We start from the raw sequence: 54,945 nt of genomic DNA, 5'->3' as shown, positions 1-54,945 counted from the left end.
CGGGCAGATGGACACGCTTTACGCCCTGACCACGGCCCTGTTTGCCCAGCCCGGCCCCCAAAACCTGACGCCGGGTCTGGCCGCCACGCCCGGCCCGGTGTCCGACGAACTTTCGGCCACCGTCGACTTCAACCTGGGCCCGGGCGGCAACCGCTACAAGGCCCACGTGCCGGCCGCGGCCCAGAACTTTGCCTTGAGTACCTACCTCAAGCGCATCGTGATTCAGCACCGGCGCCGCCACCCGCCCATCACCTGATTTCGGCAGCTTGGCGGACCGCAAGAATCAGGAAAAGTCTATCTTCCCCCTTATTCTTACCCCTACCGCCATGACCGTCGAATACATCCGCTACCGTATTGCCGCCGACCAGCAGCCGGCCTTCACCCAAGCCCTGCGCAGCGCCAACGAACTGCTGGCCCAGGCCCCCGACTGCCTCACTTATCAGCTGACCCACTGCGAGGAAGACCCCGAGCTCTACATCTGGCGCATCGAGTGGACCTCGGTAGACCGCCACCTCAACGGCTTCCGCAAGAGTGCCCAGTTCGGCGCGTTCTTTCAGCTGGTGAAACCCTTCTACCAGAGCATTCAGGAAATGAACCACTACGCGGTAGTGGAGTAAAACTATAAGGATAGAGCTATGAAGAAGCGAGTCATTAGTACACTTACCGTTTCCACTTTTTGCTTATTGATAAGCAGCTGCGTGGCGGTGAGCAAGCGTAAATTCTGGGCCTGGAGCAAACTAAAATCGGAAACCACCTCTACTCCTTATGTAGCTTTTATTGAGATAAACTTAACGAAAGAGACAGTTTTTCTTCCGACACCACTTATTATGACAGAAATTAATTACTCACAGAACTATCTACTTGATATTGATTTTCACACCGACACCATCAACCAATACAAATCCCTGGATTCTATCCAATACAGTATTTCCGCACCAGGTAACAGCGTAACACAAGCGGGAGTACTACCCATCAAAAATGGCAAGCTCAGCATCCGCTCCTATTCCCCAGGCATTTATCGGGCCCAGTGTACTACTGAGCCCCGGATTCAACTTGGCAAGCAGAAGCAGGGACTCAACGGCACTTTCATCATTTATGCAACCGATATAAACAATCAGCCGAAACCAGTTTTCATCAACGACATCAGCCTTGCCTATCACAAGCCTAAACTTTGGGGTTTCTTTTAACCGCCTTCCACCCCAAAATAACCCCACACCCCTCCCGCGCGTCTAACCGGACACTACCACACCGTCCGTTCTGCCGCTCATGAGTCTCTGGGAAATTATCCGCCGCCTCTACCCTTACGTTCTGCCTTACCGCCGCCTGGTCATCAGCACCCTGCTGCTGACCTTGGTGGGCTCGTTGGCGGCCCAGGTCAACCCGTTTGTGCTGCGCTATACCGTGGATACGGTGCAGGGTTTGCTCAACCGTAATCTGGGCCTGGCGCAGGGTCTGGATTTGCTGCTCTGGGTGAGCGTGCTGCTGCTGGGCAAGGAGGTTATCAACACCTTTATCCAGTTCGGGCAGAAGTTCTACGGGGAGAAAATCCGCATCAACGTGTCGAGCACCTTGTCCCAGGATGCCATTCACAAGCTGCTGAGCTACGAGCTGGGCTTTTACTCCGACAGCGGCAACCAGGCCGGCAAGCTCCAGACCCGCATCGACCGGGGCGTGGAAAGCCTGATGAAGCTGGTCCAGAACTTCTTTATCGACATCCTGCCCCTGTTTGCCAACGCCATTGTGGCCCTGGTGGTCATGTTTATGGCCAATGTGTACGTGGGCCTGGTGGCCGTGGCGGTGCTGCCCGTGTACTTCTGGATCAGCTACCGGCAGGCCGATAAGCTCAATGGCACCCGGCGCGCCCTGCGCGGTCTGCGCGAGGCCAAAAGCCAGGGCCTGGTGAATCTGATTGACTCGGCCGTGGTCATCAAGAGCTTCGTGCGCGAGGATTACGAGGAGCAGAAGCAGGCCCAGGTGCAGCAGAACCTCCAGGAAGCCCAGCTGGCTACGCGCAAAACCAACTTCCTCTACGACGGGCTCAAAACCTTCGTCGAGCAGGTCGGCGTGGTGCTCATCATCATCCTGACGGCTTACCTCGTGCTCGACCGGCAGATCAGCATCGGGGCCATCATGTTCCACATCCTGCTCTTCAACAACGTGTCGGCCCCCATCCGGCAGCTGCACCGCATCTACGACGAGATGAACGAGGCCCTGACCTACTCCGAAGGCTTCTTCGACATCCTCGACGCCGACGATGCCCGCGAGAAAACCGGCCCCATTCAGCCCAACGCCGTGCGCGGCACCTTCGACATCTGCAACGTGGACTTCACCTACCCCAGCGGCACCCAGGCCCTGCACGACGTGTGCCTGACCATCGAGGAAGGCAAAACCACCGCCCTGGTGGGCCTCAGCGGGGCCGGCAAAAGCACCATCATCAACCTGCTCTGCAAGTTCTACGAGCCCGATTCTGGCAAGATGCTGCTCGACGGCAAGCCCCTGGCCGACTACGACACCCACGCCCTGCGCCAGCGCATCGGGCTGGTGCTCCAGAAAAACCACATCTTCAAGGGCACCATCGAGGAAAACATCCGCTACGGGGTGATGGACGCCACGCTGGAGCAAATCCAGGCCGCCGCCAAGCAGGCCTACCTCCACGACCAGATTCTGGAGCTACCCAAGGGCTACCAGAGCGACGCCCAGCAGCTCAGCGGGGGGCAGCAGCAGCGCATTGCCATTGCCCGGCTCTTCCTCAAAAACCCGCCCATCATCTTCCTCGACGAGCCCACCGCCTCCCTCGACGCCATTGCCACCGAGCAAATCAAAAACTCCCTCGACGCCATCAAAAAGGGCCGCACCGTGGTCATCATCTCCCACAGCCTGGCCCAAATCGTGGACTCCGACTGCATCTACGTCATGAAGCAGGGCCGCATGGTGGAAAGCGGCACCCACGAGCAGCTCTACGACAAGCGCGGCACCTACCGCGAGATTTTCGACGCCTCGGCCCGGAGCCTGAATATCGAGAAGCTGGCCCGGGTGATGGTCGATGATGAGGATGAGGTCGGGGATACGGCGGCGTAGACGGTCAGTAGCGCGAACTTTGTAGTTCGCGTGCCCCGCGCCTCTGCAACGATTGTCGTTCAGCCACGCGAACTACAAAGTTCGCGCTACTACCTTACGGCATGGGCGACCTTATTCATTATGAGCGTAATCTACCGCACCGGCTTCCGCCGGGCTCAGATATCTTTCTTACGTTTCGCCTCGCCGACTCTTTACCAGGCAATATCATTCTGCGCTTACAACTACAATTCAGCAGCGGCGAGGAAACGGAAGATAACTACGCCAAACAACGCCGCTATTTCGGCAAGTTTGACAACCTACTAGACGGCGCTACCCATGGCCCGATATGGTTGCAGGAACCCCGAATAGCCGATTTAGTGGGTGCTTCGCTACGTCATTTCCACGGTAAAGCATACCAGCTGATTTGCTATTGTATTATGCCTAACCACGTGCATCTGGTTGTTTCCTTCCCTGATGAAGCGCCACCGTTGGCCAAAACTATTCAACGCATAAAAGGCTACACGGCCTTACAGGCAAATCAGTTGCTAAATCGCAGGGGTCAGTTCTGGCAGCGCGAAACCTACGACCATATCATCCGCAGCAGCGAAGAAATGCAACGCGTAATTGCCTATACAATTAATAACCCAGTGAAAGCAGGATTAGTAGACAACTGGGAGCAATGGCCCTATACCTACTGGGCAGAAACGCAGTAGCGCGAACTTTGTAGTTCGCGTGGCCCGCGCCTCTGCAACGATTGTCGTTCAGCCACGCGAACTACAAAGTTCGCGCTACTACCAGTCCAATATCTGCCCTGCCGCACAGTCGCTCGGCTATGCCGAGTGACCACTACGCTTGAGCAGCTCTGCTGCGAATTGTGCCGCGCTGATAGAACGCCCTAGCGGCGCGGGACGCTCGGGGCGGAGCCCCTCCGGCATAGGCGTCACTCGGCAATAGCCGAGCGACTGCGCCGAAGCAACATCCAAAAATAAACCCGCCCTCCCCGCTTGCCCAACCCCTTGAACTCAATACCTTACGCCCGGTCCGCACTCGACGGTCCGGGCTATTTTATGTATCCTTTACCCCCATTACCATGTCCGCTTACCAGAGTTATTTCGACAACTTTTTCGCGGCCCTGCCCATGTCGCGCACCAACTTTAAAGCCCTGGGCACCGCCACCCACCTGGCCGTGAAGCAGGCCGACCTCGGGGCCGAATTCACCAACCACCTTGCGGCCCTGGAAGCGGCCCTCAACGGCTTCGACGTGAACCTGACCGATGCCGACGAGTCCACAAGCGGGGGTACGGAGGCGTTTCGGGCGGCCCGCAAGCAGTGGCTGGAGTTCGTGGATGACGCCATGAAGGACTACGTGACGCCCAAGCTGCGCAAGCTCCCCGCCTACGCCGATTTTAAGAAGTACAGCAAGAGCAAGCTCGCCGGCCTCGACCAGCCCGAGCTGCTCCAGGATTCCAAGCTCCTGCTCGACCTCTACGCCAAGCACGCCGCCGACCTGGGCCAGCCCGGCCTGCCCGCGGCGGCCAAGGCCGCTTACCAGCAGCTGGCCGCCGCCCACGAAACCCGCGGCACCGCCGGGGCGGCCATTTCCCAGGCCCGCGTGGCCCTCTCGGCCGACTGGCTGAAGCTGGCCCGGGCCCTGCGCCGCCTCAAGGCCCAACTGGAGCTGCGCTTCGAGGAACCCCAGGAGGTGTACCGGTTCTTTGATTTTGGGAAAACGTACATCGCCGGCCGGAAAGCCCCGAAGAAACCCCGCCAAGCCGCCGAGGCTCCGGCCGAGTAGGTCCCGGCTTAGGCCGGAGCCCGGCTCCGCACGTGCAAAAGCCGTCCTTGTCTTGGCAGGGGCGGCTTTTGTAGTTGTGGTAGGGCTTGTCGCCTTAACTAGAGGGGCTTTTGCAACTGCGGAAGCCCGTGTCGTCTCGGTCAGAGGCCCTACAATAAGTAGTGAAGTGCCTGTCGCCTCGGTCAGGGGTACTTTTGTAGTTGTGGTAGGCCGTGTCGTCTTGACGACACGGGTTTTTAGAACGCCGGAAGCGGCTCTGACCGAGGCGACACGAGGTTTTCAAGTTTATTGTGTTGGTTGTCTACCACAATATTCTCTATTACTGCTTTCTATGGGTGAAATGAATAGCATACGGCTCTGTGAGCCACTGGAAGGCGCCGACTTTAAGCCGGTGCTAGACCGTTTTGGGCGGGTGCTCCAACGAATAGGAGCTCCCATGGAGGAGGTGCAACGGATGTTTGATGCCTTTACGTGGGATGTCAACGATATTGGCTGGGTGTTCTCATCCGAGCACGTGTCGGAATTTATTCCTCCTGGCTTTACAATTCCCCTCTATTTAACCATTGACGGGATGGCACCTGAAATGGGGAACGTAGTCGGCAACTGGCTATGCTGCGACTTGTATACCGACACCCACCGGCTGCTCGGACCGGGCTACTTCTACCACGCCCAAGCTCAGCGGCTCGTCGAATACGTAGCGCATGAGCTGCGACGGGAGTTTCCGCAGGCTGCCATATACTTCGTGGACGAGGTGCAGCTCGGAGATTTTGACGCAGCCCGGCAGCCCGACCCTACTAAGCTCTGGGAGTTTGAGTACGCCCTGCTTCCACCCAGCCTGTACGACACCTACGCCGCGGTGCCCGCCACCCACGCTACGGCTTGGCACGAGGAGTATCTGGAAGCCTGGTACCAGGGTCGGTGGCCGAAATAAGACGCCCGCTTTTCTTGAATCATTCCCTACCGGCTGTCACTCGGCCGAGTCAATCGACTGTGCCGAACCCTGCCGTACTCGCACTTGCCTTCTATCCATTCAACAAGATATAGCCTAGCTTCGCCGACCTATTGCCGGGCACGGAGCCCTGGCGGTAGTTGCTTTACTTAGCCTGCTTCTTCCGATGAAAACCACGCTTGCCCTGGGCCTACTAGCCGGCCTGCTGACCGCCTGCCACTCCCAACCCACCGAACAGCCCGCCGCGGCTGCTACGCCCCCACCCGCCGCTGCCGTGGCCCCCGCGCCGGATTCAGCAGCCGAGGCGGAGCCCGAAATGGGCACCATGCGGGCCCTGGCCCAGCCGCTGCCGCCGGCTACGGAAGTTGTGCCGGGGGATTCGGCCCGGGCCCGGCAGTGGCTGATTGCCAGCATCGAGGAGAACTTTGCCGACAAGGTCAAGGAGCAGCAAAACAGTGAGGAAGAAAACCCGGACGGCATCTACTCCCTGCAGTACCTGACCTACAAAACCGACGCCACCTGGCTGGCCTATACCGAGGGGGAAGGCGAGAAAGAAGCCCGGGCTCAACGCGCATTCGAGAAAAAGTGGGGTGGCCGCTACGACACCCGCTACGTGGGCACCGGGGGCTTCTTGTTTACCCAGGAGAACTATGGCAAAGCCAAAGTGACCCAGTGCCGGCTCAAAGAGCAGACGCCCGACCCCGCCTTTGTGTTCGAGGTAGTTATTCACGACCTAAAAAATCAGCACGACGGCAAGGGCGACATTAAGGTGGTGAATACCGCCCAGGGCTATAAGATTGACGACGTGCGGGAGTACTAGTGCCGCTAGCTGCTACCAACGGCGCAACCTATCTTTGGTCATCCGATAAACCCTGTTTCATGCCCTTCTTGAGTCGCCGTGTTTCTACCGCCCGCCCTTTTGCGGGCCGATTATTAGTTACCCTCTTCTGCCTACTACTGGCTACCAGCAGCTACGGGCAGAATCTGTTTCCCGAGAAGTTCAAGGGCTGCAATACCGACCAGTTTGCCCTGGAACGGGATACGGTTACGGCCAAAACCGATACCCAAGCGTTGCTGACGCTTGTCACCTCCGCGCTTAGTACAGCGGAAGCCCAAAAGCTACGGGGCACTTTACTTCTCCAGATTATCGTCGACAACGACGGCAACTCCTGCCTGATTAGTCTTCAAAACGAAACCAATGTAAGAACCAGCAAGCTGCGGCTGAAAGAGAATATCGACGGGAAGCTTCACTGGGAGAAAAGCCGGGCCAAAGTCGCGGCGGTCGTGTTGCTCAAGTTTGAAGAGGGCACCACAACGCTGAAAAGACTGGGCATGGACGGCAAAAAGGGCGTCCACGAGCTGCGGCCGTAGCCGGGCGGCCCTGCAAAATAGGTAATCAAAGCCATGGAAACCCGCATCCTTACGACGCCGATAGCTCAACTTAGAAACCCGGTTGTGGCCGGGCTGGACTTTCGGATTAAGCCGCCTCAACTGCTTATTTATTACCACAGCGACGGAGGCAAAGACATTGACTACGATATCGTCTTTGATAATCCGCGGGGCTTTAAATGCCTGGATGAAGGCGACATGATCAACTATTGGGAAAACCCGCTGCTGGTCGACAACTGGCTTTTCGAGATTCTTAGCGGCGGCTGGCTGGATATGGAGGACTCTGCCGGCGGCTTTAGCTCCAAGGCGCTGGGCTTCCGCGAATTTCTGATTACCGGAATGGATGACTGCATCTCCGTTCTAAGCCAGCAGGAGCCCCGTTTCGTGCAAAGGCCAAACCCGGTGTTGAATTCGGCCCTGCTGCCCCTACTCCGGTAGTGGCCACCGCGGCGGTGATACTATCTGGTGTGGGTGCTGACCCAAGCCGGCTTGCCTTGCAGCAGCGCCTCGTGGGCACTATCTGATGTTGTCTGGCCGGGGCCTAGCTGTTTCCTTTGTCTGAAAACGTGGCTAGCGACACTGCGGCCGGTCGTATCACCCGTGAGTACATGAGAATACTGAAAATACTCCTCTATATCCTGCTCTCTGTGGGAGCCCTGCTTTTTATAGGCTACCGCGTTATTGACTATAAATTCATCCAGTATCAGGAGCGGGAATACGAAGCCTTAGCCCATACGACCTTTACCGAGTCGCCCCGCGTCTTCCCGGATTCCCTCCGCATGCAGGAAAGCACCTTCTGGACGCTTATTGCTACCTCCAAAGCGGCGCACCCGCAGGATCTGGCGCAACAAGCCGCGTACCTGCAGGACACGCTGGCCCAGTTGTCGGACCAGGATATTCTGGGCTTTGAATGCAGGCTGCGGGAGCAGCTCATCCGGGAGTGGAATTACAACATCAAGTCACTCTATCAGATTACCAATGGCTCCTATGTGTCGACCGATGATTTTATCTACTTCCGGGCTTATCTGATTTCCTGCGGGGCGGACGTCGTACAAGCGGCACTGCAGAACCCGGAGCAGCTTACGATTCCCCTCGACCGGCTCGACGCCTCGGGAGAGGAAATGCTTCAAGTAGCCAAGAATGCCTATGCCCAAAAGCACCATACCACCGGCGGCCCGGATCCACACAGCCCGGGGGAGCAGCCCCTGGCGGTGGATTATGACCTGGGCAATTACCGGATGACCGGCACCTACATTGCCCCCGCGGATTTTGACCGGTACTATCCCCATCTGACGGCCCGCTACTAAGGCCATTACCGCTGCGGACTAAAGCCCGCCCCAATTACTCTACCTTGGGGCGTTGGCTATAGCCTGAATCCCGGATGCGTCGTTTATATCTTCTCTGCCTTATCCTGCTCGGCCCGCTGCTTACCTGCCGGGCCCACAATACAGTTAGCGTTGACCTCACTATCCGGCCCGAGAACCAGACATTTGCCTGCCGCTACGAGCTGGGAGCCTCGTTTGGGCAGGCCCGGGGCAGCTGCACGTTTAACCTGAACCGGAAGTTTCGCCTGGCGCAGGCCAGCAGCCCCCACCTGCGCGACTACACCGCCACGCCCTTCTTCGACGCCTTCCAGCAGGATACCCTGCTGCGGATTACGCTGCGGTTTGAGAGTCCGGTGCGGCACGAAAAGATTACCCTGCGTTACGGGGGCGCCATTCCCGAGCGGTTCCGCACCGACAGTCTGGCCGAGTTTACGGCTAGTGCCAACTGGCTGCCCAACCTACCCGACCACGAATACGACCTGGTGCGCTACCAGCTCACGGTGCACACCCCGGCCGGCTACGAGGTCATCAGTACCAACGAGCCCCGGCGGGCCCGGGCGGGCACGTTCGTTTTCGCCGGACTGGCCCCCAACATCGAGCTGACGGCCGTGGCGGCCCGGCGCTTTACCAGGCTAAGGGCCCCGCAAGGCGTCGTGCGGGTGTACAAAGCCAACGGCGCCCCCCACCACCGCGACTCCCTGCTGCTGCGGGATGCCACGGCTATTGTGGCCTACCACAACCGGATTATCGGCCGCCAGGACCCCATCCGGCGCTTCCGCATTCTGCTGCCGGGCACCAACCGCAACGCCTTTGGCCTGCTCGACAACTGCGCCGTTATTACCTACTCCGATTTCGACACCCGCAAGCCCGCCGATCTGCTGATTCTGGCCCACGAAATCAGCCACAAGTGGTGGGGCTGGGGCCGCTGGAATACCCGGGAGAACTGGCTTAACGAAGGCTTTGCGGCCTACTCCGGCCTGCTCTACCTGCGCGCCGCCGGCGACACGGCCAGCTACCGGAAAGAGCTTGCCAAGTACCGGGCCTCCGCGGCCCAGGCCCCGGTTTCGCTTCTGCGCTTCGACGCGGGCAAGGACATGGGTTATTTCCGGCCCGTAATCTACCACAAGGGAGCCCTGGCCCTGGCCGACCTGCACGCCCGCCTCGGCGACGAAGCTTTCTTCCAGCTGCTCTCGGCCACGGCTGCCGCCCGGGTAGCTACCACCGAGGCGTTTTTGCGGCTGGTGGAGCGCCACACCGACCGCGCCACCCGCGACTGGCTAGTGGCGCGCCTAAGTAGCTGAGGGCCGCCGGATAAGCAGTTAGCTACAAACCTTTCTTCACTTGGGTGGTAGAACCTAGCTAGGCGCCGGGCCCAACAACCCGGTGCCCTGAACTCCCAAATCGAAGTAGACCATGCAGAATATAGCTTTAGTAGTCGGGGCCAGCGGCATCATCGGCAGCAACCTGGCCCAGGAGCTGCTCGCCCACGACTGGATTACCTACGGCTTGGCCCGCTCCCCCCGCCAAGACGTGCCCGGCCTGCGCCCCGTAGCCGCCGACCTGCTCGACCCCACCGGCCTGGCTGCCGCCCTCGACGGGCTGGCCCCCACTCACGTATTCATTACCAGCTGGCTGCGCCAGGATACCGAAGCCGAGAATATCCGCGTCAACGGCGGCATGGTGCGCAACCTGCTCGACGCCCTTTCGCCGAAGGGCAGCGTGCGGCACGTGGCCCTGGTAACGGGCCTGAAGCACTACCTCGGGCCCTTTGATGCCTACGCCAAAAGCGGCACCCTGCCCCTGACGCCCGTGCGCGAGGAGCACCCCCGCCTGCCCCTCGACAACTTTTACTACGTCCAGGAAGATGAGGTGTACGCCGCCGCGGCCCGCGACGGGTTTTCGTGGAGCATCCACCGGCCCCACACCATCATCGGCAAGGCCGTGGGCAATCAGATGAACATGGGCGTCACGCTGGCCGTGTACGCCACGATTTGTAAGGAAACGGGCCGCAGGTTCCAGTTTCCCGGCTCCGGGGCCCAGTGGCACGGCCTCTCCGACGTCACCGATGCCCGTATCATTGCCAAGCAGCTGCGCTGGGCCGCCACCACCGAGGCGGCCCGCAACGAGGCCTTCAACATCGTGAACGGAGACGTATTCCGCTGGAGCTGGCTCTGGGGCCGCCTGGCCGACTGGTTTGGGGTGGAAGCCGCCGGCTTCGACGGCACGATTCACCCCCTGGAAACTGAGCTGGCCCACGATGCCGACTTGTGGCGCACCATTGCTGAGCGCCACGGCCTGGCCGAGCCCGACCTGCACCGCCTGGCCTCCGCCTGGCACACCGACCTGGACCTGGGCCGCCCCCTCGAAGTCATGACCGACATGGGCAAGAGCCGCAAGCTGGGCTTTGGGGAGTACCAGTCGACCGAGGACTCCTTCCTGGACTTGTTCGGGCAGCTGCGCCAGGACCGCCTGATTCCGTAACCCCGCGCCCCTACTTGGCCGATAACGACGCCCGGTCCGGCCCTGCCGAACCGGGCGTTTTGGGGCGGAATAAGGCCGCCCGGGGCGGAGGCTTGCGGCTTTATTCCGGGTATTTCGTGGGTGTTTGGGCAGCTGGGCCGTAAGTGTAGGCAATGCGGCGCGGACTCCCCGCGCCCAGCGGCCTTGCGGCCGGTTGTAGCTACTCTTTATGAAAAATTTCACTGTTGAACGCCTTTCCTTCGAAACCCTCAGCGCCCTGCCCGGCTCCTGGACCAACCAGGATTACCGGGAACTGCTGGTGCTGCTGGACTTTGAAGAAGCGGGGGAGATAGAGCCCGCCGAGCTCAAGGCCATGTGCCTGATGGCCCTCACCGACCTGGAACCCGCCGAAGCGGCCCAGCTGGTGCTCAATTACCTCTTTGCCGACCAGCTCACCCCGGGGCAGGTCGAGAACCTGGCCCACCAGATGCTGACGGAGAAGCTTTGGGAAGAAAACCCGCAGCTGCACCAGCACGAAGGCTTTTTCAAGGCCACCCAGCTTCTGTACGAAGCCTACAACGGCAAATTTCCCCGGGCCGAAGCCGTGCGGTTTCAGGTGCAGCTCACCGCCGCCGAGGCCGACGACCTAACGCTGTTTGCCCACCAGCCCGAAGCCCCGCTGCTGCGCCTGCTGGCTCCGGGCATGCCCGACAACACCCTGCTCAAGCGCCTTTTCGGCGACCAGCTGGCCAGCACCAGCTTTCCCGAGGCGCCCTTTATTATCTGGCAGCTGCGCACCATCCGGCAAGAGGCTACTACCCTGGTGCTGGAAATAGTGGGCTCGGCCTACTGGCTGGACGATTTCAAGTACGCCGATACCTACGAAGCCCCTACCCAGGCCGACGTGGTTGCGGAAGCCGAAGCCAGCTAGGCTTTGGGCCGTCCGTAACGCGGCGGGCGTCATTCGGCACCGGCTGGATGACGCCCGCCGCGTTACGGGCTATTTTCGGGGCGAATTACGGGGCCAGCCGTATTAGGACCGGGCTTTAGAGAATGAATAGAATGATAGGACGACAGGACGAGCAATGACGAATTCAACGACTACCGGGGCTGAACCGCCAACTGGCCGCTGCCCCTGGGCTGAGCACAGTGAGCTGCTCGGCGCCTTTCACGACCATGAGTGGGGTGAGCCGATGGCCGAGGCCGGTATCCTGTTCGAGTACCTGGTGCTGCACACGTTTCAGCTGGGTTTCGACTTTCCGGTGGTGCTCAAGCGGCGGGAAGGGTTTCGGGAGCTGCTGGCCGGCTTCGACCCCGAGCGGATTGCCCGCTTCACCGAAGATGAGGTGGCCGAGCTGCTGCTGAATCCGCGCATTATCCGCAACCGCCGCAAGCTGGAAGGCACCGTGCAAAACGCCCGGGCCTGGCTGCGGCTGCGGGCGGACGTGGGCGGAGAAGCCGGGCTGCTGCCGTTTTTCTACCAGTACGTGGGCGGCCACCCCGTCGACAACCGGCGCGGCGCCACCAACCCCGTGCCCCTGACTACCCCGCCGAGCGAGGCCATGAGCCGGGACCTCAAGCGCCGCGGCTTCGTGATGACCGGCCCCATGACCTGCTACAACATTCTGCAAACCGCCGGTCTGGTCAACGACCACCTGCTCAGCTGCCCCCGGCACGCCGAGTGCGCGGCCCTGGCTGGCCAAGCCTGACTTTCGCGGCAGCATAGCCCTTTCACCCATCCCCCAATGACTCTGGACCTGACTGGTATTCGCACCAAGGCTGCTTTGCACGCGCTGTTCAAGCAGGCCCTGGGCTTCCCCGAGTGGTACGGCCCGAGCTGGGACGCCTTTTGGGACTCGGCCATTGCCATTGTGGAGATGCCCGCCGAGCTGCAACTCGTCAACTGGCAGGAATTTGCCCGGCACTGCCCCCGCGACATGGAAATCCTGCGCCGGGTAATGCAGGACTACGCCGCCGAAATGGCCCCCAAGCGGATTGTGCTGGCGTAGCTGGGGAATCGGCTCCGGCGGCGGTTTGCCTATAGATTGAGGGATATATACTAGTTTCGGCCGCTGATTGACCGGCGCGGCGCGGCTGCGCTATTGGCTTTTTATCCCGCTTTCCGATGAAAACTACCCTTGCCCTGTGCCTTGTCACGAGCCTGCTGACGACGGCCTGCCAAACCCAACCCACCGAGCAGCAGCCAGCTGCCGCCCCGGCCCAGCCAGCCGCGGCAGCTCCGCCAACAGCGGCCCCGGCAGCCCTGGATACGGCCCAGGTTCGGCAGTGGCTGGTGGCCAGCATCGACACCAACTTCAGCAACGAAGCCCAGGAGCGGCGCAACACCGACCCCCAGGACCCGACCAGCATCTACACGCCCCAGTACGTGGAGTATAAGCTCGATGCCATCCAATTGGAGTTTGCCGAGGAGGAAGATGCCGAGCAGAAATTTCAGCAGAAATGGTCCGGCCGCTACAACCCCCAACTCGTGGGCAATGGCACGTTCCTGTTCGTGCAGGGCCAGGATTACGGCAAAGTGCGCGTGACCGGGTGCAAATTCAAGGAGCGCACCAAAGACCAGGGCCTGCTCTTTACCGTGACGACCAAGGACGACACCTACCACACCCAGGAAACGGGCGACATCAAAGTAATCAGTACCCCGCAGGGCTACAAGATTGACGACGTGCGGGAATACTAGCCGCCCGGGCGGCAGTAACTGATTGTTGATTGTTGATTGTTGATTGTTGATTGTTGATTGCCCTATGGCTTTGCGAACCTACGGGCTGGAGCTGGCGCAGCGCGTGGCCGGGGCCCTGGCCGCCGGGCGGGTGCTGGCCGCCTACCACCGCGACTACTGCGGCCTGGGCCTGGCCTGCCAGCACGGGCGCTACCTCTACGCCGAGGTGTGGGACGGGCAACTGCAAGGCCTCAACACCCAGGACGACCGGCCACCCTTCGCCCTGATTTTTCCCACCCAGGCCGAATTCGTGCAGTGGCTGAGTGCTCAGTCGGATGCGACGCTGAGCCGCCGGGAGCTGGCTGATTCCTTTTATTGGCACAATCAGACCATTACCCGGCAGCGGCTGCAACAGTTTGTGGATAAGGCGGCGGCGCAGCCTTTAGCCGAGCAGTAGCGTATAGGATACGTAGCACCGCCCGGCTTCCCTCCCATCTGGTAAAAACTGCCCACTCCGATGAAAAAGGTCTGCTTCTCCACCATGATTAATGCGCCCAAAGAAAAGGTCTGGCACGTGCTCTGGGACGAGCAAACCTACCCCACCTGGGCCGGCGTGTTTAGTGCCGGCTCCCGGGCCGAGTCCGACTGGCAGGAAGGCAGCAAAGTGGTATTCAGCTCGGCAGGTGGTAGCGGCATGTACGGCCGAATTGCCAAAAGCACCCCGCATGAGTATATCTCCTTTCAGCATTTAGGCGAGGTGAAGGACGGGCAGGAGCTGGCTTTCGCGCAGCATCACCCCGACTGGGCGGGCGCCACCGAAAACTACACGCTGCGGCAAATCGGCAATACGACTGAGCTGACCGTGGAAATGGACGTCACCGAGGAGCACCAGACCTATTTTGCCCAGACCTTCCCCCTAGCCCTGGAAAAGGTGAAGGAGCTGGCTGAAGCCTGAACCTAAGCCGGAGCCGCTCTGCGCTCAGTCGCTAAGTACTTAGCTGCTTGCCGGCTCATATTTGCCGGGGACCCTACCCGGCTTTCGACCCAAAACCGGGGGCTGAAACTGGCTGACTCGCCGCCAGCACGAGCAGGCACACCAGCAGCAGGACGCTGTACTCCATGCCGCCGGTGCCATGCTCGCCCACAAACCAGCCATTCTCGGCGTGAATCAGCACGATGCCCGCGCTGATGAGCAGGAAGAACACCAGGGCCACCCAGCGGGTAAACACGCCCAGCAGCAGCAGCAGGCCCCCGAGCAGCTCCACGGCCGTAATCAGCCCGACCAGCACCGTGCCGTAGGGCAGCCCCTTGTGCTGCAAAAAGCCGGCAAACTGCTGTATACTGCCATTCAGGACGCGCACTGCGGCATGGGCCATCAGCAGCCCGGCCACGGTCATTCGGAGCAGCACCAGGGAGTGTGCCGGGCGCAGAAAGGGGAATACCAGCATAGCAGGACGGGATGAGCGGCCAAAATAAGCATTTCACGATATAAGCCGAAACCGGCCTTCGCCAGCCAGGACCGGCGGGTGGCCTTACCCGCGCTTTTCCCTATTTTGGCGGCTTTCCTGCCCCAGAGTCAGCTTTGCGCTGCTTCTGGCGGGTTTACTTGTCATGCTTAGCGTGGAATGCTGAAGAAATACAAGCTCGTTTTTCTGGGTTTGCTGGCTATGGGCTACGGCGTAGTGAAGATCTGGCTGCTCTCCTCCTACTCCGGCAAAGTACTGGACCCCATCCGGCAGCTGGAGCCCCAAACGGCCGCCCAGGTGCGGCAGCGGCCGGCCGGCACGCCGGTTTTGGTGGAAGGCCGCATCAGCAAGGTCACGCCCCAGCGCTACGGCACGCTGGTGGCCTACGTACGCAGCACCGCCGAGCGGTACTCCAAGGACCAGGAGCCCATCTGGCTGGAAGACGACTGGGTAGCCCCGGCCCTGCTGCTGGAAGTGGGCGCCGAAACCGTGCCCGTGGAACCCGGCTACGCCCTGCGCCATACCACCGTGCAAAAGCTGACTAAGCGCAACAACTACAGCGGCTTCGACCGGGGCAGTACGGTGTTTGTAGTGGGCACCGTCAGCCGGGCCGGGGCCATCAAGGCCGAAACCGTGTACGGCGGCAAGCGCGACGCCTACTTGTTCAGGCAAAGCGGCGAAAAGTGGGTGGGCTACGCCGTGGGGCTGTTTACCATCGTGCTGGGCCTGGGCTTGATTGGGGTGGAAGTAGTGCTGGGCCGCAACCGCCGCTAAGGCGTCAACACCGGCAGCCCCCAACGGCAACTAGTATTGGGGCTGAATATATTTATCCTGTTTCATGAGCGGCGAAACCAACCTGACCCAGCTGCTGCGCACAATGCAGCCCCAGCGCCAGCCCGGCACCTACGTCTTCTGCACCGTAGCGTCCCTGGCCGGCCTCGACCTGAGTGAGTGCATCGGGACGTTTCGGGAGGCCGAGGGCACCACGCTGATTTTACCCCGCGCCGCCGCCGACCAGCTGGGCCTGCCCTACTCCTATCTGGCCGCCTGGCTTACCCTGACGATGCACTCCTCGCTCGAAGCAGTGGGGCTCACGGCAGCTTTTGCCCAGGCCCTGGCCCGGCACCAGATCAGCTGCAACGTGGTGGCCGCCTTTTACCACGACCATATTTTCGTGGCCGACGCCGACGCCGACAAAGCCCTGACCGTGCTGCGGCAGCTGGCCGCCACCGGCGCCGCGTAGCCCTAAAGCTAGTCCAACAAAGCCTAAACCGTAGGCGGGTTGCGAGTACCCGTGGGGCTGCCGCCGGCCAGCTGGGTTACCATGTCATCCAGAATGTCCTTGCCGTAGCCGATGCGGTTGGCGTATTCCATGCACAGGCCGTACTCGCGCGGGTCAATCTGTCCGTCCTGCAGCATCATCTGCACCAGGGTTTGCAGCTCCAGGGTGCGCTGCAGCCCATCGGCCGGCACGATGAAGCTGAGCACGCCCAGGTTGTCGGCAATGGGTTGCACTTCTTCCGGCTTCAAACCCAGGCGGTTGCCAATCTGGAGCAGCAGCTGGCTTTCCTGCTGGTCGAGCTGCCCATCGGCGGCGGCCACCAGCACCAGGTTCTGGAAGAAGGCCAGTTTCTTTTGCGGAGTATTCAGGACCTCGTTCAGGTCGTGGGAAGTTTGCATAACGAAGGGGATTGGGGTGGGCAGACAAACCCAAACGGGCCATCTGATAAAGCAGGTTGAGGGTTAAGTTGCGGGCTTAGTGGTGAAACGGGCAGGCGGCAGTTTGTACGGCCGTGGGCGCGGGCTGGCCGGTAGGGCGCACCTGCCGCATCACGAAGCCGCTGGCCGGCAGCGTGGGCATGCGCGTCAGGTCGTAGCGCAAATCCTGGGCGGGCACCTCGTAGCGGATGCCGGTATTGAGAAAGGTCACGGCCTGCTTGAGGGTTTCGATGGTAATCCACTCCCCGGCGCAGCGGTGCCCGGTATCGTAGTAGCCGCCGCCCTGCGGGATGAAGTTGTAGGGACTGATGGCCTGGTGGCGGAACCGGTCGGGCCAGAATACGTTGGGCTCGGGCCATACCCGCGGGTCGTGGTTGAGACCGTACACGTCGAGCAGCACCAGCGTGCCTTTATCGAACCGGCAGCCCCGCCAGGTGAAATCCTGGCGCACCCGCGCGCCCAGAAACGGGGCGAAGGGAAAGTCGCGCCGCACTTCCTGCACAAAGTACTCGGTGTACTCCTCGTCGGCGCGTAGCAGCCCCTTATAGGCCGGATACTCGTGTAAGGCCACGGCGGCGAAGGTAATGTAGGTAGCAATGGCCACAATGGGCCGCACCACGTTGATGAGTTCAATGGCGGCCATGCGGGCCGACAGCAGCTCGCCGTCGGCGTCGCCCAGCCCGGCCATTACGTCGGCCGGGGAACCGGCCGCTACTTCCAGCCGGCCCTTGCGAATCTGCTTAATCAGGCCTTCCATCCAGTCTTCGGTGCGGGTGCGGGCCCGTTTGCCGCGCCAGTGCCGGGGCCCGGCCCCACCGAATGCGTCAACCATAAGGCCAAAGTCCCGGGCCCGGCGGCGGGCATCTTCGTCGGGCAGGGGCACGCCAGCCCAGGCGCAGGCGGCCCGGCACAGCACTTCCTGAGCTTCATCGAAGAGCACTATTTCCTCCTGCCCAGCCCAGTACTCGGCCGCAGCCTGCCACTCCCGGGCCAGGAGCCGCATCAGCCGCCCCCGGCTCTGGGGCGTCATCAACGCCATAAAGGCATCTTTGCGGCAGCGGTGCTCGGCTCCGTCGTGGGTCTGCACCGCATCCAGGCCCATCAGCGTGGTCTGGACGCGGCGCGGTACGGCTCCGGTGCGCACGAAATAGGCCGGGTCGTAGAACAGCTCAGCGGCCTCCGGCCCGTGCAGGCAAATGGCGCGCTGGCCCATCAGCCGGATCTGAAAAATGTCGGAGTGCAGGTTTCGCACGCGGTTCCAGATAAAGGGAAATCCTTCGCGCACCACATCCAGGGTGCTGTCCAGGCTGGGGTCCCGGGGAATGGTTTGCATAGCTTTTTTGGGGTAAGGCAGGAGCAGATAAAACACCGCTGGGAGGCTGGAGCTACTGTTAAGGTAAGCTCCGGACTTAGCGGCAAAACCCTTTTCCATACGCTGGCCCGGGTGCCCGGGATGCCTGACGAGCCGAACGGGAGGGGTAGCGTGAGCTTGCTTATTCCTCGCAACGGGCCCGAGTCAAGTAGTACTCGGGCCTCGCACGGCGGCAGTCAGCCTCTCAACCCACGCTTCAGCAGTTGCTGGGTCACAAGGAAAAACGGTTCGTCGTGCTGCTGGATTCTGGCCGGCATGGCCCGGCAAGAAAAGCGTACTTACCTTCCCAAAGTCCAGACTACTGCACCTGCCTTATTTCCGTGAAAGCCTATCAATTCCTGTGGATGCTGCCCTTGGCAAGCCTTTCGGCCTGCAACGAGCCTGATTTTCCTGCCGCTGCCGCCGATTTGCCCAATACCAGCCTGCGCACCGTTCGGCTGCGCAAAAATCTGGGCGTGGTCACGCTGCGGGTCCCCGTCAGCTACGACACGCTCTTCAGCTGGACGGATAAATCGGGGTGCACAACCTACGCCGACACGAAATACCGCTTCCAGCCCCGTCAGTTTCCCATTGCCCCCGAAACCGGTTACGTTTACCTTAATACTCCCGGTGACTCTGTGCAGCAACTCACTATCAGCCATAACCAGGATGTTACACCGAACTACAGAAAAGTCGACGTGCAGCGGGCCCGAACAATAACGGAGCAAACCCTGGCGGCGAAAGGTGTGCCGTGGTATGAAGTGACTGTTGAAACGATTCAGGGCCGGACCTTTCTCATGACGAAAGCCGATTACTCCTGCGCCTTCAACGGTATTTATAAAACGGCCGAAGCAAGCACGATTTTCCGGGGAGTTGGGGTAAGCTTGGCCTTCACGCTGCAAAGCCGCCAACCGCGCCCGGATTCTATCACGAACAACTTTTTCCGCGACAGTGAAAAGCTGCTGCGCACTATCCACCTGGCCGAAGTACCGAAAGCGGAAGCCGGTTTGTAATACCTTTATCCTTCTTTTTTGCCTGTGCTCAACCTCTCCGCCCCGCTGGCCGCCGCGTCGGCCGCCCAGATTGACCCGCTGCTGACCTTCGTGCGCGCCATTGGCCTGGAGGTGCGCGAAGCTTCGCTCGAAGGCCAGCAAACCTTTCTGCCCGGTCTGCTCATCGACCGGGGCACCTTGGTCGTGGACCGACAGCGGCTGCTCTTCCCCGGCGACATTCTGCACGAAGCCGGCCACATTGCCGTGACACCCGCCGCCGAGCGGCATTTGGTCACGGCCAACATCACCGAAAACAAACCCGAAAAGGAAGGCGACGAGCTGGCCGTGCTGATCTGGACCTACGCTGCGGCCCGGGCCCTGAACCTGCCGCCGGAAGTTGTGTTTCACCCCCACGGCTACAAAAGCCAGAGCGCCTGGCTGATTGAGCACTTCAGCACCGGCGGCACTATGGGCCTGCCCCTGCTGATCTGGATGGGGCTGACTACCGCTGCCACCTTTCCGGTCATGAGCCGCTGGCTGCGCGAATAACACTTGCCCAACCACGAAAAAGCCCGCTCCAACCTGGTTGAAGCGGGCTTTTTCAGCTTAGCGCAGCAACTACAGCTGATCCTGAATGACGGCTACGGCCTCGCGCAGGGTCAGATCTTTGCGCAGGGGCTTCACGAAGCGGGTGGCCCGGCTGTCGGCAGTGGTATCGGCGGGCGTGGTGGTAGCGGCGGCCAGCAGCGGGGCAACTTCCAGCGTGGGCGCAGCCTGCTGGGTTTGCTTGAACTTCTCGGCCGCGGCGTGGGCTTCCTGCTGCTCGGCGCGGTAGGCGGCCAGATTCAAGGACACCTGGGTTACTTTCTGGCGCTTCACCATGCCCTGCACGGCATCAGTGAGCAGGCGGAACGATGGGCTGCCGGCCACGCGCTGCCGGCTGGCGGCGGCCAGCTTCTCCACGTTGGGGGCCGCGGCCCAGGGCTTAAACTGGGCGGGCGTAATTTCGTCCCACTTCAGCGGGTAATCGGTGTCCTGCTCGCCGTCGGCCAGCGCGCTGTAGGCGTCGGGCACCGGAATGTCGGGCGTGACGCCCTTAAACTGCGTCGACGAGCCCGTTATGCGGTAGTACTTCTGCACCGTCATTTTCAGCGACCCAAACGGCTTGAGGTTGGCCAGGGCGGGGTTCATGATGTCGTCCAGCTCGAAAATGCGCTGTACCGTGCCCTTGCCGTAGGTCGTGTTGCCCACAATCACGCCGCGCTTGTAGTCCTGAATGGCGCCGGCCAGAATTTCGGAGGCCGAGGCGCTGTACTTGTTGACCAGCACGGCCAGGGGCCCGTCGTACTGCACCTTCGGGTCGGGGTCCGATACGAGGTCGGCCGCACCCTGCCGGCTTTTCACCTGCACCATGGGGCCGTTGGCCACGAAGAGGCCGGCCATTTCGGCCGCGTCCTGCAACGAGCCGCCGCCGTTGAAGCGCAGGTCGAGCACTACGCCCTGCACGTTTTCCTTCTTGAGCTTTTGCAGCTCGGCCTTCACGTCGTCGGCCGAGTTGCGGCCCCCGTTGTGGTTGAAGTCGGCGTAGAAGCTGGGCAGCAGGATGTAGCCGATTTTCTTGCCCCCGTCGTTGATAACGGCCGACTGGGCGTAGGTTTCCTCCAACACCACCACGTCGCGGATGATGGAAATAACCTTGGTGCTGGCGTCGGGCTTTTTCACCGTCAGGCGCACTTCCGTGCCCTTTTTGCCCCGAATCATCTGCACCACTTTATCCATCCGCAGGCCTTCCACGGCCACGGGCTCGGCTGCTCCCTGCCCCACGCGCAGAATTACGTCGCCGGCCTTGAGCTCCCCCTGCCGGTAGGAGGCCGAGCCGGGCACGAGGTAGGCCACCACAATCTGCCCGTCTTTCTCGCCGAGCTGGGCGCCGGTGCCTTCGAGGCGGCCGGTCAGGGCCAAGTCGAAATTGGTTTTATCCTTGGGCGCGAAATACTCCGAGTGCGGGTCGAAGGTATTGGCCACGGTGTTGGCAAACTCGGCCAGGCGGTCGGCCTCGTCGGTCTGCCGCAGGTCGCTAAAAAACTCGTCGTAGTACTTGAGCACCTGCTTGCGGGCATCGGCTTCGAGCTGGGCCGGGGTGCGCACCGGGGCCGACAGCGTCGCGTCGGAAGGCTTGGCCTTGGTGGCGGCCAGCGACTTGGTTTGCTGGCGGCTTTGCTCGTCCATCAGCTCCGATACGCGCTGCATGGTCTGGTACTTGAGCAGGCGGCGCCACCGGTCGCGGCGGGCGGCGGCATCGGCCGGGAAAGTCAGCTTGTCGGGGTCGGTTTCGAAGGTTTCATTGGCCGAAAACTCGAACGGCTGCTGGAGCAGCTCGCGGTAGAGCACCTGGGCTTCCTGCACGCGCTGGTCGATGAGCTTGGTGCTCAAATCCAGAAATTCGTGCTTGCCCTGCCGGATTTCGTCGTCGATACCGGTTTCGTAGCGCTGCAACTGCTTCACGTCGGGCTGGAGCAAAAACCGCTTGCTGCCGTCCAGATGCTTGAGGTAGAGGGCGTAGACGCGGCGCGAAAACTCGTTGTCAATCTGCTCGGGCTGCACGTGGCCCACGCCCAGGCCCTGGGCAATGGTGCCCAGCAGCACCTCTTTTTTCTGGGGCGGCACGCCGTCGGCCGGGCGCTGGGTGAAGCCGCCGGTGGGAAACAGCAGCAAAAAGCCCGGCAGCAGCGCCGAGAAGCCGAGAGAGGAGCGAAATGAAGCCATATGACGACAAACTAAAGAAGATAGAACAACGGACATGCGGCCCGCGCAAACCTACCCAGTCATACCGCGCGGGCGGCAGCTGTGCCACACGGACCGGGCTGATGGGGCTGGTAGTAAGACGCTGATTTGCTGGCCTGGTTGCATAACCCAGCACTGCCGGTGAGTAGTTCAGTAATGCTACCAACCAAGCCGGGCTGTACCAACAATTCTGCATCTTTGCGCCAAGAAAGCATTTTTAGTTGAACTGAAGCGGGGCTATGGCAACTTCCTTATACCGGGGTGATGGCACGGTGTACCTGACCGTGGAGCGGAACCGGGCCGACAACTGGATATATGCCCGGTGGCGGGGCCGCCAAACCCTGGGGACTATCATGGACGGGGGCCTGACCTACGTGCAAATGCTGCGCGAGGAGCCCTGCCCGCGCCTGCTCAACGACCACCGCGACTTGGTCGGGACCTTTACCGAAGCCAACGACTGGATTCAGCAGGTCTGGACCCCGCTCATTATGTCAGCCGGCCTGCGCTCCTTTGCCCAAATCGTGTCGGCCGACATCTTCAGCCAGCTTTCCGTCGAAGACCTGCAGCTGCGCATTGCCGACCAGCTCGACATGCAGCTGTTTGAAAGCCTGGAAGCGGCCCAGCTTTGGCTGCGGGTCCAGCCCTGATCTTTTTCAGACTTTCCCCGCCGCCATGACCGTTGCCGAGCTGCAAGCCATCTGCCACACCCACGCCGGCGTGACGGAAAGCATCAAGTGGGACAATCACCTGTGCTTTTGCGTGGGTGAAAAAATGTTCCTGGTGACGGCGCCCGACGGGTTTCCCGTGTCGGCCGCCTTCAAGGTTACCGACGACGAGTTTGATGAGCTCCGAAGCCAGCCCGGCTTTGCGGCCCACCAGTACCTGGGCCGCTTTAAGTGGGTGTACCTCGACGATGTGCGCCGCCTCGACGCGGCCCAGTGGCGCCACTACATCGGCGAGTCGTACCAGCTGATTTTTGCCAAGCTGCCCGCCAAACTGCGGCGGCAGCTCCATGCCTAGCCCCACTTCCCACTGATGCAGATTGTTATTCTCGACGATTACCAGGATTGCGTGCGTCACCTCGCGGCTTTCCGCAAGCTGGCCGCCCACAGCGTGACGGTGTACAATGACTCGACCACCGACCTGGACGAGCTAGCCCGGCGGCTGGCGGCGGCCGAGGCCGTGGTGCTGATTCGGGAGCGGACGGTCATTACCCCGGCCCTGCTGGCCCGGCTGCCCCAGCTGCGACTCATCAGCCAGACCGGTAAGGTGGCCAGCCACATCCGCCTGGCCGACTGCACCGCCCGCGGGGTGGCCGTGGCCGAGGGCAGCGGCTCGCCCTACTCCACCGCCGAGCTGACCTGGGCCCTGGTGCTGGCCGCCATGCGCCACATTCCGCGGGAAGTGGCCGGGCTCCAAGCCGGGCGGTGGCAGCAAACCCTGGGCCGACAGCTGCGGGGCCGCCGCCTGGGCGTGTGGAGCTACGGCAAGATTGGGCGGCTGGTGGCGGGCTATGGCCGGGCCTTCGGCATGCGGGTGTGGGTGTGGGGTCGGGAAAGCTCTACCGCCGCCGCCCGGGCCGACGGGTACGAAGTGGCCCCATCCCGGGCGGCTTTCTTCACCGAAAGTGACGTGGTCAGCCTGCACATTCGCCTCACGCCTACCACCCAGGGCCTGGTCACGGCCGAAGACTTGGCCCTGATGCAGCCCGAGGCGTTGCTGGTCAATACCAGCCGGGCCGAGCTGGTGGAAGCCGGGGCGCTGGGGGCGGCCTTGCAGCGGGGCCGGCCAGGCCAGGCCGCCGTCGACGTGTACGAGCAGGAGCCGGTGCTGGGCGCTGCTCATCCGCTGCTGGCCCTGCCCAACGCCGTGTGCACGCCCCACTTGGGCTACGTGGAGCAGGACAGCTACGAGCTTTACTTTGGGCAGGCCTTCGACAATATCCTGGCCTTTACCGCCGGGCAGCCGACCAATATTGCCAATCCGGAAGTTCTGTAAAGCGGCGGGCCGGTTCTGCGTATAGCCAAGCTCGTCGTCTCCTGATTCCTTATGCAGCTTTTCATCTATTCCGCGCTAAGCCCCGCCGCCCGCACCCTCTTGCTGGAGAATTTACCCGCCGGGGTCCAGCCCGTGTTTCGCGCCGATTTGCCCGCCGACCAGCAGCAAGCCGCTTTTCGGAGCGCCGAAGTGGTGCTGGGCAACGTGCCGCCCGCCTGGCTTGCCGCCGCTCAGCCGCCCCGGCTGCAGTTCTGGCAAATCGACTCGGCGGGCTTCGAGCGGTACGCGGGCTTGGCCGTCGATTTTCCGGTGGCCAACATGGGCGACTATTTTGCCTGGCCCTGCGCCGAAACAATGGTGGCGGGAATTTTGGCCCTGTACCGCCGGATTCCCGAGCTGGCCGTGCTGCAGCAGCAGCGCCGCTGGGTGGGCGCCCCGTTGCGGGCCGGCACCGGGCTGCTGCGCCACAAGCGGGTCGTGATTCTGGGCGCGGGGGCCATTGGGCTGGCCGTGCGCGAGCAGCTCAGGGGCTTTCAGTGCCAGGTGCAGCTACTGGCCCGCACCAATCCGGCCGCCCAGCTCCACACCGTACAAGAGCTGCAAGCCGAGCTGCCCCAAACCGACATCGTGGTAAACTGCCTGCCCGGCAGCGCCAGGGGCTTTTTCTCGGCCGAGCTGATTGGTGCCATGCCGCCCGGCAGCCTCTACGCCAGCGTGGGCCGCGGCAACACCACCGACGAGCCGGCCCTGCTGGCCGCCCTGCAAGCCGGCCGCCTCGGCGGTGCCGTCCTCGACGTAACCCTGCAGGAGCCCTTGCCCGCTGACAATCCGCTTTGGACCCTGCCGAACGTGCTGCTCACCCAGCACACCGGCGGCGGGCAGCCCCGAGAAGACGAAGGCAAAGTGGAGATGCTGCTGCGCAACCTGGGTCATCTGCGCCAAGGCGCGCCGCTGGAAAACTTGGTGGAGCTGGGGCGCGGGTATTAGCCGATATTGCCCGCTTTATTTGCTACTATGCCTCTTCTTCCCAGCACTGTATTCACCCGACACTATTTCCCGGGCTTGCGCCTGAGCACTGGCCTGTTCTACCAGTGGCCCATTGGTATTCGGTTCGACTTGCAGGGCGAGGAACCTATTTACCTGGAACCCGGCCATCCTGGCTATTCCCCCACCGAGCGGCTGGCTTATAATGAACCTTACTTCCGGGAAGTAAACCACCGCGCCTCGGCGCTATTCCACGCCGCCGTCCAACCCGATGACGAAATTGTGCTGGTGTATCAGAAATCAATGTACGGCCGCCACCGCATCAGAAGCCGGGGGTTCCTGCTGCATCAGCTGGGCATTTCGAAGGCCCAGGCCGCCTTCCAGAAAATCGGCCCACCTTACCTCTATGGGTTTCATCCGGCCCGCTGGGTGCGCATGAATTTTACAGCCAAAGCCGCCGCCATTCCCGCAGATGCTATTCTGGCGGCAATTGCCAACCAGGACTTTGGGGACCGAAGTCCGGTTATCCGCGGGGACCTATTCTTCCTCAACCTCACCCGGGGCCTGATTTTCCACATGTACGATGACCGGGGTCTCGATATTATAGCCGTGGACAAAGCGACGCTACAGCCCCTGTTCAAAACTTACAACAGCTGGATCCTAGACTACGACCGGGCGCAAGTGGAGGCGGCTTTCGCCGGGAGTTGAACACCAAACCGGCCCGTTTCAGAATTCCTTGGTGTTTTTAAAGATATTTTCCCGCCCCTGGTATGCAATGCGGGCCCCAAGTGCATCAACCGGATGCCACTTAGCTCTGCCCATGAAATTACCGCTATTTCTCTGCTTTTTATTGCTTGGCTCCTGGTCGGCCAGGGCCCAGACTACTACGGTTTCGGGCCGGATAATTGACGCCAAAAGCAAAGAAGGCCTGCCGGGCGTTACCATTTTGCAGCTCAACACCGTCAATGGGGTTAGCAGCAGTTTCGACGGCAGCTTTTCGCTGACCGTGCCCGGGCAGTCAGACAGCGTCACCATTAGCGTAAGCGCCATTGGCTATGTGAAGCAGCAGCGCCGGGTAGCGGCCGGCAGCAGTACCATGCTCAGGCTGGAGTCCGACCCGCGCACTATTAATTCGGATGATATGGTGGTATATTTCCGCTACAGAGGGGGCCTTACTTCCGGCCTGCGTTACGCGCCCTACGGTGCCTCGGCTCAGATTTTTGGCCGACGATTTATTCGTATTCCCCTCAACATCTCGGGCAGCTACCACACCAACTTCAAACGCAACTATGCGGCTACAGTCTCGGTAGACCTACCCGCGCTGCCGAAGCTCGGCCCGTTACACTTTTCCGAAAAGCTGGATTATCAGCACCTGCGGGCCGAAGCGGCTAATGCCCAGTTTAGCAGCTATTCCACCACGCTTGGCTTGACGCTCTACCCAAGAGCGACCAGCCAGTCCGAGTTATTACTCAGCGCCGGCTACGCCCGTTACCAGCCGCTGCCCCCCACCGAAACTACTACCTCCACCGGTTACGGCTACGGCCTGGGATTTCGCTACAGCCTCCCCTATCCGCTCGAGGTCGATCTGCAGGCCCAAGCCACGCGCTGGCCCAGCTACTGGCAGTTCCAGGGAAGCATATCCCGGTTTATGGGTCAGCAGTTTCAACTTAGCCTGACCGCCAACCAGCTCCGCAGCTACACGGAAGTTAGCCTGACCCTGAGCCGTTCCTTTTATTAACCAGAGCCTTGTTAAACGCAAAAAGCCCGACCAACCGGCCGGGCTTTTCTGTTGAAATCAAACCAGACTATGCGCCGGCCTGGGTAATAACGTCCACAATTTCCTCGGAAATACCGGTGGTGCTGAAGCCGCCGTCGTGCATCAGGTTCTGCATGGTCACGTAGCGGGTCAAATCCGAGAACAGCGAAATGCAGTAGTCAGCGCAGGCTTCGGCCGGGGCGTTGCCCAGGGGCGAGAGTTTGTCGGCGTAGTCGTAAAACGCGTTGAAGCCGCTGATGCCGGTGCCGGCCGTGGTCTTCGTCGGCGACTGGCTGATGGTGTTCACGCGCACTTTCTTGAGCTTGCCCAGGCGCTGGCCGTAGCTGCGGGCAATGCTTTCGAGCATGGCTTTGGCCTGCGACATGTCGGTGTAGTCGAGGAAGGCACGCTGGGAGGCAATGTACGAGAGGGCCACGGCTGAGCCCCACTCGTTGAAGGCGTCCTGCTTCTCGGCCACGGCCAGCATCTTGTGAAACGACAGGGCCGACACGTCCAGCGTCTTCTGGAACCACTCGTAGTTCAGCTCGCCGTAGTGCTTACCCTTGCGGATGTTGGCGCTCATCCCGATGCTGTGCAGCACGAAGTCGAGCTTGCCGCCCAAATGCTCCTGCGCCCCCGAGAACAGCTTTTCCAGGTCTTCCATCGACGTGGCATCGGCCGGGATGATGGGCGCGTTGCACTGCTCCGAAAGCTTGTTGATTTCGCCCATGCGCATGGCCAGCGGGGCGTTGGTCAGCACGAAGCGGGCCCCCTGCTCGTGGGCTTTCAAGGCTACTTTCCAGGCAATGGATTCTTCGTTGAGCGCCCCGGAGATGATGCCGACTTTGCCGGCGAGAAGGTTATTAGCCATTGGTTTTTGGTTGTTCGTTGTTGGTTTTTGGTCAGCAGGGGCCGTTTTTGTCGGAACTAGCCGCAAAACCAAGTTCTGTTTCAGGCTCCAAGTTTACGAATAACCAACCACCAAAAACCAAAAACTAAAAACCAGCCGCTAGGCCGCCACGATTTCACCCCGCATGGCCAGCAGCTCGCGGGCACTCTGGAAGGCGTTTTCACTGGGCTTGGCCCCGGCAATCATGTGGGCAATTTCGCGCACCCGCTCCTCGGTCGTCAGCTCCCGGATGCGGCTCACGGTGCGGTCGGCGCGGTCTTCCTTATACACGAAGTAGTGCGCATCGCCGGCGGCGGCCATCTGGGGCAGGTGGCTGATGGCCACGAGCTGGTGCTTCTTGGCCATTTGCTGCATCATGCGGCCTACTTTTACCGCAATTTCGCCCGAAATACCGGTGTCGATTTCGTCGAATACTATTGTTGGCAGTGCGGTTTTATCAGCCAGCATATACTTGATGCACAGCATCAGGCGGGAGAATTCCCCACCGGAGGCGGCCTTGCTCAGGGTCTGGGGCTGGGCTCCTTTGTTGGCCGTAAACAGGATACTGATAACGTCGATGCCACTGGCACTGGGCTGCCCGGTGCTGTGCTGCACCACGATGCGGGAGTGCGGCATGCCCAGCTCGGCTAGCAAACTGGCCAGCTCCTTTTCAAACTTGGGAAATGTCTTTTTGCGGCTCTCCGACAGCTTGCTGCCCTGCCGCGTCACGGTGGCCAGGGCGCCCTCGGTGTCTTTGCGCAGGCGGGACAGTTCCTTATCCAAGTTCAGCACCGAGCCCACTTTCTGGCGCAGGTCGTCGCGCACGGCAATCAGCTCGGATACGTCGCGCACCTGGTGCTTGCGCTGCAGGTTGTAGAGCACGTTGAGGCGGCTTTGCAGCTCGTCGATGCGGGCCGGGTCGCCCTCGGTGCGGCGCTCGGCAGCTTCCACCTCGTCGGCAATGTCGTGGAGCTCAATCAGGCAGCTGTCGAGCCGCTCCTTGAGCACTTTAAACGAGTCGGCGTAGCCCGAAATCTGGCCCAGCAGCGTGGCGGCTTCCTTCATGCTGCCCGCGGCGCAGTACTCACTCTCGCTCAGGCCGTGCAGGGCCTGGGTTAGCTTGTACTTGATTTCCTCGGCGTGCTCGAGCTGCTTGATTTCCTGCTCCAGGGCCTCCTGATCCTCATCGTCGAGGCGGGCTTCTTCGAGCTCACTGAGCAGAAAGCTGTGGTAGTCGAGCTCCTTGTTGGCCTGAGCAATCTGGTCTTCCACCGTTTTGAGCTCGGCCTCCAGCTTGCGGTACTGCCGGTAGGCGTTGCTGTAGTGGGCCCGGGTGGGCACCAGCCCGCCGTAGAGGTCGAGCAAGTTGAGTTGAAACACCGCGTCGCCGAGCAGCAGCGTGTCGTGCTGGGAGTGAATGTCCATCAGGTTGGCCCCGATGTTGCGCAGCGTCTCCAGGGTCACGGGCGTGTCGTTCACGAAGGCCCGCGACTTACCCGAGGGGCTGATTTCGCGGCGCAGGATGCACTGGGCGTCATAGTCGAGGTCCTCGGAGTCGAAGATATCCTGGAGCTGATAGTTCGAAATATCGAACTGCCCCTCAATGACGCACTTGAGCTCCGTGTTGAAGAGCATGCGCGAGTCGGCCCGGTTGCCGAGCAGCAGCCCGATGGCGCCGAGCATAATCGACTTGCCGGCCCCGGTTTCGCCGGTGATAATATTGAGCAGGGCGGAAGGCCGCAGCTCGAGTTGCTCAATCAGAGCATAATTTTTTATGCGAAGGTCAACCAGCATGGCGCGTGATTTAGCGGAAACAATGCCTCCCTGCGGCTATCCGAAAGCAGCTGTAGCAGCTGCCAAGCCCTTTCCCGGCTCCCAGAGGCATTTCGACTAATAAAATTAGTCATTCCCGCGTACACCGCAAACTCCCCCAAGTGTTTTAGCAAAAAGGCCTTCGTAAAATCTGGGTGGCCCGGTTACTATATAGGTAAAGCTTTGACAATCAAAAAAGCCCCAACTGCCAGCTGACAGTTGAGGCCTTTTTACGGGTTATGGGCCGCTTACCGCGGCCCACTTTCGCGGAACCTATCGGACCTGGCGCGCGCGCAGCTTCCGCAGGCCGTATGCCGCGCCGGCGGCCAGCAGCAGCGAGGCGCCACCATCGATGGGCGCGGTGGTAGCTCCGGGCTGGGGGCCGCCCAGTCCGGGGCCTTGCGCCCGAGCTGCCGCAGCCGACAGCATAAGTAGTACAACAGTGAAAACGGGGAAAAGGTACTTTTTCATAGAATAGCTAAATGAGCTGAGAGGATGAGGATTAGCAGCCCGGCCCGCGCGTGGCAGGCCGGGCCGCAGTTCCAGGCTGTTAGTCTACCACGACCTGTTTGGTAATAGTGGCGGGGCCGGCTTGCACGCGCAGCACATACACCCCCGTGGGCAGGTTCTGCACGTCGATGGTAGCCTGAGTGCCCGAAGCGGGCAAGGCTAGCGTAGTCGTGCGCACTGCTTGGCCGAGCACGCTGTAGAGCGTCAGCTTGGCCTGCGTAGTGCCGCTCACAGCGGGCACCGCCACCGTAAAGCTCTTGTGGGCCGGGTTCGGGTACACACTCACGCTGGCGGCCGTGAAGCCATTCTGCGCGGCCAGGGGCCGCAGGGGCGCGAAGCTCAGCGAGAAACGGTCCGTAATCAGGGCCGCATTGCTGGCCGTGAAGCTGTAGCTGGATTGCTGCTTGAGGTTTACGTACTGGCCCGTTACGGCATCGTGCAGATACACGTCGGTCGTGCTCAGGTTCAGCAGGGCAGCGGCCTGCAAGGTGTAGGTGCCCGTAGTGGGCACGCCTACGCTCAGCGGCACGACGGTGGCGGCACTCAGCCCGGGCAGGCCGTTGACGGCCATAGTAGTGCCGGCGGCTATCGACGAGAGGTTCAGGCCATTCGTATTGGGCAGTTTCTCGGCATCAAACTCACTGTCGAATCCGGCAGTGGCACCGTTCTCGAAGTACACGTATACCGGGTCGGAAGTGCCAGCCCCTTGCAGGTCGAGCTGTACCAGCGGCCGGGCTTCGGCGGCGGGGCGTTGGAAGGTGGTGGAGTTGCCCCCCGTCAGGCGCTGACTGTTGCGGAAGGTGAGTGAACCCGACGACTGACCGGCGGCCACGCGTACGAAAAAGCCCTGGCCGGAGGGAATGACGGAGTTGCCGCCTACGCCGTTGATGAACACGCGGTACTGGCCGCCGTACTGACTGGTGCTGGAAAATACGAAGATGGCACTTTCTAGGCCAGCACGGTCGGCGGGGTCTACTAGGCTGTAGTTGAGGGGCGCTGGGTACGGATTGCCCACCAGGTGCCAGCCCGAGTTGGTAGCAGAGGCGCGGTTATTGGCCAGGGGCATTGCGATGATGCCGTTGTTGAGCGTGCCGGAGAATTCGACCTTCTCGCTGGCGCTGATATGGACCGTATAGCCCAAGCCAGGCGTAAGAACATCGTTCCGGCTTTGGGGGGAATAGTAGCCGTATTCAAAAGTCTGAGTGGTGGCGCTGGCGCCCGTAATACGGCTTTGGTCGTAGCCATACACGGTCGGGAAAGGATTCACCGTGTTGCCCAGCGTGTTGTAATCGGGGTTGACGACGGGCGAGAAGCCGCCGGTAGCCAGGGTGCCGACTGTTGCGCTTTGCACCGGGGAGCTGTAGTGGCGGTAGCCCAGGCCGGGGTTCAGGCTGGGGTCGATGTAGCGCTGCACGGTGGCAGTTCCAGCCACGGTAGCTCCGTTATTGTTGACCACCATGGCCGTCCCCGCGCTAGTAGAAAGCAGCGTGAGCGGGCGAGCAATAGTGCTCAGGGTTCCATTCAGCGTCAATACCTGCTGGATATCCACCGGGCCGTCCAGACGAGCCCCCGCAGTACCGACCGTCAGGTCGTAGAAAGCCGTTCGGGTGCCACCCAGGCGCTGTTCGCTGCTGCCCGCCAGGCTCACTACGCCGCCGGTGGCCGTGAAGGTGCCATCAATGGCGAAACCATCCCCGCTCACGACGATAGCACCGCCGCTTTGGGTAAGGGAAGCGTTGGTGCCCAGCACCAGGTTTTTCGCCGAAGCCGTGCCGGAGGTCAGGACGGGGTACCGCGCAGCTCCACTGTTGATGAAGGCATCGAGCGTGCTGGTCGGGACGCCGGCCGTCCAGTTGCCGGCCGCAAACCAATCCGTCGAGCTGTTGCCGGTCCAGGTCGTGGCCGTTACTAGGGCGTTGTATTGCAGGCTATAAGTAGCCGAAGCTACGTTGCCGGTGCCGGCCGAGGTCTGGGCCACGTTGGCAGCCACGCTCACGGTAGTGGGCGTGCCGGGGGTGGTAGGCGTAATGCTGAGCGCGTAGGTGGTGCCGCTGCCACTGAGGCTGCTGACCATGCCATTGGTTACCGTCACGTCGCCGACGACAAAGCCGGTAACGCCTTGGGAGAAGGTAACGGTGAAGGGCAGCGGTGAAGTAGTGGTGGTGCTGCCCGAGCTACCGGCCGTGCTACTGATAGCCACGGTGGGGTTCACGGCAAACGCTACACCATTGCTGGTGCCGCCGCTGGTCGTCACGGTCACATTGCCGGTGGTGGCTCCCGTTGGCACCGTAGCCGTAACGGTGGTAGCATTGACCACAGCAAAGGTAGAAGCCGCCGTGCCATTGAAGCTAACGGCCGTGGCGCCCCCCAGCCGGGCTCCGGTGAGCGTAACGCTGGTGCCTACGGGGCCACTGGTGGGGTTTACGCTGCTGAGCGTCGGGGCCGTGAAGCTCGTCGTGCTCAGCAGTACGCTTAGGTCGTTAGAATAGAAGTTGGCGATGGCCAGATCGGGCTTGCCGTCGGCATTCAGGTCGCGGATAACGGCGTGGCAAGGTCCCATGCCCCCCGTGTTAATGACGTTTGCCGCCGTTGGAAAAGAACCCGGGGTCGTGGGCGAGTTTACCAGAACGCTAACGGTGACGCCGTAGTTGCCGCCGTAGTTTTCGGCCACGATTTCCGCGAAGCCGTCCCCGTTCAGGTCGCCAATAGTTACCCCCAGGGGGGAGCTGGAGCCCAGAGCGTAACTAACGGCCGTCGGGAAAGTACCCGGCGTGGTAGCAGAGTTAAGCAGCACGCTGACGGTATTATCCGCGTCATTGACGGCTACAATATCCGGACGGTTGTCGTTGTTAAGGTCGCCCAAAGCAACACCGCGCAAGGATGAGTTGGCATTGGTTAAGTAAGTAACGGCCGCCCCAAACGTACCGGGCGTGGTGGCCGAGTTGAGCAACACGCTGACCGTATTAGTACTAGTGTTGCCCGCTACAATGTCGGGCCGGCCATCGCCGTTGACATCACCCACAACTATTTCATCGGTAACGCTGCTGCCGCTGGCATACGTAGTCAGAGCGCCAAAAGTGCCGGGCGTGGTCTTGGAGCCCAGCCGCACGCCTATCTGACTATTAGTGCCCGTTATCAGGTCATTCGCACCGTCGCCATTGACGTCGGCAATGGCAATACCCCGGCACCGGCTGGCCGTACTGGCCGTATAAACAACAACGGAACCAAAGCTACCGGGCGTGGTGGCCGAGTTGAGCAGCACACCCACCGTGTTGCTTTCCTGGTTGGCTACGGCCAGATCGGGCCGGCCGTCGCCATTCAGGTCGCCGGTGGCCAACACTGGAGAAAAGCTTCCCCCACTGCCGTAAGTTGATATCGCAGGGAAAGTACCCGGGGTAGTAGCCGATTGCAGCAGAACCGCCACCGAGTTTTGGGACGAATTGGCAGTGGCTAGGTCGGGGCGGCCATCCCCGTTAAAGTCGGCGCTGACGATACCTTGAGCGGCCCCACTAGTGTTGTAGAGTACCGGCGACGAGAAGGCTGGGGTCGTCTGAGCCCAGGCCGCACCGGTCGGGGCCAGCAGCAGGCCTAATCCAGCCAGAGCCGGAGTGAGGTGACGGGCCAACTGCCGGGGCAGCTTGCCAAGAGAGTAATAGTGCATCATGCAATAGGCAATAAGAGTGAAGCCCCACGCGCGTGTAGGCTTGGCAAAGGTCGACTAATATTCCGGTACAATATGACGTATCCACGTTTATTTTTAATTTGACGGGCTCCCTGTTACTTTTCCCAATTCCTGATCAAATCGTCAACGCCGGGCTGAATGCGGCATTTCATCTCCCACTAAGTAGCCTGGGGAGCTGGTACCAAGCCGAAGATCTGGGGCACTATTTCGGCCCGTTCGCGCTGGGCATGTACCAACAAAAAGCCCCGCCGAAGGATCGGCCGGGGCTTGCAGGTGCGCAATGCGTAGGCTGCCGGTTAGGGCTGGCGCATAATCTTTTCGTACTTAGCCGAGTTGGTAGGATCCACTTCCGAAAGCATGGTGACGACTTGCTGCTTCATTTGCGGATCCTGGGCGGAGCGGAAAATATTGGAAATTTCGTCCGACTTGGTGTCGAAAAACGCCCGGGCCAGCAGGGTACCGGGCCGGCGAATAGCGGCTTGCTGCACGCCCTGCAGGGCCGTCACCATGCTGGCGCGGGCTTCGTCGGGTTTCTGAATAAAGATGTCCAGGCCCTGGCGGTAATAGTTGTAAATACCGGTGCGGATGGCCTCCAACTGGGGGTCCTGCAGGTTGTTGAGCAGCCAGTAACGGTTGCGCGACTCCCCATCCTTCCAGGCCGGGTCCGATTCGTTGGTCACGTTCTGGTTGGCCGCGTTGTTGAGAATGTTGCGGGCCCGGTCGTAATAAGGTGAGCCGCCGAGCTTGGCAAAGCTGTCCTGATCCATGCCAATAATGACGTAGGCGTAGAAGCTCAGCAAGGACGACAGGTTCGACACAAACGTGTTTTCCGAGTAGTCAATCGGGTTCTGGGGCGAGTAGTTGAAGGCCCAGCGCTTGTCGGCAAACGAGAGCAGGTTGGTTTCGTAGCTGGTGCCGTACACCGGCCGCGTCGACACAATCCGAGCCGTGGCCTCGAAGGTGCCGGTCTGGGGAATGGCCGTGATGCCAATGAAAATGCGGCACTTGATGCGCTCCTCGGGCCGGTAGGTTTGGTTGGTCCAGGAGCGGGTATTGAGAAACGCCTGAATGTCGTTCTTCATCTGCAGAATCAGCTGCCGGTCCGACACGTTGACGTTTTCGGTGGTTATCTGCACGTCGGCCAGGAGCTCCTGGGCCTGACTGGGGCGGGCCAGCAGGGTAAGCACAAACAGCAGCGGCAGCAGAATCTTACGCATTGCGAAGGGGAAGGCGGGCAAGAACGGACTGGACAATATCGTGGGCCACGGCGGCCTTGGGCTTCAACTCAAAGATAGTCATTTGGCCCGCGGCATCGAGCAGGGTCACTTTGTTGGTATCGTGACGGAAACCGGCCCCCGGGTCACGCAGGGAGTTGAGCACAATCAAATTGAAGTTCTTGCGCTGCAACTTGCCCCGGGCATGGGCTTCCTCATCATTGGTCTCCAACGCAAAACCCACGGAAAATTGTTCAGGCCGCTTGGTTTTCCCCAGCGTGCCGGCAATATCCACGTTCTTGACGAGCTCCAGAGTCAGCGTCTCGCCGTCCTTTTTAATCTTGTTCTGGGCCACTTCGCGCGGCCGGTAATCGGCCACGGCGGCGGCAAACACCCACACGTCGGCCCCGGGCGCAGCGGCGGCGGCGGCTTCGTACATCTCGGCCGCGGTCTGCACCCGCGTGGTCGTTATCAGCGCGCTGGCCGGGTTGGGCAGGCTAGTAGGGCCGCTGATGAGCGTGACCTGGGCGCCTTGTTCGGCAAAGGCCTCGGCCAGAGCGTAGCCCATTTTGCCGGTGCTGTGGTTGCCGATAAACCGCACCGGGTCGATGGGCTCGTAGGTCGGCCCGGCCGTTATTAGAACGCGCATGGGTTGGGGGTAAGGATTCTTAAGCAGAACGTCATGTCGAGCCCTAGCGAGACATCTCGCGTGCCATGGTAATCATTATCATTACAACGTCAGCACGCGAGATTCCTCGCTTTGCTCGGAATGACGTTCTATTCGCTATCTGCACCGAAGAACCGCTCCAGCTCCCGCACGATGTCCTCGGGCTCCAGCATGCGGCCGGGGCCCGACAGTCCACTGGCCAACTCCCCCACCGGCGACTCCAGCACGTGGTTGCCGAAGCTACGCAGGCGCTCGAAGTTATGGGTCACGGCCGGGTGCACGTACATATCCAGGTCCATGGCCGGGGCCAGGAACACCGGGCAGCGGGCCGACAGGTACACGGCTGCCAGCAGGTTGGGGCAGTGGCCGTTGGCCAGCTGGGCCACGGTGTTGGCGCTGGCCGGGGCAATAACCAGGGCGTCGGCCCAGAGGCCCAGCTCCACGTGGTTGTGCCACTCCCCGGCGGCTTCGTCACGCAAAAAGCCCGTTAGAACGGGCTTTTTGGAGAGCGTACCCAGCGTAAGGGGCGTGACAAAGGCCGCCGCCGAGGCCGTCAGAATGACTTGCACCTCGGCGCCGGCCTTTACCAGGAGCCGCACCAGCATGGCTGATTTGTAGGCGGCAATGCTGCCGCACACGCCCAGAATGATCTTGCGGCCTTGCAGCGGCATCAGCAGCTACTTATTCCGTGGGGCGAGCAGCTACGGGCAGCGCTTCTTCTTCCAGCGTGCGGAACGTCACTTTGCCTTCCAGAAACTCCTCAATAGCGAGGTTGGTAGGCTTGGGCAGACGCTCGTAGTGCTTGGAAATCTCGATTTGCTCGCGGTTTTCGAATACTTCCTCCAGGTTGTCAACCGTGGTGGCAAACTCGGCCAGCTTGCCGTTGAGTTCTTCCTTCAGCTTCACCGAAATCTGGTTGGCGCGCTTCGAGATGATGGCAATCGACTCGTACACGTTGCCGGTTTCGTGGGTGAAATCCGACATGTTGCGGGTCACGATGGAAGCAGAGACGTTGTTCGGAGTTTTCATATGAGGCTTTATTAATGTGCTGGTGAGGAGAAGGTGCTAAGGTGCTAAAGTTGTGGCAAGGAGAAGCGTTTTTGACGGCGGTAAGTTGCCTCAGAATTCATTTCTCACATTCAACCACAGTAGCACATCAGCACATTATTTGGCGGCGGTGTCGGCCGGTTTGATTTTGGCAATTTCCTCGCGGGAAGTGCTGTACATGTTTTCGGCCGCCTTCAGGTTGCGGCTCTGGGGGTAGTTGTCGATGAAGTTCTGGTAGAACGACAAGACTTCCAAATACCGCTCCCGCTGCTTTTCCGGCACGCTTTCCCGGGCCAAATCGTACTGGGCGCTCAGCTTCAGGAACGCGGCTTCCTCGTTGAAAGACGAGGAAGGGTACTGCTGCTGAAACGAGGTAAACGCCGTTACGGCCGACTGGTAGTAGCGGATGTTGTAATACAGCTTGGCACTTTGGAAAGCTTTGTTTTCCAGCTTCTTCTGCAGCTCCTGCGACATATTCTCGGCCTCGGGCCGGAACTGGCTGCTGGGGTAGCGGTTCAGAAAGTCCTGAATTGACTCCAGGGCCGAGTAGGTATTGGTCTGGTCGAGCTCAAACTCGGGCGAGTCGCGAAACAACGACTTGGCGTGCAAGAAGTTGGCTTCCTCGGCGTACTGCGAGTTGGGGTAGGTGTCGGCAAACGAGCGGAAATAATAGGCGCTCAGCACGTAGTTGCGCTGCCGGTAGTTGGTGTTGGCGAAGTAAAACTGGGCTTTTTCAGCCTCGGGGCGGCCTTTAAGCAGCGGAATAAGGTCTTCGAGCAAGGTGCCGGCCTTGAAGAAGTCGCCTTTATCGTAGTACTGCACGGCGGCCTCGTACTTCTTGTTGACGTCGCCGCTTTTGAGCAGCTTTTGGTAGCCAGTGCACGAGCCGAGCAGCAACGCACTCAGTAGCAGAACAAAGAAGGTAGGGCGAAAAGAGAGCATAAGGGGGACAAAGGTAGCGGATTACGAAGCCGAATCAAAGGTGGGCCGGCGCCGGGCTTAGCGGACCGCCCGCGGGGCGGCCACTTTGGGCTTGGATGCGGGTGGGGCGGCGGGCTTCGGAGCGACTTTGGCGGGCGGGGTTTTCGCCTTCGGGGCGGCTTTCGACTTGGTTTTGACGGCCGTTTTGGCCTTGGTTTTGGGTTTTGCTTTGGGCTTGGCCTTGGCCTTCGCCGGCAGCGGGAAGTGCTTGCCCAACACCGCGCGGCGGGTGGGGCGTTCCGTGGCCCGCCAAGTGAAACCCTTAAGCTTTTCGTCTTCGGGCTTGAGCTCGTGGGGCGGAATAAAGCTGGCGTCGGGGTTAGTCAGGAAGGAAATCGTCTGGAGCTTGTTGTCGGCAAAGCGCAGGGCCATGTTGGCACTCACGGCTTTGTTGAGACCCGTGACGGCCGTATCCCCCTCAAGAGCATAGTAGAGGCTCTCGGCGTTGCCAAGCACGTCTACTTTTTTTATTTTGTTATCCACGAAGTAAGCCACCATGTTGCGGCCCTTCACTTGGTTGTAGTTCAGAATCGTGTCCTGGCCAATAATAAAGGAGTTGGCGTACAGGCGCATCTGGTCAATCTTCTTGCGCCGCTGCCGGATTTCCATGCTGTCGGCCGTAAGCTGGTTCTGGTCCGACCACAGCACGGGGCGCTTGTTGAGGTAAATAATAGAGTCGCCCCGGTCGTAGGTTAGCGAGTCGCAGCGGCCCTGCAGGTCTTTGCGGAAGATTTTTACCCGGGGGTAGGCGTACAGCACGCCGGCCGCGTTTTTGGGCGGGCGGCCTTCCACGCTCACCAGCGTATCGGCCGACAGGTAGAGCGTGTCGTTGTCGGAGATGTTGCGCATCACCGGGCTGCTGCCGTATACTTTGGTGCGGCCCAGCCCCCGCCAGTACTTGCCCACGTCGCCGCGCAGCACGATGTTGTCCTTCTTCGAGGTCATCGAGACGTGCCCGGTGGCCACGCCGTACTGCCGCACTTCGTCGTACACCAGCTTGTCGCCGCCGAGCAGGTAGTTCGGGGTTTCAATCTTGGCGTTGCGCTGAAAGTTCGACACCTTGGTAATGGTATTATAGGTGCCGTTTTCGGCGTAGAGGTTGCCCTGCTTGCCCGTGATGCGCGTGGGCCCGAAGAAGTAGGCAATTTTCGACACCGTATTGTACTGCAGCGTATCGGTGTCGATGGTGTTTTCCTTGGTTATCAGCTTTACGTTGCGCTTGAAGCTGAACACTTTGGACGTGGTATTGTAGTAGCCAAACTGGCTGTCGAGCGTGTTTTCGGGGTCGACGAGGTGGCCGCCGGTGCTGTAGTAGGCCAGGTTCTTGTTCAGGTCGTAGTCGAGCACGGTGGTGGTGAGCGTCATGCGCGGGTCGCGCATCACCACGTTACCGGTCATGCGGGCCTTGCGGGTGTCGCCGTCGTAGGTGGCATGGTCACCGGTGATGGTAATGGTGTCGTTCTGGATGATGCGCACGTTGCTGAAGGCTTCCAGCGCGTTTTTCTCCAGGTACTGGTAGGCCGAGTCGCAGTAAAGCAGCGTGGTGCCCTGTTTAAAGCTCACGTTGCCGATCAGCTTGCGGATTTCGACGCCGTTGAAGGTACCGCCCACCAGCCGCTCGGTGCCGGGCAGCAGCTCAATGCGCTGGCCCTTGGGTGGTACCGCGGGCTGAGTGGCGGCCGGCCTAGGGCGCTGCTGGGCTTGGCTCAGGGCCGGCAGGCCGGCAAGAAGAAACAGAAAAAGAAACTTTATAAACCGCATTTCGGGGGCAAAGGTACGGAAGGCCCGCTGGTAACGCCCATCTTTGCAGGCTAGTGCCCACCGTTGCCTTCTTTAGATCAGTTTTTCTATGCTTGAGCGTGTCCGTCAGTTTATTACAGAGCAGGAGCTTTTCGACCCCGCCACCGACTACCTGCTGGTAGCCGTCAGCGGCGGCATGGACTCGGTGGTGCTGGCCGACGTGCTGCACCGCCTCGAAATCAAGTTTGCCATTGCCCACTGCCACTTTGGGCTGCGCGGCGAAGAAGCCGATGCCGACGAGGAATTTGTGCGCAAGCTGGCCAAAAAGTACGAAGTGCCCTACTTCGCCGAGTTCTTCCAGACCAAAGAGTTTGCTGCCCAGGAAGGAATTTCGACCCAGATGGCGGCCCGCACCCTGCGCTACGCCTGGTTTGAGCGGATCCGCCAAACTCAGCAGCTCGACTACATTGCTACGGCCCACCACCAGCGCGACGCGGCCGAAACCATGCTGCTCAACCTCACCCACGGCACCGGGCTGGCCGGTTTGCACGGCATCAAGGCCAAAAACGGCCACATCGTCCGGCCCCTGCTGGGCGTGGGCAAAGAAGATTTGTACGATTACCTGGTCGAGAACCGGCTGATCTGGCGCGAGGATGCCTCTAATGACAGCACGCTCTACCAGCGCAACCGCCTGCGCCACGACGTGCTGCCGGTGCTGCGCGACATCAACCCCAACCTCGACCAAACCCTGCAGATTACGGCCGAGCGGGTGGGCGGGGCCGAAGAAATCCTGCGCCGCTACGTGGAGGAAACCCAGACCCAGGCCCGGCGCGACGAAGCCGAAGTGGTGTACCTCAACATCCCGACCCTGCAGCGCACGGCCGCCACTACGCTCGTGCTGCACGAGCTGCTCAAGCCCTTTGGCTTCTCTTACCTGGTGGTGAAAGACATTGTGGCTGCCTTCAAGGGCGAGTCGGGCCGGCGGTTTGAGTCGCCGACCCACCTGCTGGTCAAGGACCGGGAACAGCTGGTCATTAAGCCCCGCAGCCTGACCAAATTCGGTACCTACCAGCTGCAGGCCGGCCAAACCGAGCTCAAAGCCGAGGGCCTCAACCTGCGGGCCGAGCTGACGGAAGGCGCCGGTCAGGAAGTGCCGCGCAGCAAACAGGTGGCGGCCCTGGATGCCGATAAGCTCAGCTTCCCGCTTACGGTGCGGCGCTGGCAGGAGGGCGACTGGTTTATGCCCATTGGCATGAAGGGCAAAAAGAAGCTGTCCGACTTTCTCATCGACCAGAAAGTACCGCTCAATCTCAAGGACGACGTGCGCGTGCTCGTCACGGCCGACCAGAAGATTGCCTGGGTTATCGGCTTCCGCCCCGACGAGCGGTTTAAACTTACCGAGGAAACTCAGCGCGTGCTGACGGTGCGCCGGATGTAGCTTGGCTGCCTCTTCTGTCATCCTGAACGAAACGAAGTGGAGCGAAGGATAACAGAGTAAACCACGGAAACCCTGCCAGGTGCCAATACCGGCGCTAATTACCCGCCGGTATCGTTCCCGTAACTTGTTCTAGGCCGCTACGGCTTTTCGCTTACTTTTACGACTGCGAATACAATTCTCACACCAACCCTTACCCAATGAAAGTTACCGTAGTTGGGGCTGGCAACGTGGGCGCTACTTGCGCCGACGTATTAGCCACCCGCGAAATCGCCAACGAAGTAGTTCTGGTTGACATTAAAGAAGGCTTCGCCGAAGGCAAAGCGCTGGATATTTGGCAGAAGGCTCCCATTATCGGTTACGACACCCGCACCGTGGGCGTCACCAACGACTACAGCCGCACAGCTGATTCTGACGTGGTAGTCATCACCTCGGGTTTGCCCCGCAAGCCCGGCATGAGCCGTGACGACCTGATTTCGACCAACGCCGGCATCGTGAAGACGGTAACCGAGCAGGTAGTGAAATACTCGCCCAACGCCATCATCATCGTGGTGTCGAACCCGCTGGACGTGATGACCTACCAGGCCCACCTCACTTCGGGCTTGCCCCGCGAGAAGGTGTTCGGCATGGCCGGCATCCTGGACACGGCCCGCTACCGTGCCTTCCTGGCTGAGGCGCTCAACGTAAGCCCCAAGGACATTCAGGCCGTGCTCATGGGTGGCCACGGCGACACCATGGTGCCCCTGCCCCGCTACACCACCGTGGGCGGCATTCCCGTAACCGAACTGATCGGTAAAGCTGAGCTCGACGCCATCGTGCAGCGCACTGCCGTGGGTGGTGGCGAGCTGGTGAAGCTGATGGGCACTTCGGCCTGGTATGCTCCCGGTGCCGCTGCGGCTCAAATGGTAGAAGCCATCGTGCGCGACCAGCGCCGCGTGTTCCCCGTGTGCATCGAGCTGCAGGGCGAATACGGCATCAATGGCGTGTACCTGGGCGCTCCGGTTATCCTGGGCAAGAACGGTATCGAGAAAGTAATTGAGCTCCAGCTCAACGACGAGGAGAAAGCCATGCTCGAAACCTCGCGCGGCCACGTGAAAGAAGTGATGGACGCCCTGGACAACATGAGCAAGGCCAGCGCCTAACTCGCTCCGGCTTCCGCCTGCCAAGGCCCGTACTGCAGCTGCAGTACGGGCCTTGTTGTTTATCAAGGCTTGATAATCAGCGCTTATGTCGTTATAAAGCAGTATTTACTCGTACTTTGCGGGCTAAACCCCATTCATGCACTTTAACTTTATTGACACCAACCAGGAGGTTACCCAGGCCTGGCAACGCGTATTTGCCGACGTTGACAACGTAACCATTCAGCACGGCTCCATCTTCGACGCTCCGTGCGACGCCATTGTAAGCCCGGCCAACAGCTTCGGCTTCATGAACGGCGGCATCGACTTCTCCATCTCCAAGCACCTGGGCTGGCACCTCGAAAAAGAGCTGCAGCAGATTATCCGGGAGCAGTTTTTTGGGGAGCTGCTGGTGGGGCAGGCGGCCATCCTGCCCACGGGCAGCACCCTGTTTCCCTACCTGATTTCGGCCCCCACCATGCGTACGCCCATGACCATCACGCGGGGCCCCAACGTGTACCAGTGCATGAAAGCCCTGCTGCTACTGCTCGAGCACGGCACGTTGCCCTCGGGCGAGCCGGTCAAGTCGGTCGTGCGCAGCGTGGCCGTGCCGGGTTTGGGCACCGGCGTAGGGCAGGTCCGGCCCCTGGTGTGCGCCCGGCAGATGCGCCTAGCCTGGGAAGACGTGATGCAGCGCAAGTACGCCACCAAGGCCGGCTGGGAGCAGTTGCGCTCCAACTACGCCTATTTCTACACCCACAACGAGCAGGATATCACCTACGATATTCCCTAAACCACCGCCCCGGATGACTGCCACCGCCCTGGAAACGACTCTGACCAAGCTTGCCGACCCGGTGCGGGCCGGGCTGTTGCAGCGGTTTTTCAAGACCGGCCCCGGTGAATATGGCGCCGGTGACCAGTTTTTGGGGCTTACGCTGCCCCAGCAGCGGCAGGTGGCCCGGGAGTTTCGGCAGCTACCTTTGAGCGAAGTAGAGCAGTTACTGGCCAGCCCCTGGCACGAGCTGCGCCAAACGGCGCTGATTATCTGGACGCTGCAATTTCAGAAAGCCGGCCCAGCCGGGCGGCAGGCCATTCACGAAGCCTACCTGCGCCACCGCCGACGCGTCAACAACTGGAACCTGGTGGATATTACTTGCCCGCTGCTCATCGGAACCTACTTGCTGGACCAGGACCGGACGTTGCTCCGCGAGTTGGCCGCCGAGGAGCACTTGTGGAGCCAGCGCATGAGCATTGTTTCGACCCTGGCCTTTATTCGCAAAAACCAGTTTGCCGACACGTTCAACGTGGCCGAGCAGCTCCTCTCCCACCCCCACGACCTGATTCACAAGGCTACCGGCTGGATGCTACGGGAAGTGGGCAAGCGCAACGAGGATGCGCTGGAGGAGTTCCTGGCCGACCACGCCCGGCAGATGCCCCGCACCATGCTGCGCTATGCCCTGGAGAAGCTGCCCGCCGACCGGCGCCGACACTATATGCAGCAATGAAAAAGCCCGCCGAAGTAATCCGGCGGGCTTTTTCATTGCTGCATATAGTTAGTACCCAGCTAGTGCAACTCTATTTTTGGCTGGCTTTAAATAGCTTCTGCTTTTCCTCCTTCGACAGGCTTTCGTAGCCGGAGCGGGAAATCTTGTCCAGAATCAGGTCAATTTCCTCCTGCTCGGGGCGGGCCAGGTTGCTTTTCTTGGGTGCCGGAGCTTCGGCGGCGCGGCTGCGGTGCGTCACGCTCATGCGCGGCCTTCCCGATACCACATTGCCCACAAAGTCGCCGACGGCCTGCACGGGGCGGCCCAGGTCGCGGCCGGCCTGCAGCTGCCGGATAAAGACGAAGCCCAGCAAAGCCCCGCCCAGGTGAGCTAGCATGCCGCCAGGGTTGTTGCCGTTGATGCCGGCAATGGACACCAGCACCAGCACGGCGGCAATGTACTTGATGCGTACCGGCCCAATCAGAATCACGTTGAAAGTGTAGTCGGGCATGAGGGTAGCGGCGGCCACGATGATGGCCGTGACGCTGGCCGAAGCCCCAAACAGAATGGCCGGGCCGCCACGCAGGGCCGGAATCAGGTTAAGCGCCAATACGTACAGTATAGCCCCGCACAAAGCGCCGAGCACGTAGAGGCTCACCAGGCGCCGGTCGCCGAGGTACTCGCGCACCAGGGCCCCAAACCAGTACAGGTTCAGCAGGTTGAACAGGATGTGGAAGAAATCGAAGTGGATGAAGCTGTAGGTAAGCAGCGTCCAGGGGCGGGTGAGCAGCGTGCCCGGCACCGAAGGCACGGCCAGCCATTCCAGCACCGGCAGGTGGCCGTTCTTATCCTGGGTCAGTAGAAACATCACCGTCCGCAGCAGAATAAAGGCCGCGAATACCAGCACGTTGATCAGCAGCAGCTGATTCAACGCGTTGTCGCGCCGGCTGAAGGCAGTACGGATATCGTTGACAATACTCATGGTGGGCAAAAAGAGCTAGTAGAAGCGAGTCCGACCCCGCTCCCAGAATTTTAACACAATAAACCCAATCAACAATCCACCCAAGTGGGCAAAGTGCGCCACATTGTCGCCCGGCACCCGGTGAATGCCGCTATAGAGCTCATACAGCGCGTAGAGGCCCACAAAGTATTTTGCCTTGAGCGGGATGGGCGGAAAGAGCAGCATCAGCACCGTATTCGGGAACAGATAGCCAAAGGCGAACAACAACCCGAAGACAGCTCCGGAAGCGCCTACCATGGACGAGTTGAAGCTACTGGTATACATCTGCTGAATGGAAGTCAGGGCCCCCTGAATCAGCCGGGTATCGTCGGGGGTTTGGTGCAGCTGCCGAATCACGGGCGCAAAAGCGGCGGCGTATTCCTCCATATTGTGTTCCACGAAGTCCTGCAGATTTACATCCGTGGGTTCCTGCCGAAATGCCTCAATATCCTGGTGCATGCGGTTCAGCTCGTAGTGGCGCACCCCCGAATACAGCACCCCGGCCCCAATGCCGCAAATCAACCAGAACGCCAGAAACCGGTTGCCGCCCCAGCGCTGCTCCAGCAGCGGCCCGAAGGAAAACAGGCCGAACATATTGGAAAACAGGTGCCCCAACCCGCCGTGCATGAACATATAAGTGACGAACTGCCAGGGCTGGAAGTGTTCGGAGCCAATGGGGTACAACGCCAGCAGATTCAACTGCTGGCCCAGCTGGGTTTGCAGCAGGTACACGCCAAGGTTGATAAAAAGCAGGACGCGTACCGTGGGGGTCAGGTTGAGCATGCCGGGATTTTCAGGGCCAAATCAGGGTTTACGGAAAAGGTCCTGCAGCTGGTTTACTTCCAACAGCACCAGGGTCCGGCGGCCGTCGGGAGTGTAGCTGGGCACGGCGCAGGCAAACAGCCGGTCCACCAGAGCCGTCATTTCCACGTCCGAGAGGCGGGCATTGTCGCTGTTGGTGGCCAAGCGGCGGGCCAGGGCCCGTACCAGCTGCTCGCGCCGGTCGAGGCGCACGGGGCCGGCGTGGGTGCGAAACTGCTCGATGAGGCCTTCAAGTAATTCCCGCTCGTCGCGGTTGGCCACATCAGCCGGAATGCCTTCCACGGCAATGGTATTGGGCCCGAACTCGTTGAAGCGGAAGCCCAAATCGTGCAGAGCCGCTGATACTTCGCGCAGAATGGCAAAGTCCTGGGGCGTGAAGGTGACCGTGCGCGGAAACAGCAGGGTCTGGGAGCTGCCGCTCTGCCGTTCCAGGGCCTGGGCGTACTGCTCGTACAGAATCCGCTCCCGGGCCGCCACCTGGTCAATGAGCATCATGCCCGACTTCACCGGCACCACCAGGTACTGCTGGTTGATCTGGACCACGCGGTTGCCGGGGCCGGCAGTTTGCTCGGGCAGGGGCAGCTCGGGCGCGGCCTGCTGGGGCGGCACCGGCGTCGAAATCACCACCGAGTTGGTAGCTTTTTCGAATTTCTCCACCGCGGCCGGGGCGTCGGCCTCCGGCAAATCGGGCACGATGGTCTGGCCCAACGACTTATAAAATGCCTCTAGGTCGCGCTTGGCCTGCTCGGTGGGCCGGGGCGGCAACTGCCGCTCCGAGCTGCCCCCACTCTTGCCGCCTTCCTTGGGCGCCGGTGCCGCGGCCCGGGCCGCGGCCGAAGCCAGGGCGTCGGGGCGGTAGTCGTCGCCGAAGGGGTTGGCGTGGGGTGAGGCCCGTAGCGGCTGAATGGGCGCGAAGTTCACGTCGCCCTCGAAGTCCAGGGACGGAGCCATGTTGTGCAGCCCCAGGCTCTGCTTGACGGCGGCCCGCACAATGGCGTACACGGTTTTCTCGTCCTCGAACTTGATTTCCGTTTTAGTCGGGTGCACGTTAATGTCGATGGCCTTGGGGTCGAGCTCCAGAAACAGCACGTAGAACGGGTGGGTGTCTTTGGGCAGCAGGCCTTCGTAGGCGGCCAGCACGGCGTGGTTGAGGTAAGCCGAGCGGATAAAGCGGTTGTTGACGAAGAAAAACTGGTCGCCCCGGCTTTTCTTAGCCGACTCGGGCTTACCGATGTAGCCTTTCACCGAAATAAAGGGCGTGACTTCCTCGCACTGGGCCAGCTGCTCCTTGTAGCCGTTGCCGAGCAAGGCCACGATGCGCTGGCTGAGCTTGCCGGCGGGCAGGTTGAAGACCTCCAAATCGTTCTGGTAGAGCGAAAAAGCAATCTGCGGGTTCGACAGGGCCACGTGCTGGAACTCGTCCAGGATGTGGCGCATTTCCACCGCGTTGGTTTTCAAGAAATTGCGCCGGGCCGGCACGTTATAGAACAGGTTCTTGACGCTGATGCTGGTGCCGTCGGGGCAGGCCACGGGCTGCTGGCTCATCACTTGGGAGCCTTCGATGAGCAGCAGCGTGCCCGTGTCCTGGTCGCGCTGCTTGGTGCGCAGCTCCACCTGGGCCACGGCCGCAATGGAGGCCAGGGCCTCGCCACGGAAACCCAGAGTCCGGATTTTAAATAAGTCTTCGGTGGTGCGAATCTTACTGGTAGCGTGCCGCTCCAGGCTCATGCGCGCATCGGTGGGCGACATGCCCGCGCCGTTGTCGACGACCTGCACGAGCTGTTTGCCCGCTTCTTTCACAATGAGCTGCACCTGCGTGGCCTTGGCGTCGACGGCGTTTTCGAGTAGCTCTTTGACTACCGACGCCGGACGCTGGACCACCTCTCCTGCCGCAATCTGGTTGGCAAGGTATTCGGGGAGCAACTGAATTACATCCGCCATCGACCGGGAACTGAAGGTGATACTGAATTGGTTAGCAACGCTTACTACGGAAACCACACGTCAGAAAACGTCCGACCTCGGGAATTTATCCGTAAGTTTGCGGCCAACTTTTGTGTGCGCCACGCCATACGGTTCTCCGTTTGGGCGCGTTACTGGAGAGGAAAACAGGGAGCTGAAAGCCAGCCACGGCGGCCGAATCCCTGGCACGATTTTCCTTTCGGGAGTACGCAAAAGTAGGGCTATTTCCGCTCAGATTCAACTTTACGACGATACCACGGGAGTCAATGCTCAAGGAATTTCGGATTAGTCTCTTACTGGTTATCCTGGCCGTTACGGGTCTAATCATCTCGTCGGCGGCGCCCAAAGACAAGGACGTACGGCCCATGTCGGCGGCCGAGCAAACCTGGGTCGACAGCGTGTTTGCCACCCTCACTCCCGACCAGCGCCTGGGCCAGCTGTTTATGGTGGCGGCCTATTCTAACAAGGACCGCAAGCACGTGGCCCACATCGATGAGCTGGTCAAAACCTATGGTATTGGCGGGCTGATGTTTCTGCAGGGCGGCCCCAAGCGCCAGGCCCTGCTGACCAACCGCTACCAGGCCGAGGCCAAAGTGCCGCTGCTCATTGCCATGGACGCCGAGTGGGGCCTGGACATGCGCCTGGATTCCTCGATGCACTTTGCCAAGCAGATGACGCTGGGCGCCATGGACGATGACCAGTACGTGTACCAGATGGGCCGCGAAATTGCCCTTAAGCTCAAGACCCTGGGCGTGCACGTGAGCTTCTCACCGGTTATCGACGTCAACTCCAACCCCGACAACCCGGTTATCGGCAACCGCTCCTTCGGGGAAAACAAGGAGCAGGTGGCCAAGCGCGGCGTTTCCTACATCCGCGGCCTGCAGGACCACGGCGTCATGGCCGTCGTGAAGCACTTTCCCGGCCACGGCGACACTGACGTGGATTCTCACGTGGCTTTGCCGGTTATCAACTCCGACCTGGCCCGGCTGACCAACGTGGATTTGTATCCGTTTCAGCAGGCGTTTCAGTCGGGGGTGATGGGCGTAATGGTGGGCCACCTCTATATGCCTTTGTTCGACACGGTGCAGTCGGTGTCGGCTACCATTTCCCGCAACCTGGTGACGGGCATGCTAAAGGAGAAAATGGGCTATAAAGGCCTGGTTTTCACCGATGCCCTGAACATGAAGAGCGTGGCCAACCTCTACAAGCCCGGGGAGTTGGACGCCCTGGCCTTGCTGGCCGGCAACGACGTGCTGCTGTTTTCGGAGGATGTGCCCATTGCTCTGCAACGAATCCGTGAGGCCATTGCGGCCGGCAAAATCACCCAGGAAGAAATTGACCTGCGGGTCCGCAAGATTCTGCGGGCCAAGTACTGGTCGGGCCTGAACCACTACCAGGCCGTGGATATCCCGAACCTGGCTACCAACCTGAGCCGGCCCCTGAGCCGCATGGTGCAGCAGCAGATTTATGAGCACGCCGTGACGGTGGTGAAAAACGAGGACGACCTGCTCCCCTTCCACCGCCTCGACACGCTACGCATTGCCTCCGTCACGATTGGTACGGGCACGGGCAGCACCTTCGGGACCATCATGAACAAGTACCAGAGTGGCGCGGTGTACTCGGTGCCCAACCGGTACGCCGTCGACTCGACCTTTGCCCGCATCAAAACCCGCCTGACGCCCTACAACGTGGTAGTGGTGAGCCTGCACGGTATGAACAACACGCCGGCCCACAATTACGGTATTGGGGAAGGCGCGCTGAAGTTCTTGAAAGAAATTCAGGCCGACCCTAAGCTTAAGACCGTGGTGGTGGTCATGGGCAACGCCTACGCCCTGAAGCACGTGGAGGATGCCCGCAACCTGGTGTGCGGCTACGAGGATAACTACCCCTCGCAGCTGGTAGTACCCCAGGTGCTGTTTGGCGCCTTGCCTGCCAAGGGCCGCCTGCCCGTCACGGTGTCGCCGGCGCTGAAAGCCGGCCTGGGTTTGCCCACTCCCGACTTCCGCCGCCTGCGCTACGCCACGCCCGAAAGTGAGGGGCTGGACTCGCGCGTGCTAAGCCAGATCGACAACATTGCGTTGGAGTCGGTGGCGTATGCCGCGGCGCCGGGCTGCCAGGTGCTGGTGGCCAAGGACGGCGCCGTGGTGTTCGACAAAAGCTACGGCTACTGCACCTACGACAAGAGTCAGCCGGTGGAAAGCAGCACGCTCTACGACCTGGCCTCGGTAACGAAAGTGGCCGGCACGCTGCAGGCGGTGATGTACCTCAAGGACCAGGGTAAGCTCGACCTCGACGCCAAAGTGGCCGAATACCTGCCCGAGCTCAAGACCTCGAATAAGAAGGACATGACCGTGCGCGACGTGCTCCTGCACCAAGCCGGCCTGAAGCCGGGCATCCCAACCTGGGAGCGGACGGTGGGCAAAAACGGCCTGAAGCCGACCTTCTACGCCAGCACCCGCTCCGAGGAGTTTCCCAACGAGGTAGCGCCCGGCACGTTCAGTACCAAGGCCGTCGACGACTCAGTCTGGACCTGGATTGTGCGCAGCAGCATGCTGCCCAAAGTGAAGGGCAAGTACCCGATTGAGTACAGCGACCTGAGCTTCATGATTCTGAAACGCCTGAGCGAAAAGGTGCTGGGCGGCCCCATCGACGAGTTTCTGGCCAAGACCTTCTACAAGCCTCTGGGCCTAGCTTCGATGACCTACAATCCGCTGGAGCGCTTCCCCAAGTCCTGCATTGCGCCCACCGAAAACGACACTTACTTCCGTAAAACCCAGCTTCAGGGCACCGTGCACGACCAGGCCGCGGCCCTGTTGGGTGGCGTAGCGGGGCACGCGGGCCTGTTTGCCAATGCCAACGACCTGGCCATCCTGATGCAAATGGACCTGCAAAACGGCCGCTACGGCGGGCAGCGCTACTTCCAGACCCCGGTCGTGACCGAATTCTCCCGGCCCCAGGTGGCGGGCAATAAGCGCGGCCTGGGCTGGGACCACGGCAACCCCGAGAAGCCCGAGGGCCCGACGTCCAACCTGTCGCCGGCCAGCACCTTTGGCCACACCGGCTTCACGGGCACCTGCGTGTGGATGGACCCCGAAAACAAAATCCTCTACATCTTTCTTTCCAATCGGGTGTACCCCGACGGTGGCAACAACAAATTGCGCCAGTACAACATCCGCACGCGCATCCACGACGTTATTTACAAGTCTTTGCAAAAGACATGATTTGTTGCCCCGCATTTCCGTTTCTTTGACTCCGCAATCGGCGGTGAGGCGCTCCTTCGGGCGACTTGCCGCCGATTTTGTTTTCCAGCTCTCCCTTTCCCCATGAACATCGGCATCGTTTGTTACCCCACCTTTGGTGGCTCCGGCGTAGTAGCCACCGAGCTGGGCAAAGCCCTGGCCCTGAAAGGCCACCGCGTGCACTTCATCACCTACAGCCAGCCGGTGCGCCTCGACTTCTTCAACGAGAATCTGTTCTACCACGAGGTCTACATTCCGCCGTACCCGCTGTTCCAGTTTCCGCCCTACGAGCTGGCCTTGGCTTCAAAAATGGTGGACATCGTGCAGAACGAGAAGCTCGACGTGCTGCACGTGCACTACGCCATTCCCCACGCCTCGGCGGCGTTTATGGCCAAGCAGATTCTGCGCACCAAGGGCATCACCGTGCCGGTCATCACCACCCTGCACGGCACCGATATTACGCTGGTGGGCAAGGATGCCAGCTACGAGCCGGTCGTGACCTTCAGCATCAACCAATCGGACGGGGTAACGGCTGTGTCGGCCGACTTGCGTAAGGAAACCTACGAGTACTTCGCCATTGAGAAGGACATTGAAGTCATTCCCAACTTCATCAACCTGGAGCGGTTCAAGAAGCAGAACAAGGGCCACTTCAAGGCCGCCATTGCCCCTAATGGCGAAAAACTGCTGGTGCATACCTCCAACTTTCGCTCGGTGAAGCGCGTCGACGACGTGGTGAACATCTTCGCCGGGGTACGCCGGCAAATTCCGGCCAAGCTCCTGCTCGTGGGCGACGGGCCCGACCGGCCCCGCATTGAGAAGCTGTGCCGCGAAATCGGCTTCTGTGAAGACATCCGCTTCCTGGGCAAGCTCGAAGCGGTGGAGGAAGTGCTCAGCATCGCCGACCTGTTTTTGATGCCCTCCGAGAAGGAAAGCTTCGGCCTGGCCGCCCTGGAAGCCATGGCCTGCGAAGTGCCCGTTATCAGCACCAACGCCGGCGGCATTCCCGAGCTCAACGTGCACGGCGTAACGGGCATGCTCAGCGAAATCGGCGACGTGGAGGATATGGTTAAGAACTCCCTCTACGTGCTGGAAGACGACAACCTGCCCCGCTTCAAGGAAGCCGCCCGGGCCCGGGCCGAGGAGTTTGCCGTCGAGAACATCGTCCCGCTCTACGAAGCCTGCTACCAGCGCGCCATCGATGCCCAGCTGGCGGCGGTATAACTATAAGTTGTTCGTTGCTGGTTGTCAGTTGTTAGTTGATAGATTCACGACTCTTGCAATTAGACGAAAGAGCCCGCTCGAAGAATCGAGCGGGCTCTTTTTGTTAGGCTGACTAGTTGAACGACCTGACAACTGACAACCAGCAACGAACAACTAACCCTAAAACAGACCCGCAGCTTCCCGCTTCACGGCCAGCAGGGCCTGGGTGGTGGGGTCTATTTCGTCGGTAATCAGGGTTTCGAGCACGCGCTTAGCCAGTTCCGTACCACGGGCCTGTTGGGGCGTGGGCAGGGCGTGGTAGGCCTTGTTGATCATCGTCAGGATGTTTTCCTTGGACTGCTTAACCTGCTCCCAGGTTTCGGGGCTCATGTAGAGCTGCTGGCTGAGGTTGTGCTCGTACTCGGCCCGAATTTCGGTCATCAGTAGGCGGTGGTACTCGGAGGCAGTCTGGCCGGCGCTGCTCAGGCGCACCAGCAGGTTGTTGGGCGTGATGCGCTCCAGCAGCAGCGTCACCCGCTCGTAGGCCTGCAGGCGCAGGGGCAACGTGGTTTTGGAATTCTCGAGGCGCAGCTCAATCAGGCGGCGCTGCTGCTCTTTTTCCAGGTAGTTCTGAATCAGGTAAAACAGGGAGCCGGCCACGAGCAGGGCGGGCAGGATAATCTTGAGCAACTCGAAAATGTACGCGGTGGTGTCCATGCAGTAGGGAAAACTTCTATTTTAGAGGAACCAAGGTCGGGAAATATTCGGTGAACCGGATACCGGGTCTTGCTGTTCTATACGGGTCGGGGCCGATGGCGTATGCACAAGGCTTCGTATCTTTGCGCTTACTCTTCTAACTCAGAACGCACTATGGCAACGGCCGTTTCAACTAAGATTGCTCCCATCACCCTCACGCCGGGGGCTTTGGTTGAGGTAAGAAATATCATCGAGGAAAAGAAAGTGCCGACCGAATACGGTCTGCGCATCGGCGTGCAGGGCGGCGGCTGTTCGGGCATGAGCTACCTGCTGGGCTTCGACAAGGCCAAGGACAACGACGAAGTCTACGACCTCGACGGGCTGAAGCTCATCATGGATAAAAAGCACGCCATGTACGTGCTGGGCATGGAAGTCGACTTCCAGGACGGCCTCAACGCCCGCGGTTTCGTCTTCAACAACCCCCAGGCCAAGAGCACCTGCGGCTGCGGCTCGTCTTTCTCGGCCTAAGCCTTCAGCCTTTTTGTATAGAAAAAGCCCCGGCCTTATGGTCGGGGCTTTTTCGTGACTAATGGTTGCATTTTGCCAGCGGACAGCCGCTGCTGCCTAGCTTTTTAGCTGGCCTTTCACCCATTCGGCCAGAGTGCCTTTCTCATTGAGGGCTACCAGGCTTTCCAGTTGCTTGTTCCGCTTGTAGCCGCCGGTCTGGTAGGCTTTCAGTACGGTTTTCAGGCCTTCGGTATTCAGCACCACCGCATCTTTCTCCTCGGGATGCTGCAGCTGGTAGCGCGACCAGCCCGCCATGAACATCATAAGCATATCGGGCTCCTTGCCCACCAGCTTGCCTACGTAATCCTGCAGCTGCACCGACACGGCGGGCGTACCCGTCATCCACTGAATCAAAAACCGATTGGCCGCTTGGCGCTGCGCGGCCTCTTTCCCCAGCGGAGTTGCTTCCAGCCACTTTACGGTTTCAATTACCTGATTATCGTAGCGGGCATAGTCGGCGGGGGCTTGAAAGCTGTAGTCAGTAGGCACCGAATAGGTTTGGGCAACGGCAGCACCGCTATACGTCAAAAGACCGAATGCCAGCAACAGGAGATGTTTCTTCATGAACAACAAGGAGTGATGAGATAAATACTGGTCTAAGGTAAACAAGAAACCGGGCCAGGGCCGAACTTTCGCCTGGACCCAAAATCATGCGGCTGCTTACTTTGCGTAGTACAGGCGCTTCCACTCCACGGTAGAGTGGAATTGTGGTACCGTTTGCCGCAAAATCTGGGCGCCCAGGGCCAGGCTCACCGGCGTATCGGCCCCAAAAGCCCCGTCGAGCAGCCATATCACTTCATCCACCGGGCTGAGCACGGTGATGCCGCCGGGCCGCAGCTTCATGCGGGTCGCGTTGCCGTTGACGACGTAGAAATAGATAGAGTGGGTAATGACCTGCTGCTCGAGCCGGGCCTGGTCGGCGCGCGACAGGGCGTAGGGCTTACCGTCGAGTATGACCGGGGAGAAGTCGAAAAACAGGTACTTGTTGAGGAAGTTGTAGGCCTGCTGGAATACCTCCGGGGTCAGGGCTTCGGCGTAGAGGCAGTTTACGTTGTCGTTTTGCACCCGCAGCCCGCCCGCTTCCCGCTTGATGCGGAACAGCGTAGCGGTATCAATTTCGGGCTTATTGGGTTGGAAGAGCAGATAAGGCTCAGTGGAACTGCTCATGGCGGGGCTGAAAGTCAACGGATGTGCGGTAGGGCGCTTAGCTTGCAACTGCCGGCGGGCTTTTTTGTCTTAGGAAAGGATGCCCCACACGGCGCCCAAGGTACGTTTCCCCTATTGAACGACTCTATGCAGCAGGTTTCTTCTCGCTTTACATTTTCCTGGCCGCGCTTTTTGCTGACGACAGCGGCGCTGCTTGGCTTTTTCGGGGCCTCGGCCCAGGCTTTCACCCCGGCCGAAATTGCCCGTTGGCAGCAGCAGGCCAAGCAGGTCACCATCGTGCGCGACAACTGGGGCGTGCCCCACGTGACGGGCAAAACCGACGCCGACGCCGTATTTGGCCTGCTTTACGCCCAGTGCGAGGACGACTTTGCCCGGGTCGAGGACAATTACATCGTCAACATCGGGCGGCTGGCTGAGGTGGAGGGCGAGGCGGCCATCTACCAGGATCTGCGGGCCCGGCTATTTCTGGACTCCACCCAGGCCATCAGCATCTACCAGAAAAGTCCGGCCTGGATGAAGCAGCTGCTCAACGCCTTTGCCGACGGCACCAACTTCTACCTCTACTCCCACCCCACCGTGCGGCCCCGGCTGCTGCGCCGCTTCCAGCCCTGGATGCCCTTGATGTTCAGTGAGGGTAGCATCGGCGGCAACATCAGCGTGGTACCGCTAGAGCGGCTCAAGAATTTTTACAGCCAGCGCAAGTCTACGTCCTGGGTGCGGCCCGACTTCGAGCGGCCCGACCGGGAGCCGGTGGGCTCCAACGGGTTTGCCATTGCGCCCGCCAAAAGCGCCAGCGGCCACGCCCTGCTGCTGATAAACCCCCACACTTCCTTCTACTTCCGGCCCGAGGTGCAGATGAGCAGCGCCACCGGCCTGAACGCCTACGGGGCCGTGACCTGGGGGCAGTTTTTCGTGTATCAGGGCTTTAATGAGCACTGCGGCTGGATGCACACCTCCAGCTTTGCCGACTCGATGGACGAGTACCTGGAAACCGTGGAGCCGCAGAAAGACGGC

57 protein-coding genes (2 of these 57 only partly in view) are annotated in these 54,945 nt (G+C 60.7%); 37 read left to right on the top strand and 20 right to left on the bottom strand.

Annotation, left to right across the window (positions count from 1 at the left end; all coding sequences use genetic code 11):
• The 19 genes from CLV45_RS02495 to CLV45_RS02405 all read left to right on the top strand — a co-directional run.
• A protein-coding gene (locus tag CLV45_RS02495) for a hypothetical protein (RefSeq protein ID WP_157807246.1) crosses the window boundary here: on the top strand, window positions 1-256 show its 3' portion. 311 nt of this gene lie to the left of the window's left edge; only the last 256 of its 567 coding nucleotides appear in the window; its start codon lies off the left edge, out of view; the stop codon is at window positions 254-256.
• Between the two features lie 70 nt (window positions 257-326).
• The gene (locus CLV45_RS02490) at window positions 327-617 is read left to right on the top strand and encodes a putative quinol monooxygenase (RefSeq protein WP_100334817.1); all 291 of its coding nucleotides are present in this window, start codon (window positions 327-329) and stop codon (window positions 615-617) included.
• An 18-nt stretch (window positions 618-635) separates the two neighbouring features.
• Window positions 636-1,187 (top strand): hypothetical protein, encoded by a 552-nt coding sequence (locus CLV45_RS02485; RefSeq protein ID WP_157807245.1) that lies wholly within the window; start codon window positions 636-638, stop codon window positions 1,185-1,187.
• Between the two features lie 79 nt (window positions 1,188-1,266).
• Window positions 1,267-3,078 carry an ABC transporter ATP-binding protein gene (locus CLV45_RS02480; RefSeq protein ID WP_100334815.1) on the top strand — a complete coding sequence of 604 codons (1,812 nt, stop codon included), beginning with the start codon at window positions 1,267-1,269 and terminating at the stop codon, window positions 3,076-3,078.
• A gap of 101 nt (window positions 3,079-3,179) precedes the next feature.
• Window positions 3,180-3,770: an REP-associated tyrosine transposase gene (locus CLV45_RS02475; protein ID WP_100334814.1), complete on the top strand. Its 591-nt coding sequence runs from the start codon at window positions 3,180-3,182 to the stop codon at window positions 3,768-3,770.
• Between the two features lie 377 nt (window positions 3,771-4,147).
• On the top strand, window positions 4,148-4,852 hold the full coding sequence (locus CLV45_RS02470) for a hypothetical protein (protein ID WP_100334813.1): 705 nt from the start codon (window positions 4,148-4,150) through the stop codon (window positions 4,850-4,852).
• 340 nt (window positions 4,853-5,192) lie between these two features.
• Entirely contained in the window at window positions 5,193-5,783 is a 591-nt protein-coding gene (locus CLV45_RS02465; RefSeq protein WP_157807244.1) for a hypothetical protein, read from the top strand.
• A 184-nt stretch (window positions 5,784-5,967) separates the two neighbouring features.
• Entirely contained in the window at window positions 5,968-6,621 is a 654-nt protein-coding gene (locus CLV45_RS02460) for a hypothetical protein (RefSeq protein ID WP_100334811.1), read from the top strand.
• Between the two features lie 59 nt (window positions 6,622-6,680).
• Window positions 6,681-7,172 carry a hypothetical protein gene (locus CLV45_RS02455; RefSeq protein WP_100334810.1) on the top strand — a complete coding sequence of 164 codons (492 nt, stop codon included), beginning with the start codon at window positions 6,681-6,683 and terminating at the stop codon, window positions 7,170-7,172.
• A gap of 33 nt (window positions 7,173-7,205) precedes the next feature.
• The gene (locus CLV45_RS02450) at window positions 7,206-7,628 is read left to right on the top strand and encodes a hypothetical protein (RefSeq protein WP_157807243.1); all 423 of its coding nucleotides are present in this window, start codon (window positions 7,206-7,208) and stop codon (window positions 7,626-7,628) included.
• A gap of 209 nt (window positions 7,629-7,837) precedes the next feature.
• A complete protein-coding gene (locus CLV45_RS02445; RefSeq protein ID WP_157807242.1) occupies window positions 7,838-8,497 on the top strand; it encodes a DUF4240 domain-containing protein in 660 nt (219 codons plus the stop codon).
• A 74-nt stretch (window positions 8,498-8,571) separates the two neighbouring features.
• Complete coding sequence (locus CLV45_RS02440; RefSeq protein ID WP_100334807.1) at window positions 8,572-9,816, top strand: M1 family aminopeptidase; 1,245 nt, start codon at window positions 8,572-8,574, stop codon at window positions 9,814-9,816.
• A gap of 112 nt (window positions 9,817-9,928) precedes the next feature.
• On the top strand, window positions 9,929-10,996 hold the full coding sequence (locus tag CLV45_RS02435) for an SDR family oxidoreductase (RefSeq protein ID WP_100334806.1): 1,068 nt from the start codon (window positions 9,929-9,931) through the stop codon (window positions 10,994-10,996).
• A gap of 208 nt (window positions 10,997-11,204) precedes the next feature.
• Window positions 11,205-11,906, top strand: coding sequence for a hypothetical protein (locus CLV45_RS02430; protein ID WP_100334805.1), 702 nt, complete (start codon window positions 11,205-11,207; stop codon window positions 11,904-11,906).
• Window positions 11,907-12,060: 154 nt separating this feature from the next.
• A complete protein-coding gene (locus CLV45_RS02425) occupies window positions 12,061-12,684 on the top strand; it encodes a DNA-3-methyladenine glycosylase I (protein ID WP_100334804.1) in 624 nt (207 codons plus the stop codon).
• 36 nt (window positions 12,685-12,720) lie between these two features.
• Window positions 12,721-12,984, top strand: coding sequence for a barstar family protein (locus CLV45_RS02420; protein ID WP_100334803.1), 264 nt, complete (start codon window positions 12,721-12,723; stop codon window positions 12,982-12,984).
• 116 nt (window positions 12,985-13,100) lie between these two features.
• Window positions 13,101-13,673, top strand: a complete 573-nt coding sequence (locus tag CLV45_RS02415) for a hypothetical protein (protein WP_100334802.1) — start codon at window positions 13,101-13,103, stop codon at window positions 13,671-13,673.
• A gap of 64 nt (window positions 13,674-13,737) precedes the next feature.
• A complete protein-coding gene (locus CLV45_RS02410) occupies window positions 13,738-14,109 on the top strand; it encodes a hypothetical protein (protein WP_100334801.1) in 372 nt (123 codons plus the stop codon).
• 60 nt (window positions 14,110-14,169) lie between these two features.
• A complete protein-coding gene (locus tag CLV45_RS02405; RefSeq protein WP_100334800.1) occupies window positions 14,170-14,607 on the top strand; it encodes an SRPBCC family protein in 438 nt (145 codons plus the stop codon).
• 73 nt (window positions 14,608-14,680) lie between these two features.
• Here CLV45_RS02405 and CLV45_RS02400 read toward each other — a convergent pair whose 3' ends face one another.
• On the bottom strand, window positions 14,681-15,100 hold the full coding sequence (locus CLV45_RS02400) for a DoxX family protein (protein ID WP_100334799.1): 420 nt from the start codon (window positions 15,098-15,100) through the stop codon (window positions 14,681-14,683).
• A 177-nt stretch (window positions 15,101-15,277) separates the two neighbouring features.
• Here CLV45_RS02400 and CLV45_RS02395 point away from each other — a divergent pair, with 177 nt between their 5' ends.
• Window positions 15,278-15,892: a hypothetical protein gene (locus tag CLV45_RS02395; RefSeq protein ID WP_100334798.1), complete on the top strand. Its 615-nt coding sequence runs from the start codon at window positions 15,278-15,280 to the stop codon at window positions 15,890-15,892.
• 64 nt (window positions 15,893-15,956) lie between these two features.
• Window positions 15,957-16,361, top strand: coding sequence for an ACT domain-containing protein (locus CLV45_RS02390; protein WP_100334797.1), 405 nt, complete (start codon window positions 15,957-15,959; stop codon window positions 16,359-16,361).
• Between the two features lie 23 nt (window positions 16,362-16,384).
• On the opposite strand, the gene CLV45_RS02385 is transcribed toward CLV45_RS02390, so the two are convergent.
• Entirely contained in the window at window positions 16,385-16,798 is a 414-nt protein-coding gene (locus tag CLV45_RS02385; RefSeq protein ID WP_100334796.1) for a TerB family tellurite resistance protein, read from the bottom strand.
• A gap of 76 nt (window positions 16,799-16,874) precedes the next feature.
• Complete coding sequence (locus CLV45_RS02380) at window positions 16,875-18,170, bottom strand: cytochrome P450 (RefSeq protein WP_100336929.1); 1,296 nt, start codon at window positions 18,168-18,170, stop codon at window positions 16,875-16,877.
• Window positions 18,171-18,412: 242 nt separating this feature from the next.
• Between CLV45_RS02380 and CLV45_RS02375 the strand changes: the two genes are divergently transcribed.
• Both CLV45_RS02375 and CLV45_RS02370 read left to right on the top strand, forming a co-directional pair.
• A complete protein-coding gene (locus CLV45_RS02375; RefSeq protein ID WP_157807241.1) occupies window positions 18,413-19,201 on the top strand; it encodes a hypothetical protein in 789 nt (262 codons plus the stop codon).
• 24 nt (window positions 19,202-19,225) lie between these two features.
• Window positions 19,226-19,729 (top strand): hypothetical protein, encoded by a 504-nt coding sequence (locus CLV45_RS02370; RefSeq protein WP_245882572.1) that lies wholly within the window; start codon window positions 19,226-19,228, stop codon window positions 19,727-19,729.
• Window positions 19,730-19,798: 69 nt separating this feature from the next.
• On the opposite strand, the gene CLV45_RS02365 is transcribed toward CLV45_RS02370, so the two are convergent.
• Window positions 19,799-21,946, bottom strand: coding sequence for a carboxy terminal-processing peptidase (locus CLV45_RS02365; RefSeq protein ID WP_100334794.1), 2,148 nt, complete (start codon window positions 21,944-21,946; stop codon window positions 19,799-19,801).
• A 257-nt stretch (window positions 21,947-22,203) separates the two neighbouring features.
• On the opposite strand from CLV45_RS02365, the gene CLV45_RS02360 reads away from it, so the two are divergent.
• From CLV45_RS02360 to CLV45_RS02335, 6 genes are all read left to right on the top strand, one after another.
• Window positions 22,204-22,611, top strand: a complete 408-nt coding sequence (locus CLV45_RS02360) for a hypothetical protein (RefSeq protein ID WP_100334793.1) — start codon at window positions 22,204-22,206, stop codon at window positions 22,609-22,611.
• A 25-nt stretch (window positions 22,612-22,636) separates the two neighbouring features.
• On the top strand, window positions 22,637-22,984 hold the full coding sequence (locus CLV45_RS02355) for an MmcQ/YjbR family DNA-binding protein (protein WP_100334792.1): 348 nt from the start codon (window positions 22,637-22,639) through the stop codon (window positions 22,982-22,984).
• Window positions 22,985-22,999: 15 nt separating this feature from the next.
• Window positions 23,000-23,962: a D-2-hydroxyacid dehydrogenase family protein gene (locus CLV45_RS02350; protein WP_100334791.1), complete on the top strand. Its 963-nt coding sequence runs from the start codon at window positions 23,000-23,002 to the stop codon at window positions 23,960-23,962.
• A 51-nt stretch (window positions 23,963-24,013) separates the two neighbouring features.
• Entirely contained in the window at window positions 24,014-24,949 is a 936-nt protein-coding gene (locus CLV45_RS02345; RefSeq protein ID WP_100334790.1) for a D-2-hydroxyacid dehydrogenase, read from the top strand.
• A gap of 27 nt (window positions 24,950-24,976) precedes the next feature.
• Entirely contained in the window at window positions 24,977-25,654 is a 678-nt protein-coding gene (locus tag CLV45_RS02340; RefSeq protein ID WP_100334789.1) for a DUF3885 domain-containing protein, read from the top strand.
• A 112-nt stretch (window positions 25,655-25,766) separates the two neighbouring features.
• A complete protein-coding gene (locus tag CLV45_RS02335; RefSeq protein ID WP_157807240.1) occupies window positions 25,767-26,684 on the top strand; it encodes a carboxypeptidase-like regulatory domain-containing protein in 918 nt (305 codons plus the stop codon).
• A 67-nt stretch (window positions 26,685-26,751) separates the two neighbouring features.
• Here CLV45_RS02335 and CLV45_RS02330 read toward each other — a convergent pair whose 3' ends face one another.
• From CLV45_RS02330 to CLV45_RS02285, 10 genes are all read right to left on the bottom strand, one after another.
• A complete protein-coding gene (locus CLV45_RS02330; protein ID WP_100334787.1) occupies window positions 26,752-27,573 on the bottom strand; it encodes an enoyl-ACP reductase FabI in 822 nt (273 codons plus the stop codon).
• A gap of 138 nt (window positions 27,574-27,711) precedes the next feature.
• A complete protein-coding gene (gene recN / locus CLV45_RS02325; RefSeq protein ID WP_100334786.1) occupies window positions 27,712-29,385 on the bottom strand; it encodes a DNA repair protein RecN in 1,674 nt (557 codons plus the stop codon).
• A gap of 291 nt (window positions 29,386-29,676) precedes the next feature.
• Window positions 29,677-29,874 (bottom strand): PID-CTERM protein-sorting domain-containing protein, encoded by a 198-nt coding sequence (locus CLV45_RS02320; RefSeq protein ID WP_100334785.1) that lies wholly within the window; start codon window positions 29,872-29,874, stop codon window positions 29,677-29,679.
• Between the two features lie 79 nt (window positions 29,875-29,953).
• On the bottom strand, window positions 29,954-33,577 hold the full coding sequence (locus CLV45_RS02315) for a beta strand repeat-containing protein (protein WP_100334784.1): 3,624 nt from the start codon (window positions 33,575-33,577) through the stop codon (window positions 29,954-29,956).
• A 314-nt stretch (window positions 33,578-33,891) separates the two neighbouring features.
• Window positions 33,892-34,812, bottom strand: coding sequence for a type IX secretion system protein PorD (gene porD, locus CLV45_RS02310; protein WP_100334783.1), 921 nt, complete (start codon window positions 34,810-34,812; stop codon window positions 33,892-33,894).
• Window positions 34,805-35,458 (bottom strand): phosphopantothenoylcysteine decarboxylase domain-containing protein, encoded by a 654-nt coding sequence (locus tag CLV45_RS02305; protein ID WP_100334782.1) that lies wholly within the window; start codon window positions 35,456-35,458, stop codon window positions 34,805-34,807. Before CLV45_RS02305 ends, porD begins: the two co-directional genes overlap by 8 nt.
• 128 nt (window positions 35,459-35,586) lie before the next feature.
• Window positions 35,587-36,147, bottom strand: a complete 561-nt coding sequence (locus CLV45_RS02300) for a flavoprotein (RefSeq protein ID WP_100334781.1) — start codon at window positions 36,145-36,147, stop codon at window positions 35,587-35,589.
• A 10-nt stretch (window positions 36,148-36,157) separates the two neighbouring features.
• The gene (locus CLV45_RS02295; protein WP_100334780.1) at window positions 36,158-36,505 is read right to left on the bottom strand and encodes a DNA-directed RNA polymerase subunit omega; all 348 of its coding nucleotides are present in this window, start codon (window positions 36,503-36,505) and stop codon (window positions 36,158-36,160) included.
• A gap of 135 nt (window positions 36,506-36,640) precedes the next feature.
• A complete protein-coding gene (locus CLV45_RS02290; RefSeq protein WP_100334779.1) occupies window positions 36,641-37,465 on the bottom strand; it encodes an outer membrane protein assembly factor BamD in 825 nt (274 codons plus the stop codon).
• A gap of 57 nt (window positions 37,466-37,522) precedes the next feature.
• Entirely contained in the window at window positions 37,523-39,265 is a 1,743-nt protein-coding gene (locus CLV45_RS02285) for an OstA-like protein (protein ID WP_100334778.1), read from the bottom strand.
• Window positions 39,266-39,353: 88 nt separating this feature from the next.
• Here CLV45_RS02285 and tilS point away from each other — a divergent pair, with 88 nt between their 5' ends.
• The 4 genes from tilS (at window position 39,354) to CLV45_RS02265 (ending at window position 43,302) form a co-directional block, all read left to right on the top strand.
• On the top strand, window positions 39,354-40,682 hold the full coding sequence (tilS, locus tag CLV45_RS02280) for a tRNA lysidine(34) synthetase TilS (RefSeq protein ID WP_100334777.1): 1,329 nt from the start codon (window positions 39,354-39,356) through the stop codon (window positions 40,680-40,682).
• Between the two features lie 197 nt (window positions 40,683-40,879).
• On the top strand, window positions 40,880-41,821 hold the full coding sequence (gene mdh / locus CLV45_RS02275) for a malate dehydrogenase (protein ID WP_100334776.1): 942 nt from the start codon (window positions 40,880-40,882) through the stop codon (window positions 41,819-41,821).
• 136 nt (window positions 41,822-41,957) lie between these two features.
• Window positions 41,958-42,590 (top strand): macro domain-containing protein, encoded by a 633-nt coding sequence (locus CLV45_RS02270; RefSeq protein WP_100334775.1) that lies wholly within the window; start codon window positions 41,958-41,960, stop codon window positions 42,588-42,590.
• A gap of 13 nt (window positions 42,591-42,603) precedes the next feature.
• Window positions 42,604-43,302, top strand: a complete 699-nt coding sequence (locus CLV45_RS02265) for a DNA alkylation repair protein (protein WP_100334774.1) — start codon at window positions 42,604-42,606, stop codon at window positions 43,300-43,302.
• Between the two features lie 70 nt (window positions 43,303-43,372).
• Here CLV45_RS02265 and CLV45_RS02260 read toward each other — a convergent pair whose 3' ends face one another.
• Genes CLV45_RS02260 through mutL form a run of 3 tightly spaced genes read right to left on the bottom strand, consistent with a single transcriptional unit; the run spans window position 43,373 to window position 47,044 of the window.
• Window positions 43,373-44,263, bottom strand: coding sequence for a rhomboid family intramembrane serine protease (locus tag CLV45_RS02260; RefSeq protein ID WP_100334773.1), 891 nt, complete (start codon window positions 44,261-44,263; stop codon window positions 43,373-43,375).
• A gap of 15 nt (window positions 44,264-44,278) precedes the next feature.
• The gene (locus tag CLV45_RS02255) at window positions 44,279-45,064 is read right to left on the bottom strand and encodes a rhomboid family intramembrane serine protease (protein ID WP_100334772.1); all 786 of its coding nucleotides are present in this window, start codon (window positions 45,062-45,064) and stop codon (window positions 44,279-44,281) included.
• 21 nt (window positions 45,065-45,085) lie between these two features.
• Window positions 45,086-47,044, bottom strand: coding sequence for a DNA mismatch repair endonuclease MutL (gene mutL / locus CLV45_RS02250; protein WP_100334771.1), 1,959 nt, complete (start codon window positions 47,042-47,044; stop codon window positions 45,086-45,088).
• Between the two features lie 284 nt (window positions 47,045-47,328).
• Between mutL and CLV45_RS02245 the strand changes: the two genes are divergently transcribed.
• Together CLV45_RS02245 and bshA are read left to right on the top strand one after the other, a co-directional pair.
• Window positions 47,329-50,283, top strand: coding sequence for a glycoside hydrolase family 3 N-terminal domain-containing protein (locus tag CLV45_RS02245; RefSeq protein ID WP_100334770.1), 2,955 nt, complete (start codon window positions 47,329-47,331; stop codon window positions 50,281-50,283).
• Between the two features lie 102 nt (window positions 50,284-50,385).
• A complete protein-coding gene (bshA, locus tag CLV45_RS02240) occupies window positions 50,386-51,522 on the top strand; it encodes an N-acetyl-alpha-D-glucosaminyl L-malate synthase BshA (RefSeq protein WP_100334769.1) in 1,137 nt (378 codons plus the stop codon).
• A 159-nt stretch (window positions 51,523-51,681) separates the two neighbouring features.
• On the opposite strand, the gene CLV45_RS02235 is transcribed toward bshA, so the two are convergent.
• Window positions 51,682-52,218 carry a DUF7935 family protein gene (locus CLV45_RS02235; protein WP_100334768.1) on the bottom strand — a complete coding sequence of 179 codons (537 nt, stop codon included), beginning with the start codon at window positions 52,216-52,218 and terminating at the stop codon, window positions 51,682-51,684.
• Window positions 52,219-52,371: 153 nt separating this feature from the next.
• Here CLV45_RS02235 and CLV45_RS02230 point away from each other — a divergent pair, with 153 nt between their 5' ends.
• On the top strand, window positions 52,372-52,725 hold the full coding sequence (locus CLV45_RS02230) for a HesB/IscA family protein (RefSeq protein ID WP_100334767.1): 354 nt from the start codon (window positions 52,372-52,374) through the stop codon (window positions 52,723-52,725).
• Window positions 52,726-52,821: 96 nt separating this feature from the next.
• Here the strand turns inward: CLV45_RS02230 and CLV45_RS02225 are convergent, their stop codons facing one another.
• Window positions 52,822-53,328 carry a hypothetical protein gene (locus tag CLV45_RS02225; protein WP_157807239.1) on the bottom strand — a complete coding sequence of 169 codons (507 nt, stop codon included), beginning with the start codon at window positions 53,326-53,328 and terminating at the stop codon, window positions 52,822-52,824.
• Between the two features lie 96 nt (window positions 53,329-53,424).
• Entirely contained in the window at window positions 53,425-53,931 is a 507-nt protein-coding gene (locus CLV45_RS02220) for a hypothetical protein (protein WP_100334765.1), read from the bottom strand.
• A 126-nt stretch (window positions 53,932-54,057) separates the two neighbouring features.
• On the opposite strand from CLV45_RS02220, the gene CLV45_RS02215 reads away from it, so the two are divergent.
• Window positions 54,058-54,945: the 5' portion of a penicillin acylase family protein gene (locus CLV45_RS02215; protein ID WP_100334764.1), read on the top strand. 1,350 nt of this gene lie beyond the right edge of the window; the window shows 888 of its 2,238 coding nt (coding positions 1-888); the start codon lies at window positions 54,058-54,060; the stop codon falls past the right edge of the window.

Origin of the sequence: Hymenobacter chitinivorans DSM 11115 (assembly GCF_002797555.1) — a bacterium.
In the GTDB taxonomy this organism is placed as follows: Bacteria; Bacteroidota; Bacteroidia; order Cytophagales; family Hymenobacteraceae; genus Hymenobacter; species Hymenobacter chitinivorans.
Note: the sequence above shows the minus strand (reverse complement) of the source record. Positions and strands in the feature narration are given on the sequence as shown.

Bases quoted from the DNA above. Each gene is read 5' to 3' on its own strand.
- CLV45_RS02385 (WP_100334796.1), bottom strand. From the start codon at position 16,798: ATGCAAACTTCCCACGACCTGAACGAGGTCCTGAATACTCCGCAAAAG.
- CLV45_RS02425 (WP_100334804.1), top strand. From the start codon at position 12,061: ATGACGAATTCAACGACTACCGGGGCTGAACCGCCAACTGGCCGCTGC.
- CLV45_RS02485 (WP_157807245.1), top strand. From the start codon at position 636: ATGAAGAAGCGAGTCATTAGTACACTTACCGTTTCCACTTTTTGCTTA.
- CLV45_RS02460 (WP_100334811.1), top strand. From the start codon at position 5,968: ATGAAAACCACGCTTGCCCTGGGCCTACTAGCCGGCCTGCTGACCGCC.
- CLV45_RS02420 (WP_100334803.1), top strand. From the start codon at position 12,721: ATGACTCTGGACCTGACTGGTATTCGCACCAAGGCTGCTTTGCACGCG.
- CLV45_RS02270 (WP_100334775.1), top strand. From the start codon at position 41,958: ATGCACTTTAACTTTATTGACACCAACCAGGAGGTTACCCAGGCCTGG.
- CLV45_RS02330 (WP_100334787.1), bottom strand. From the start codon at position 27,573: ATGGCTAATAACCTTCTCGCCGGCAAAGTCGGCATCATCTCCGGGGCG.
- CLV45_RS02335 (WP_157807240.1), top strand. From the start codon at position 25,767: ATGAAATTACCGCTATTTCTCTGCTTTTTATTGCTTGGCTCCTGGTCG.
- CLV45_RS02225 (WP_157807239.1), bottom strand. From the start codon at position 53,328: ATGAAGAAACATCTCCTGTTGCTGGCATTCGGTCTTTTGACGTATAGC.
- CLV45_RS02300 (WP_100334781.1), bottom strand. From the start codon at position 36,147: ATGCCGCTGCAAGGCCGCAAGATCATTCTGGGCGTGTGCGGCAGCATT.
- CLV45_RS02355 (WP_100334792.1), top strand. From the start codon at position 22,637: ATGACCGTTGCCGAGCTGCAAGCCATCTGCCACACCCACGCCGGCGTG.
- CLV45_RS02450 (WP_157807243.1), top strand. From the start codon at position 7,206: ATGGAAACCCGCATCCTTACGACGCCGATAGCTCAACTTAGAAACCCG.
- CLV45_RS02465 (WP_157807244.1), top strand. From the start codon at position 5,193: ATGAATAGCATACGGCTCTGTGAGCCACTGGAAGGCGCCGACTTTAAG.
- CLV45_RS02350 (WP_100334791.1), top strand. From the start codon at position 23,000: ATGCAGATTGTTATTCTCGACGATTACCAGGATTGCGTGCGTCACCTC.
- CLV45_RS02245 (WP_100334770.1), top strand. From the start codon at position 47,329: ATGCTCAAGGAATTTCGGATTAGTCTCTTACTGGTTATCCTGGCCGTT.
- CLV45_RS02390 (WP_100334797.1), top strand. From the start codon at position 15,957: ATGAGCGGCGAAACCAACCTGACCCAGCTGCTGCGCACAATGCAGCCC.
- CLV45_RS02470 (WP_100334813.1), top strand. From the start codon at position 4,148: ATGTCCGCTTACCAGAGTTATTTCGACAACTTTTTCGCGGCCCTGCCC.
- CLV45_RS02315 (WP_100334784.1), bottom strand. From the start codon at position 33,577: ATGATGCACTATTACTCTCTTGGCAAGCTGCCCCGGCAGTTGGCCCGT.
- CLV45_RS02260 (WP_100334773.1), bottom strand. From the start codon at position 44,263: ATGAGTATTGTCAACGATATCCGTACTGCCTTCAGCCGGCGCGACAAC.
- CLV45_RS02345 (WP_100334790.1), top strand. From the start codon at position 24,014: ATGCAGCTTTTCATCTATTCCGCGCTAAGCCCCGCCGCCCGCACCCTC.
- recN (WP_100334786.1), bottom strand. From the start codon at position 29,385: ATGCTGGTTGACCTTCGCATAAAAAATTATGCTCTGATTGAGCAACTC.
- CLV45_RS02435 (WP_100334806.1), top strand. From the start codon at position 9,929: ATGCAGAATATAGCTTTAGTAGTCGGGGCCAGCGGCATCATCGGCAGC.
- mutL (WP_100334771.1), bottom strand. From the start codon at position 47,044: ATGGCGGATGTAATTCAGTTGCTCCCCGAATACCTTGCCAACCAGATT.
- CLV45_RS02220 (WP_100334765.1), bottom strand. From the start codon at position 53,931: ATGAGCAGTTCCACTGAGCCTTATCTGCTCTTCCAACCCAATAAGCCC.
- CLV45_RS02415 (WP_100334802.1), top strand. From the start codon at position 13,101: ATGAAAACTACCCTTGCCCTGTGCCTTGTCACGAGCCTGCTGACGACG.
- CLV45_RS02380 (WP_100336929.1), bottom strand. From the start codon at position 18,170: ATGCAAACCATTCCCCGGGACCCCAGCCTGGACAGCACCCTGGATGTG.
- tilS (WP_100334777.1), top strand. From the start codon at position 39,354: ATGCTTGAGCGTGTCCGTCAGTTTATTACAGAGCAGGAGCTTTTCGAC.
- CLV45_RS02365 (WP_100334794.1), bottom strand. From the start codon at position 21,946: ATGGCTTCATTTCGCTCCTCTCTCGGCTTCTCGGCGCTGCTGCCGGGC.
- CLV45_RS02490 (WP_100334817.1), top strand. From the start codon at position 327: ATGACCGTCGAATACATCCGCTACCGTATTGCCGCCGACCAGCAGCCG.
- CLV45_RS02340 (WP_100334789.1), top strand. From the start codon at position 24,977: ATGCCTCTTCTTCCCAGCACTGTATTCACCCGACACTATTTCCCGGGC.
- porD (WP_100334783.1), bottom strand. From the start codon at position 34,812: ATGCGTAAGATTCTGCTGCCGCTGCTGTTTGTGCTTACCCTGCTGGCC.
- CLV45_RS02475 (WP_100334814.1), top strand. From the start codon at position 3,180: ATGGGCGACCTTATTCATTATGAGCGTAATCTACCGCACCGGCTTCCG.
- CLV45_RS02320 (WP_100334785.1), bottom strand. From the start codon at position 29,874: ATGAAAAAGTACCTTTTCCCCGTTTTCACTGTTGTACTACTTATGCTG.
- CLV45_RS02305 (WP_100334782.1), bottom strand. From the start codon at position 35,458: ATGCGCGTTCTAATAACGGCCGGGCCGACCTACGAGCCCATCGACCCG.
- CLV45_RS02400 (WP_100334799.1), bottom strand. From the start codon at position 15,100: ATGCTGGTATTCCCCTTTCTGCGCCCGGCACACTCCCTGGTGCTGCTC.
- CLV45_RS02405 (WP_100334800.1), top strand. From the start codon at position 14,170: ATGAAAAAGGTCTGCTTCTCCACCATGATTAATGCGCCCAAAGAAAAG.
- CLV45_RS02410 (WP_100334801.1), top strand. From the start codon at position 13,738: ATGGCTTTGCGAACCTACGGGCTGGAGCTGGCGCAGCGCGTGGCCGGG.
- CLV45_RS02255 (WP_100334772.1), bottom strand. From the start codon at position 45,064: ATGCTCAACCTGACCCCCACGGTACGCGTCCTGCTTTTTATCAACCTT.
- CLV45_RS02480 (WP_100334815.1), top strand. From the start codon at position 1,267: ATGAGTCTCTGGGAAATTATCCGCCGCCTCTACCCTTACGTTCTGCCT.
- CLV45_RS02455 (WP_100334810.1), top strand. From the start codon at position 6,681: ATGCCCTTCTTGAGTCGCCGTGTTTCTACCGCCCGCCCTTTTGCGGGC.
- CLV45_RS02290 (WP_100334779.1), bottom strand. From the start codon at position 37,465: ATGCTCTCTTTTCGCCCTACCTTCTTTGTTCTGCTACTGAGTGCGTTG.
- CLV45_RS02360 (WP_100334793.1), top strand. From the start codon at position 22,204: ATGGCAACTTCCTTATACCGGGGTGATGGCACGGTGTACCTGACCGTG.
- CLV45_RS02230 (WP_100334767.1), top strand. From the start codon at position 52,372: ATGGCAACGGCCGTTTCAACTAAGATTGCTCCCATCACCCTCACGCCG.
- CLV45_RS02295 (WP_100334780.1), bottom strand. From the start codon at position 36,505: ATGAAAACTCCGAACAACGTCTCTGCTTCCATCGTGACCCGCAACATG.
- CLV45_RS02395 (WP_100334798.1), top strand. From the start codon at position 15,278: ATGCTGAAGAAATACAAGCTCGTTTTTCTGGGTTTGCTGGCTATGGGC.
- CLV45_RS02285 (WP_100334778.1), bottom strand. From the start codon at position 39,265: ATGCGGTTTATAAAGTTTCTTTTTCTGTTTCTTCTTGCCGGCCTGCCG.
- CLV45_RS02430 (WP_100334805.1), top strand. From the start codon at position 11,205: ATGAAAAATTTCACTGTTGAACGCCTTTCCTTCGAAACCCTCAGCGCC.
- mdh (WP_100334776.1), top strand. From the start codon at position 40,880: ATGAAAGTTACCGTAGTTGGGGCTGGCAACGTGGGCGCTACTTGCGCC.
- bshA (WP_100334769.1), top strand. From the start codon at position 50,386: ATGAACATCGGCATCGTTTGTTACCCCACCTTTGGTGGCTCCGGCGTA.
- CLV45_RS02265 (WP_100334774.1), top strand. From the start codon at position 42,604: ATGACTGCCACCGCCCTGGAAACGACTCTGACCAAGCTTGCCGACCCG.
- CLV45_RS02235 (WP_100334768.1), bottom strand. From the start codon at position 52,218: ATGGACACCACCGCGTACATTTTCGAGTTGCTCAAGATTATCCTGCCC.
- CLV45_RS02440 (WP_100334807.1), top strand. From the start codon at position 8,572: ATGCGTCGTTTATATCTTCTCTGCCTTATCCTGCTCGGCCCGCTGCTT.